This window comes from Enterococcus pseudoavium NBRC 100491 (assembly GCF_001544295.1).
GTDB classification, from domain to species: Bacteria; Bacillota; Bacilli; order Lactobacillales; family Enterococcaceae; genus Enterococcus_A; species Enterococcus_A pseudoavium.
Genome location: NZ_BCQF01000016.1, coordinates 1 through 57,671 on the forward strand (window position 1 = coordinate 1; position 57,671 = coordinate 57,671).

The 57,671-nt window shown below is 40.1% G+C and carries 53 protein-coding genes and 4 pseudogenes (1 of these 57 running past the window's edge); 13 read left to right on the plus strand and 44 right to left on the minus strand.

Annotated features, from left to right (window positions below; genetic code table 11):
* Nucleotides 1-11: 11 nt before the first annotated feature.
* From EP1_RS08520 to EP1_RS08530, 3 genes are all read right to left on the minus strand, one after another.
* A complete protein-coding gene (locus tag EP1_RS08520; protein ID WP_067626430.1) occupies nucleotides 12-878 on the minus strand; it encodes an AraC family transcriptional regulator in 867 nt (288 codons plus the stop codon).
* 536 nt (nucleotides 879-1,414) lie between these two features.
* Complete coding sequence (locus tag EP1_RS08525) at nucleotides 1,415-2,392, minus strand: Gfo/Idh/MocA family protein (protein ID WP_067626432.1); 978 nt, start codon at nucleotides 2,390-2,392, stop codon at nucleotides 1,415-1,417.
* Nucleotides 2,393-2,418: 26 nt separating this feature from the next.
* On the minus strand, nucleotides 2,419-3,444 hold the full coding sequence (locus tag EP1_RS08530) for a Gfo/Idh/MocA family oxidoreductase (RefSeq protein WP_067626434.1): 1,026 nt from the start codon (nucleotides 3,442-3,444) through the stop codon (nucleotides 2,419-2,421).
* A gap of 228 nt (nucleotides 3,445-3,672) precedes the next feature.
* Between EP1_RS08530 and EP1_RS08535 the strand changes: the two genes are divergently transcribed.
* Entirely contained in the window at nucleotides 3,673-4,542 is an 870-nt protein-coding gene (locus EP1_RS08535) for a MurR/RpiR family transcriptional regulator (protein ID WP_067626436.1), read from the plus strand.
* A gap of 17 nt (nucleotides 4,543-4,559) precedes the next feature.
* Here the strand turns inward: EP1_RS08535 and EP1_RS08540 are convergent, their stop codons facing one another.
* From EP1_RS08540 to EP1_RS08575, 7 genes are all read right to left on the minus strand, one after another.
* Nucleotides 4,560-5,219 (minus strand): YczE/YyaS/YitT family protein, encoded by a 660-nt coding sequence (locus tag EP1_RS08540; RefSeq protein ID WP_067626438.1) that lies wholly within the window; start codon nucleotides 5,217-5,219, stop codon nucleotides 4,560-4,562.
* 254 nt (nucleotides 5,220-5,473) lie between these two features.
* Nucleotides 5,474-6,979, minus strand: a complete 1,506-nt coding sequence (locus EP1_RS08550) for an AcpB/EbpR/MafR family transcriptional regulator (protein ID WP_067626443.1) — start codon at nucleotides 6,977-6,979, stop codon at nucleotides 5,474-5,476.
* Nucleotides 6,980-7,426: 447 nt separating this feature from the next.
* Complete coding sequence (locus EP1_RS08555) at nucleotides 7,427-7,702, minus strand: PspC domain-containing protein (RefSeq protein ID WP_067626445.1); 276 nt, start codon at nucleotides 7,700-7,702, stop codon at nucleotides 7,427-7,429.
* The gene (gene liaX / locus EP1_RS08560; protein ID WP_067626447.1) at nucleotides 7,703-9,397 is read right to left on the minus strand and encodes a daptomycin-sensing surface protein LiaX; all 1,695 of its coding nucleotides are present in this window, start codon (nucleotides 9,395-9,397) and stop codon (nucleotides 7,703-7,705) included.
* A gap of 160 nt (nucleotides 9,398-9,557) precedes the next feature.
* Entirely contained in the window at nucleotides 9,558-9,827 is a 270-nt protein-coding gene (locus EP1_RS08565; RefSeq protein WP_067626449.1) for a PspC domain-containing protein, read from the minus strand.
* Nucleotides 9,828-10,040: 213 nt separating this feature from the next.
* A complete protein-coding gene (locus tag EP1_RS13765) occupies nucleotides 10,041-10,445 on the minus strand; it encodes a DUF3795 domain-containing protein (RefSeq protein ID WP_067626451.1) in 405 nt (134 codons plus the stop codon).
* Between the two features lie 82 nt (nucleotides 10,446-10,527).
* On the minus strand, nucleotides 10,528-10,950 hold the full coding sequence (locus tag EP1_RS08575) for a universal stress protein (RefSeq protein ID WP_067626453.1): 423 nt from the start codon (nucleotides 10,948-10,950) through the stop codon (nucleotides 10,528-10,530).
* Nucleotides 10,951-11,136: 186 nt separating this feature from the next.
* On the opposite strand from EP1_RS08575, the gene EP1_RS08580 reads away from it, so the two are divergent.
* A complete protein-coding gene (locus EP1_RS08580; RefSeq protein ID WP_067626454.1) occupies nucleotides 11,137-11,970 on the plus strand; it encodes a Cof-type HAD-IIB family hydrolase in 834 nt (277 codons plus the stop codon).
* A 53-nt stretch (nucleotides 11,971-12,023) separates the two neighbouring features.
* On the opposite strand, the gene EP1_RS08585 is transcribed toward EP1_RS08580, so the two are convergent.
* Complete coding sequence (locus EP1_RS08585; protein WP_067626457.1) at nucleotides 12,024-13,172, minus strand: cation:proton antiporter; 1,149 nt, start codon at nucleotides 13,170-13,172, stop codon at nucleotides 12,024-12,026.
* Between the two features lie 133 nt (nucleotides 13,173-13,305).
* On the minus strand, nucleotides 13,306-13,680 hold the full coding sequence (locus tag EP1_RS08590; RefSeq protein WP_067626459.1) for a potassium channel family protein: 375 nt from the start codon (nucleotides 13,678-13,680) through the stop codon (nucleotides 13,306-13,308).
* Nucleotides 13,681-13,865: 185 nt separating this feature from the next.
* Here EP1_RS08590 and EP1_RS08595 point away from each other — a divergent pair, with 185 nt between their 5' ends.
* The 3 genes and pseudogenes from EP1_RS08595 to EP1_RS08605 all read left to right on the plus strand — a co-directional run bounded on the left by EP1_RS08595 (nucleotide 13,866) and on the right by EP1_RS08605 (nucleotide 16,887).
* Nucleotides 13,866-14,216 carry a DUF488 domain-containing protein gene (locus EP1_RS08595; RefSeq protein ID WP_067626461.1) on the plus strand — a complete coding sequence of 117 codons (351 nt, stop codon included), beginning with the start codon at nucleotides 13,866-13,868 and terminating at the stop codon, nucleotides 14,214-14,216.
* Nucleotides 14,217-14,278: 62 nt separating this feature from the next.
* Nucleotides 14,279-15,421: a chloride channel protein gene (locus EP1_RS08600; protein WP_067626463.1), complete on the plus strand. Its 1,143-nt coding sequence runs from the start codon at nucleotides 14,279-14,281 to the stop codon at nucleotides 15,419-15,421.
* A 219-nt stretch (nucleotides 15,422-15,640) separates the two neighbouring features.
* Nucleotides 15,641-16,887: pseudogene (locus EP1_RS08605) on the plus strand (IS256 family transposase).
* Nucleotides 16,888-17,041: 154 nt separating this feature from the next.
* Here the strand turns inward: EP1_RS08605 and EP1_RS08610 are convergent.
* From EP1_RS08610 to EP1_RS08625, 4 genes and pseudogenes are all read right to left on the minus strand, one after another.
* Nucleotides 17,042-17,884, minus strand: a pseudogene (locus EP1_RS08610) (IS3 family transposase); the annotation flags it as partial.
* A 23-nt stretch (nucleotides 17,885-17,907) separates the two neighbouring features.
* Entirely contained in the window at nucleotides 17,908-18,192 is a 285-nt protein-coding gene (locus EP1_RS08615) for a transposase (RefSeq protein WP_001232998.1), read from the minus strand.
* Nucleotides 18,193-18,455: 263 nt separating this feature from the next.
* Nucleotides 18,456-19,103: a YczE/YyaS/YitT family protein gene (locus EP1_RS08620; RefSeq protein WP_083507523.1), complete on the minus strand. Its 648-nt coding sequence runs from the start codon at nucleotides 19,101-19,103 to the stop codon at nucleotides 18,456-18,458.
* 258 nt (nucleotides 19,104-19,361) lie between these two features.
* A complete protein-coding gene (locus EP1_RS08625) occupies nucleotides 19,362-19,781 on the minus strand; it encodes an Lrp/AsnC family transcriptional regulator (RefSeq protein ID WP_067626465.1) in 420 nt (139 codons plus the stop codon).
* Nucleotides 19,782-19,925: 144 nt separating this feature from the next.
* Here EP1_RS08625 and EP1_RS08630 point away from each other — a divergent pair, with 144 nt between their 5' ends.
* Nucleotides 19,926-20,528 (plus strand): DJ-1/PfpI family protein, encoded by a 603-nt coding sequence (locus EP1_RS08630; RefSeq protein WP_067626467.1) that lies wholly within the window; start codon nucleotides 19,926-19,928, stop codon nucleotides 20,526-20,528.
* A 97-nt stretch (nucleotides 20,529-20,625) separates the two neighbouring features.
* On the opposite strand, the gene EP1_RS08635 is transcribed toward EP1_RS08630, so the two are convergent.
* Genes EP1_RS08635 through EP1_RS08685 form a run of 11 tightly spaced genes read right to left on the minus strand, consistent with a single transcriptional unit; the run spans nucleotide 20,626 to nucleotide 33,338 of the window.
* Nucleotides 20,626-21,732 (minus strand): ABC transporter ATP-binding protein, encoded by a 1,107-nt coding sequence (locus tag EP1_RS08635; RefSeq protein WP_067626469.1) that lies wholly within the window; start codon nucleotides 21,730-21,732, stop codon nucleotides 20,626-20,628.
* A gap of 1 nt (nucleotide 21,733) precedes the next feature.
* Nucleotides 21,734-22,402, minus strand: a complete 669-nt coding sequence (gene pgmB / locus EP1_RS08640) for a beta-phosphoglucomutase (RefSeq protein ID WP_067626472.1) — start codon at nucleotides 22,400-22,402, stop codon at nucleotides 21,734-21,736.
* On the minus strand, nucleotides 22,395-23,516 hold the full coding sequence (locus EP1_RS08645; RefSeq protein ID WP_067626474.1) for a glycerate kinase: 1,122 nt from the start codon (nucleotides 23,514-23,516) through the stop codon (nucleotides 22,395-22,397). The genes pgmB and EP1_RS08645 overlap by 8 nt, the downstream gene beginning before the upstream one ends.
* 3 nt (nucleotides 23,517-23,519) lie before the next feature.
* Complete coding sequence (locus EP1_RS08650; protein ID WP_067626476.1) at nucleotides 23,520-25,694, minus strand: glycoside hydrolase family 65 protein; 2,175 nt, start codon at nucleotides 25,692-25,694, stop codon at nucleotides 23,520-23,522.
* Nucleotides 25,691-26,722 carry a Gfo/Idh/MocA family protein gene (locus EP1_RS08655; protein WP_067626479.1) on the minus strand — a complete coding sequence of 344 codons (1,032 nt, stop codon included), beginning with the start codon at nucleotides 26,720-26,722 and terminating at the stop codon, nucleotides 25,691-25,693. Before EP1_RS08655 ends, EP1_RS08650 begins: the two co-directional genes overlap by 4 nt.
* Before the next feature lie 39 nt (nucleotides 26,723-26,761).
* Complete coding sequence (locus EP1_RS08660) at nucleotides 26,762-27,562, minus strand: sugar phosphate isomerase/epimerase family protein (protein WP_067626481.1); 801 nt, start codon at nucleotides 27,560-27,562, stop codon at nucleotides 26,762-26,764.
* 12 nt (nucleotides 27,563-27,574) lie between these two features.
* Nucleotides 27,575-28,624, minus strand: a complete 1,050-nt coding sequence (locus EP1_RS08665) for a zinc-binding dehydrogenase (RefSeq protein WP_067626483.1) — start codon at nucleotides 28,622-28,624, stop codon at nucleotides 27,575-27,577.
* A gap of 21 nt (nucleotides 28,625-28,645) precedes the next feature.
* On the minus strand, nucleotides 28,646-29,485 hold the full coding sequence (locus EP1_RS08670; RefSeq protein ID WP_067626485.1) for a carbohydrate ABC transporter permease: 840 nt from the start codon (nucleotides 29,483-29,485) through the stop codon (nucleotides 28,646-28,648).
* On the minus strand, nucleotides 29,478-30,353 hold the full coding sequence (locus EP1_RS08675) for a carbohydrate ABC transporter permease (protein WP_067626486.1): 876 nt from the start codon (nucleotides 30,351-30,353) through the stop codon (nucleotides 29,478-29,480). The genes EP1_RS08670 and EP1_RS08675 overlap by 8 nt, the downstream gene beginning before the upstream one ends.
* A 9-nt stretch (nucleotides 30,354-30,362) precedes the next feature.
* The gene (locus tag EP1_RS08680; RefSeq protein ID WP_376717047.1) at nucleotides 30,363-31,646 is read right to left on the minus strand and encodes an ABC transporter substrate-binding protein; all 1,284 of its coding nucleotides are present in this window, start codon (nucleotides 31,644-31,646) and stop codon (nucleotides 30,363-30,365) included.
* A 21-nt stretch (nucleotides 31,647-31,667) separates the two neighbouring features.
* Nucleotides 31,668-33,338, minus strand: a complete 1,671-nt coding sequence (locus tag EP1_RS08685; RefSeq protein ID WP_067626490.1) for a sugar phosphorylase — start codon at nucleotides 33,336-33,338, stop codon at nucleotides 31,668-31,670.
* A 174-nt stretch (nucleotides 33,339-33,512) separates the two neighbouring features.
* Between EP1_RS08685 and EP1_RS08690 the strand changes: the two genes are divergently transcribed.
* Entirely contained in the window at nucleotides 33,513-34,535 is a 1,023-nt protein-coding gene (locus EP1_RS08690; RefSeq protein ID WP_067626493.1) for a LacI family DNA-binding transcriptional regulator, read from the plus strand.
* A 123-nt stretch (nucleotides 34,536-34,658) separates the two neighbouring features.
* Here EP1_RS08690 and EP1_RS08695 read toward each other — a convergent pair whose 3' ends face one another.
* The 11 genes from EP1_RS08695 to EP1_RS08740 form a co-directional block, all read right to left on the minus strand.
* Nucleotides 34,659-35,312, minus strand: a complete 654-nt coding sequence (locus EP1_RS08695) for an aspartate/glutamate racemase family protein (protein WP_067626495.1) — start codon at nucleotides 35,310-35,312, stop codon at nucleotides 34,659-34,661.
* Between the two features lie 145 nt (nucleotides 35,313-35,457).
* Nucleotides 35,458-37,971 (minus strand): sigma 54-interacting transcriptional regulator, encoded by a 2,514-nt coding sequence (locus EP1_RS08700; protein WP_067626498.1) that lies wholly within the window; start codon nucleotides 37,969-37,971, stop codon nucleotides 35,458-35,460.
* Between the two features lie 163 nt (nucleotides 37,972-38,134).
* Nucleotides 38,135-38,866 carry an HAD family hydrolase gene (locus EP1_RS08705; protein ID WP_067626500.1) on the minus strand — a complete coding sequence of 244 codons (732 nt, stop codon included), beginning with the start codon at nucleotides 38,864-38,866 and terminating at the stop codon, nucleotides 38,135-38,137.
* Complete coding sequence (locus EP1_RS08710) at nucleotides 38,860-39,687, minus strand: PTS system mannose/fructose/sorbose family transporter subunit IID (protein WP_067626502.1); 828 nt, start codon at nucleotides 39,685-39,687, stop codon at nucleotides 38,860-38,862. The genes EP1_RS08705 and EP1_RS08710 overlap by 7 nt, the downstream gene beginning before the upstream one ends.
* Nucleotides 39,684-40,493 carry a PTS mannose/fructose/sorbose/N-acetylgalactosamine transporter subunit IIC gene (locus tag EP1_RS08715; protein WP_067626504.1) on the minus strand — a complete coding sequence of 270 codons (810 nt, stop codon included), beginning with the start codon at nucleotides 40,491-40,493 and terminating at the stop codon, nucleotides 39,684-39,686. Before EP1_RS08715 ends, EP1_RS08710 begins: the two co-directional genes overlap by 4 nt.
* A gap of 12 nt (nucleotides 40,494-40,505) precedes the next feature.
* The gene (locus EP1_RS08720) at nucleotides 40,506-40,997 is read right to left on the minus strand and encodes a PTS sugar transporter subunit IIB (RefSeq protein WP_067626507.1); all 492 of its coding nucleotides are present in this window, start codon (nucleotides 40,995-40,997) and stop codon (nucleotides 40,506-40,508) included.
* 47 nt (nucleotides 40,998-41,044) lie between these two features.
* A complete protein-coding gene (locus EP1_RS08725; RefSeq protein WP_067626509.1) occupies nucleotides 41,045-41,461 on the minus strand; it encodes a PTS sugar transporter subunit IIA in 417 nt (138 codons plus the stop codon).
* A gap of 231 nt (nucleotides 41,462-41,692) precedes the next feature.
* Nucleotides 41,693-42,775 (minus strand): aryl-sulfate sulfotransferase, encoded by a 1,083-nt coding sequence (locus EP1_RS08730; RefSeq protein WP_245630599.1) that lies wholly within the window; start codon nucleotides 42,773-42,775, stop codon nucleotides 41,693-41,695.
* 8 nt (nucleotides 42,776-42,783) lie between these two features.
* Entirely contained in the window at nucleotides 42,784-43,323 is a 540-nt protein-coding gene (locus tag EP1_RS13680) for an aryl-sulfate sulfotransferase N-terminal domain-containing protein (protein ID WP_245630600.1), read from the minus strand.
* 16 nt (nucleotides 43,324-43,339) lie between these two features.
* Nucleotides 43,340-43,999, minus strand: coding sequence for an ABC transporter ATP-binding protein (locus EP1_RS08735; protein ID WP_067626511.1), 660 nt, complete (start codon nucleotides 43,997-43,999; stop codon nucleotides 43,340-43,342).
* A 61-nt stretch (nucleotides 44,000-44,060) separates the two neighbouring features.
* On the minus strand, nucleotides 44,061-45,536 hold the full coding sequence (locus EP1_RS08740; RefSeq protein ID WP_067626513.1) for an ABC transporter permease: 1,476 nt from the start codon (nucleotides 45,534-45,536) through the stop codon (nucleotides 44,061-44,063).
* Between the two features lie 203 nt (nucleotides 45,537-45,739).
* Between EP1_RS08740 and EP1_RS08745 the strand changes: the two genes are divergently transcribed.
* The 3 genes from EP1_RS08745 to thyA all read left to right on the plus strand — a co-directional run bounded on the left by EP1_RS08745 (nucleotide 45,740) and on the right by thyA (nucleotide 48,949).
* Complete coding sequence (locus tag EP1_RS08745; protein ID WP_067626517.1) at nucleotides 45,740-46,414, plus strand: response regulator transcription factor; 675 nt, start codon at nucleotides 45,740-45,742, stop codon at nucleotides 46,412-46,414.
* Between the two features lie 4 nt (nucleotides 46,415-46,418).
* Nucleotides 46,419-47,735, plus strand: coding sequence for a sensor histidine kinase (locus tag EP1_RS08750; protein ID WP_067626518.1), 1,317 nt, complete (start codon nucleotides 46,419-46,421; stop codon nucleotides 47,733-47,735).
* 338 nt (nucleotides 47,736-48,073) lie between these two features.
* Nucleotides 48,074-48,949, plus strand: a complete 876-nt coding sequence (thyA, locus tag EP1_RS08755; RefSeq protein ID WP_067626521.1) for a thymidylate synthase — start codon at nucleotides 48,074-48,076, stop codon at nucleotides 48,947-48,949.
* 128 nt (nucleotides 48,950-49,077) lie between these two features.
* Here the strand turns inward: thyA and EP1_RS08760 are convergent, their stop codons facing one another.
* Together EP1_RS08760 and EP1_RS08765 are read right to left on the minus strand one after the other, a co-directional pair.
* On the minus strand, nucleotides 49,078-49,860 hold the full coding sequence (locus tag EP1_RS08760) for a hypothetical protein (protein WP_083507524.1): 783 nt from the start codon (nucleotides 49,858-49,860) through the stop codon (nucleotides 49,078-49,080).
* Nucleotides 49,861-49,946: 86 nt separating this feature from the next.
* Nucleotides 49,947-50,618, minus strand: coding sequence for a TVP38/TMEM64 family protein (locus tag EP1_RS08765; RefSeq protein WP_067626528.1), 672 nt, complete (start codon nucleotides 50,616-50,618; stop codon nucleotides 49,947-49,949).
* Nucleotides 50,619-50,809: 191 nt separating this feature from the next.
* On the opposite strand from EP1_RS08765, the gene EP1_RS08770 reads away from it, so the two are divergent.
* Entirely contained in the window at nucleotides 50,810-51,109 is a 300-nt protein-coding gene (locus EP1_RS08770; RefSeq protein WP_067626532.1) for a bacteriocin immunity protein, read from the plus strand.
* Between the two features lie 68 nt (nucleotides 51,110-51,177).
* On the opposite strand, the pseudogene EP1_RS08775 reads toward EP1_RS08770, so the two are convergent.
* The 3 genes and pseudogenes from EP1_RS08775 to EP1_RS08785 all read right to left on the minus strand — a co-directional run.
* Nucleotides 51,178-51,498, minus strand: a pseudogene (locus EP1_RS08775) (C39 family peptidase); the annotation flags it as partial.
* Between the two features lie 58 nt (nucleotides 51,499-51,556).
* Nucleotides 51,557-53,017 carry a KAP family P-loop NTPase fold protein gene (locus EP1_RS08780; RefSeq protein ID WP_067626534.1) on the minus strand — a complete coding sequence of 487 codons (1,461 nt, stop codon included), beginning with the start codon at nucleotides 53,015-53,017 and terminating at the stop codon, nucleotides 51,557-51,559.
* Between the two features lie 212 nt (nucleotides 53,018-53,229).
* A complete protein-coding gene (locus tag EP1_RS08785) occupies nucleotides 53,230-56,289 on the minus strand; it encodes a type I restriction endonuclease subunit R (protein WP_067626537.1) in 3,060 nt (1,019 codons plus the stop codon).
* Nucleotides 56,290-56,394: 105 nt separating this feature from the next.
* Between EP1_RS08785 and EP1_RS13735 the strand changes: the two are divergent.
* A pseudogene (locus EP1_RS13735) lies at nucleotides 56,395-56,907 on the plus strand (restriction endonuclease subunit S); the annotation flags it as partial.
* A gap of 30 nt (nucleotides 56,908-56,937) precedes the next feature.
* Nucleotides 56,938-57,567: a restriction endonuclease subunit S gene (locus EP1_RS13740; RefSeq protein WP_067626557.1), complete on the plus strand. Its 630-nt coding sequence runs from the start codon at nucleotides 56,938-56,940 to the stop codon at nucleotides 57,565-57,567.
* A gap of 40 nt (nucleotides 57,568-57,607) precedes the next feature.
* Here EP1_RS13740 and EP1_RS08795 read toward each other — a convergent pair whose 3' ends face one another.
* A protein-coding gene (locus EP1_RS08795; protein ID WP_067626539.1) for a site-specific integrase crosses the window boundary here: on the minus strand, nucleotides 57,608-57,671 show its 3' end. The gene runs 863 nt beyond the window's last position; the window shows 64 of its 927 coding nt (coding positions 864-927); the start codon falls outside the window, past its right edge — the gene reads right to left on this strand; it ends in the stop codon at nucleotides 57,608-57,610.

The window sequence follows — 57,671 nt, forward strand, 5'->3', positions numbered from 1 at the left end:
TTCTTTTTTAATTATTGCTTTTTCTTTCGAACTGCTAGCCAGATCTCACTGTAGGCTTGTTCTGTTCCTTGATCAAAATTCGTAAACGAGATCTCTGGCGCTTCAACTAATTCATAAGCCGAAGACGGCAGCCATTCCGAGTAAATTTTTCCCCAAGTATCTTGGAGCGTTTTAGGAAATGCTCCGGTACTCGGAAAAATCGCCCATGTTTGTCTGTCTACTGACAACTGTTCTAAATCAGCGAAAGGATTTTCTTGGGTAGTCACCGAGCCAATCAAGTGCATCAGTTCCCCTTTTTCTTCCATCCGCTGGTCACCAAATGCGTACGAGGCATTCACAACTTGGTAAGGATAGCTTGTTTGCAACTCATGCAATTCTTCTTTTTGCTTGGATGTGATCCCTTGGGCCAATTCTTGAATCGCTTGGTTGACTCCTTCAAATTGGATGGGGACTCGTTTAGTCACGCCAATCAGGTTAAACGCTGGTTTTTCTTCAATCTTAAAATCCATTGAAACTGCTCCTTTAACATCAATATAAAATGAGCGTTGAGGAAATGATTTTTGAGCGCCCGTTTTACTCACTTCAGAAGGCAAGCGGCCCGACCATTCCCGGAAGGCTCGCGAAAACCCTTCGACGGATTGATAGCCATACTTAAAAGCGACTTCAGTCACAGTTGTTCCGTTTGCCAATTCTTCATTGGCTAGCGCCAAGCGCCGATACTTAATGTAATCGGTCAACGAAAGACCCGCAATAAAAGCAAAGGTCCGCTTCAAATGATATTCTGAAATACCGATCATTTTGGCTGCTTCTGACAATGAAAGCTCTTCTAACAGATGTTCTTCAATATATGCCATTAGACGATTTAAATCTTGAATCATTTCCCTCTCCCCTCATTTCTTACTTGATTCTATACTAGCAACTAATTATAGACTCGACCGATTTTAAACCAATAATGTCAATTATAGCATGCTCTTTTTCAATGACCGGCAACTAATAAAAAAACTTGCTCACTGAACGGATTCCTAAATTTCCCAATTTCACTTATTAGACTTTATATTCCATTTGTTCCACAGCTATTAATTTGGGTGAATCCAAAATATTATAAAAACACTCAATCTTCTGCTTCGTTACAGGCTTTTTAGCAACAAAACAAACAAAAACTGATGATTGAAATTCCGTGAAACATCGCACTCCTTTTTAATCGGTGGATAAATCACCTTGATTTTCTTTTTGAAAAGTCAACTGTTTGAATACACTGAATCAGATTAAAGTAACAAGTATACAGCAAATTCAGCCTAACTATTTTTAAAACCAAAGCCTCTCTCGCTGACCCTTTCAAGGATAACGAGAGAGGCTTTGTTAAAATACTTACTTCAACCACACAGCAGCATAATTTTTATTGGTAATTTTGTTGCTATCCTAACACGATCCCAGCATCAGCGAGCGCCGCTTCAACGATTTCCATCACCAGCTTGCTGTGTTCCAGCTGTTGTTTGACGAAAGTCATATCATGTTTTTCGATGACTTGATTGAACAATTTAAATTCGTCGTACATCCGATGGGGATGATTTTTGTGATCAAAGGTTTGACTTTCACCAGAACGTCGTTCGAGGCTGTAATTGTCTAAAACATTGGTTGGCCCATTGATAACTACTGAACCTTCAGTTCCTTGAATCGTTGAGCGGATCGTCGCCTCCGAGTCTTTAGCACCGATGCAGACGACTTTGATCTCACCGTAATCTAAAATCAACAGACCGGAAGTATCGATTGATCGCTCAATATTGGCATAATACTGAACCCGTTGCGGTTTTCCTAATAGGCCAACGACGAGATGAATGTTGTAAATATTGATATCCATCAAAGCTCCGCCCCCCATTTTAGGATTGAAAGCCGGCAAGATCGTTCCTGCCTTAAAAGCGTCATAGCGGGAGGAATATTGTGAATAGTTGCATTCAATGATTTTCAATTGGCCGATTTGTTGACTGGCTTCTTTGATGCCTTGGTAATTGGCTAGATATTGATTCGTGATTGCTTCGACTAAGACCAAATTTTTAGCTAACGCAATTTTTTCCAGTTCCAATAATTCAGCAGAGGTCAAAGTAAATGGCTTTTCACAGATTACATGTTTGCCGGCTTCTAAAGCTTTTTTGGCAAAAGCATAATGTAAATGATTCGGTACCGCGACATAAACGGTGTCGAACGCTGTGCTTTGCAGGCACTCATCGAGATCGGTATACGATGCTTCGATAGCATAGTCTGCTTGTAATTTCTCGGTTTTTGCCTGACTTCTTTTGGTTCCCAACAGGGCTTTGACTTGAATCTCCGGCAGGTCTTTCGTCAATGGTAAAAATTCCTGAACAATCATACCTGATCCTAAAATGGCTAGTTTCATGGGATTCCTCTTTTCTTTGCTTTATTTTACGCGAAGGGTTGAATTTGCTGAATACCTTTTTCCAACATCTCGATTTGCAACAAGGTTTCTTCATCTTTGACGACTTTCGGCTGACCATTGATCAATGTTGCGTAGATATCCTCATATACCCGACTATAATCGCCAATCTCGGAAACAACTTTTTCTTCGTGGTACCTACCATTGTCATCAATATACGTAAGCGTACCATAATGCTGGGGTAAATCGATACCGAAATCCTGATTTTCTGGCAAATAAAACATTTTTAAGTGCTCTTCTTGCCGGTCTTTGGTTTCTTTGACAAAGACCCCTTTTTTTCCATAAACAACGAAACTCGGCCGTTCCTTCAAACGGAAATAACTTGATTTCACCGAAACTTTCAGCCGACCATAAAAAAGATCCAAATCAAAATAATCATTCATCCGATCCGTTCCTAAGAGCTGGCGGACCTCATAATGCACATCATCGGGTTCACCAAAATAGGAGATCACTTGATCCAGCGTGTGGCAGGCGTGACCATAGAGATAACTGGTACCAATCGAAAATTTCTCGACACTTGCCGGCACTTCTGGTCGATAGTAGTCGTAGTGCATCTCTACTTCTAACAGATCTCCTAGCACGCCACTTTCAATCACCTTTTGAACAGTCAAAAAATCAGAATCGTAGCGGCGATTTTGATAGCATTGCACAAATAGTCCTTTTTCCTCAGCTAATCGGAATAATTCCTGGGCTTCTGCAACTGTTTCAGTAAAGGGCTTCTCAATCAAAACATTTTTCCCGTGCTCCAAAGCTTCCTTCCCTAATTTGAAATGCAGCGGGCTGGGGGTCGTCACGACTACTAGTTGGATTTCCGGATCCTGATAGATCGTATCGATCTCTGTGGTATACGTCACACCGGGGACTTTTTCCCAAGTGATCTTGCCACTAGGTGAATAGATCGTTTTGACTTTGATTTTGTCGGTCAATTTTGTTGAAAAAGGTAGATGATAGCGATTAGTACTCTTGCCGTTGCCGATATACGCGATGGTTAACATAATAACTAAATTCCTCCAAATTTTTGATAGTTTTATTATAGAGAACTTTTGGCTTTAAAAGGACTTTTCCAGCAACATCGGTCTTTTTATTCAGCCTTTCGCCATTTTCATAGCAAAGCTTGAACATTTTGTTCAGAAATCCAGCCGCCCAATGAAAAAATCTTCTGAAATCAATCAATTTACGTTATGATAGCAAGACAAGCAGTAAATCGAATAGAGGTAAAAAAGATGCTTTTAATTGATAAATTACATTTACAAAATGACTTAACTACAACAGAAAAACGGATCGCGGACTATATTTTAGCGAATCTGACGACGATCCCCGCGATGAACGTCGCAGATCTAGCCAAAGATACTTATACCTCCCATTCTTCCGTGATTCGTTTAGCCAAAAAAATGGGCTATGAAGGGTTTCGTGATTTTCGCGTAGCCGTCTCTGAAATTGCCCATAGTGAGCTCTACCGTGCCAAGCCAGTCGATGCGAACTTTCCCTTTCAACCACATGATTCGACTGCTGAAATTGCGAAAAAGATCGCAGACCTGACAATCAATACGGTCCAACGAACTTATGCTCAGCTGGAAGCTAACGTGCTCGATGAGGCCGTCACCCTATTAGCCCAGGCCCAACGGATTTTTCTGTTTGCCCAAGGCGATTCACAAATTCGAGCCCGCAGCTTTCAAAATAAACTAATCAAAATCAACAAATTTCTGATTGTTGCTGATGAATACGCCGATGAAGATTGGAACGCGGCGAGTCTGACGGATCAAGATTGCGCCATTTTTATCTCTTATCGCGCCCGCGTCCCACAATATGAACGGATGCTGAAACATTTTTTAAATGAAAATATTCCTTCCGTCTTATTGACCGGTAATGAAAATTCAAATTTGATCGCTTTAGCAACCCAAGCAATCGTCTTCACCCAAGATGAACTGGATTATTTAAAAGTCAGCACCTTTTCCTCGCAAATTGCCTTTGAATACATTTTGGATACCTTGTTTTCTCTATTGTATGCCAAAGATTTTGAAGCAAATCTGGCGGCCTTCCGAAAAAAGAACGAATGGATTGAAAAAGGAAGTTTATCTGAACACTCAGACTAAAAAAACATGCTGACGCTTTAGCCGTCAGCACGTTCTATTTGTAATGTTTTGATTGTATCCACGACACTCTCATGAGCCACCTCAGTCACATCAAAATGCAGCAGTTTGAAGGTTGTTTCCAAAATGAAACCAATTCCAAACACCGAAATCACGGTTCCGACACCAATTTTAGCCCCTAACAACCAACCAATCAATAAGGCCAGCCCTTCAATCGACCCGCGGATCACGCCGATGGGAACTTGTGGTAATCGTTTGCCCAAGGCCACCATCAAGGCATCCCGTGGACCACAGCCCAAGGACGCACCGATATAAAAATAGCTGCCTACACAAATCGACACCTGCCCTAACAAAAGCAGCAAAACACCCGCGAAAAAATGATGCATTTGCGGAATCAGTGCCAACGCTTGAATCCCATCCACAAAAACGCCAATCAAAATCGTATTCAACAGGGTCCCAAAACCGATCTTCTCCTTCAGCGCAACATCCAGCACCAAAATAACGACACCGGTGATAATGATGACCGTTCCATAACTCCAATCCGTCAAATAAGAAATCCCCATACTAAAGGCTTCCCATGAGGCCAGGCCAATATTGGCTTGAATCGTCAAAACTGAGCCTAACGCAAATAAAAATAAGCCTAACAACAACTTTACCAACCGAACACTATATCCCTTCATTAAGCCCCTTCTTTCTGTAACTGTCTAACGCAAAAATACGAAAATTCATGGTGTTTGTCAATCAGATTCCCCAAAAAAGATTTAGCGGCCGTAACTTCGCTATTTTTTGACTCACTAAAGAAAATGACCATTTCCGAAAACAAAAAATAAGCGCCGTCAAAAGCACGCTTATTCAATGGAGACTTCTTCAAAAACAACTAAAGCCACCTTAGCAACACAATCAACAGTTGTCGACTAGGACTTAGCTGAAAGAACTAATTAATTTTTTCAGACAATTGATTGACTAGTTTTTGGATTGAACGAACCGCATCTAGTGTGACATATGGATCCATTATCACCAATGGATAATCACTCGGCAAATCACCTCGGCCACCCGTCGTGATCAAGCCATCGTAAGTTAGGATCTTCTTATACATATCCTGACTGTTGTCCCAGATTCCTTCAAAATGGTGAATCTCATAGTTTCCGTAAACAATCTGACGGATACCTTTGGCCATGAATTCCTCTTCTGTCGGCGAAAGATCTGAGATCAATAACAAATGGATGGTTTTATCCTGGGAAGCCAGCAGCTCTAAACTATTTACTTCTTGGGTTAATAAGAGATAAACATAGTTGATAATAAAATCTTCATTTTGATAAATGCCATATTCTTCAACAAATGCCCGGACAATTTCAGTCACTTTTACTACGGCCGGTTCGTGTAAAGTTTTGACCGTTTCTAAAAAAACTGCGCGGCTTTTGCGTAAAATCGTCAAAAATTTCTTATCTTCATCATACAAATAAACATCCGTCATTAAAACCATCGTCAAGTCATACATCCGTTGCGCATCTAAAGGAACTCCCAGCAGTTTCATATACTGCTCCGCCAATTTTAGATGGACTTTAAATAAACGCTGGTAGCGGGGATTGTCGCTCAGCGCTATTTCCAAATGTTTTTTGCTAAATACGATCGCATCAGAAAATGAGAGCCACAGACAATCACGTATTTCCTCAAGTGTAAGCTCCAAACGAAAAACCTCAGAAACCGTGTCTCTGAATTTCTGAATATCTTTCGTTTCTGGCAAAGCTAACCCCGTCGTTCGAAGCTCCTCTTTGGGATAATAATGTCCATTTTTTATACGCCATAAACTGATAAAGACGTTGTATGTAACCCGTTTTTGAAAAATATATTTTTTATGAAAACCATTTATTTCAGTAAAGGCCGCCACAAATTTTTCGATTGCTACCAATTGATACTCTCTGATATTCGGCAAGTCGATTTTTAACGTATATTGTTTTTCAAGAAAATAGCGATAATAAAAATGTCTGATTACACTTTCTCGCCCCTCTAAACGCAGCGGACGATAACACAGCTTGATCCCCGCTTGATTCAAGGCCTGTTCCGCCTTTTTCAAATAGCGTTGAGCATTAGAATAACTGATAAACAGCCGTTTTGATAACGCCTCAATGTTTTCACAGTTTTCATACAACAGCTCCTCAATAATCTGGAACTCCGGGGAATTAATCAATGCTAAGGAATATAATTTTCCAATACTTACATCTTTTTTAAGCACGACCCGATACAAACCCTCTGCTTTTTCCACCAAAAAGTCGCCGTCCAATTCATTGATCATAGCAATATCCTTCAATAAAATTGGTAACGAACAATCTAACCCTTCCAACAACTGCTCACTTGATAATCCTTCACGCTGATAATATAATAATTCAATTAGCCGTAACCTACGTCTATTACTCGTTCCTAAAACCTGGCGAAAATCCATACCATAACCCTCCAAATTCCTTAGTGCTGTTCTTTTACGAAGCCAGTTGCTACTAAAAGTTCTCCTTGCAATCTTTCACAATTCGACTAGACAGATAGCTGACTGATGCAAATAATTAAAATAACGACATCACGTTATGACAGTTAACAACACTCTCCTTTTATTTTACCCTTTTTCGATAAATCTATGTAGCTTTTTTTTATTATTTCATATAAACGAAGGAAAAATATCTTATATATCAACTTTTTTATAGCGTCAAACTATTATTTATCGCTATAAATTAAATAAACGACACATTATTTACTATAAAAATTTACTTATACAAAAAAACGACATTTCCCATTTTGGCGAGAATGTCGTTTTTCATTATTTTTTTGATGATTGGCGTTGAATTGTGTAACTCCGCCTCACTCGGTCAAATTGCTTTCACTCTTGATAAGTTTTAAGTTAGAAATCACTCCACTCATCATCTTCGGATTTTGTTCGCTTCCGGCGTGGCTTTGATTGAAACGTTTCATTGGCTTCATAACGGTTTTGGGGCGGCTTTGGCATCAGCAAAGCAAATAGAAGATATAACAAGATTGGTGCGCCATCAAAAATGAATAGTGAGACTATGAAAATTACCCGGGCAATCGTCGCATCAATTCCAAAATACTCTGCAAGTCCGCCTAACGTTCCCGTCAGTACTCGATTTTTTTGTGATTTCATCAATCGCTTGTTCATTTATCTTCCTCCTTTGTCATAATCCTTCAAATAAATATTGCCGGCTTTTGAAGACACCGCTACCTCAGCCGTCGGTTCAGCAGAGCGTGTGAAATGTAAAATTTTTTGCGTTTCTCCCAAGCGTTCTTGAACTGTCTCATAATTGGCAAGACGATAATTAATCGTACCACTGCCAGTCTTTGCGACTCCTGCGATACCCGTTCCTTGTGGCAAGGCCACTTTGACATCACCGTTGACTGAATTTGCTACAATTTTTTTCAATTCGGCATTACCAACGGTTAACTTGATATCTCCGTTAATCAAGGAGTATTCGGCACTTGCACTATCTGTACTGGAAATAATCGTGCCGGTGACCGTCTCAGCGAACAGATCTAATACTTCGCCTTTTCGCAGCTCGATTTCATTGTTGGTGCCAGTAATTTCCAGCATCGCCGCGTCCATCTGTTGAATCAATAAATCACCCTTCGTAACATTGATGGCAACATTCTTAGCCCTCAGCTCATCAATCAGCACGTCACCATTCAGAAGACGAATCGCTAACTCGTGATAGTGACGTCTTGGTAAATAGACCGTCAACTCGGCTTTCACCCGCTTATTCGGCACATGGAATAAGATTTGAGCATTATTTACCTCGATTTGACTCCGTTTCAAAAAGGCTTCAAGGGGATCACTTTCTTCCATCTTTCCCAGTAGCGCGACAGTTGCCTCAACCTTCACATCCATGATGGTTTCATCTGTCCAGGTCTTCAAGACTACTTTTCCTTTCGCCAATTTGATATCAATTGTACGGGCAGCGTTGTTTTCAAAAACAAATTGATGACTGAAGTGGGTTTTAGCTGTTCCATATAATTTTTGATTCACGTTCTGCCAATCAAACTCATGGCCGACCGTCTCTGAGACCGTTTTGGCTGCTTTACTAACAATTCGACCAAAGCGGCTTCCAAAATCATTGGCTTGAACTTGGGGACGGTCCATTGGACGGTAGCTCTGCTCTTCAAAATCATCCGGCACTTCAAAAAACTTTGGTGCTTCATCCCTTTTTTCAGTCGTAAAAAGTTCCTCGCCTAGTGCTTGACGTTCATATTTTAACAGCTCAAGCTCTTCCTCTTGTTCCTTCAGTTCAATTTTCATTTCATTATATAATACTTCATTTTCCGCTGAAAGAATTCCTAATTCTGCTTCAAGATTCAATTCTCGAAATTCGGCTTTCTTTGCTCGCAATGCTTCGATTTTGGTTTGTAGGACTTCGTCAAACTCCGTAATTTTTGGTCGGATTGAATCATTTTCAGCTGACGAGCTTTCAAGGCCATTTTCCCACTCATCGATCAGACTGGCAACACTATCTTTCGATTGCGTATCGCTAGCAAGCGGCTCAGGAATGTCCACTTGGGGTTCCGCTTCTTCTGCAATGTCTACCGCTGGTTCCATGCCTTTTTCGGGCGCTTCAAGTGCTTCCACCAAACTTTCGGCTGGTTCATCCAATGAACCCCCCATTTCTGTCAAGGACGCTCCTGACTCATCCACCGTTACAGCCACTTCTTGTTCTAGCTGCAACTCGGCCTTTTCAGCCGGTTCATCGACTGCTGAATCAGTCGTTTCCTTTGGGTGGTCAATAAATTCTAATAAATCTAGCCCTTCTTCTGGCGATAAGATTCCTTTTTTGATTGATTCGATTATTTTCGCGCGTTCATCCATGATGCTCCCCCTCGCAGGCTTTTTTCTATAAATCTATTATGCCTAATCTTTTGCGATTCGTCATAGGTCAAAAGGACTATCTTTGAAAAAACAATAAAAAAAAGTGAACCCCGTAGCGGTCCACTCATTAATTTAAATGGTCATAGCCAGATTATTTTTATTAAAAGTCGCTCCAGCCTTCATCAAAAACAGCTTCGGCGGTTTTTGGTTGCGCGGTTGCATATGCCGCATTGAATTGCGCTTGCTCCGCCTTAGGAACCACAACCATCAGCAATAAATAAAGTAAGATCGGTGCTCCAATCAAGAAAACACTAGTAAAGACATAGATCACTCGAACGATTGTTGGATCAATTCCAAAATATTCTGCTATTCCTGCTAAAGTCCCCGTTAAAACTCGATTATTTTGTGATTTCGCTAATTTTTTATTCATTTTCATACTCTCCTTTTGCTGTCGATCTCTTATGACCTTATTATGCCAAAGAGATCGTCACCCGTCATAGGTCAAAAGGATGATTTTTGGACTAGTCATTTAGTCTGATTTTTTTACTTTAATGAAGAAAGTAAAAGCCCACGGCTAACGCTGCGGGCTTAGAATATGGCTTGATTTTTTCATGTAACTGATTAATTAGTCCCTATTGTGCGATCAATCAAAGATGTACCCACAGTCGCTGCATCTTTTATACTGCTGATCGATGATCCCACCGCATTTTTTACAGGTGAATTTAAGTTTTTGTAATTGTAAAAATACGTCCATATCTTTACTAGCGTCTACCCCATTTTGAACTAAATTTACATTGTAGTTGTTGATATACCGTCTATTTAAGTCCTTAATTTTAGAACATGGAAATTTAGAACACTGGAAACACCATTGAAGTCCCTTATTCAATACACATCTCTTTTTTAGACAGTCACGACAACTTTTACGAGTGATTAATTCATTAGAAGTTCGACAACCCGCACAAGAATTTTTATCCCGTAAATAAGCACTACAAACAATACAGTTTACACCACAAGGAGCAATCATCTCTTCAGAAATTTCAGCTAGCATTTTCAGCTAAACGGTCCTCCTTGCAATAATCTTACTCAACGATTCCATACAAGAATCAGTTAACTTTTTTAGCTATGAAAAACTAACGAACCACCATTACATTGCACGGGGCATAATTTATGACATAAGAGGTGGTGGAACCGATCAATAGACGCTCGATTGCATTTTTTCCTGTTGCACCCATCACAATTAAATCAATTTCTGCTTCTTCAGCAAACTGAACAATATCTACCTTGGCACTGCCTTCGATTTTCCGGGTAGTATAGCTCACTTCATCAGCGACGATTTGGGCAGCTTTATCCAGTGTTCGGGTAGCATTTTCTTCGCTTACTTCTTTCGCATACTGAATCAGCCGAGCGTCAACTGTGGCGATCGACATATCCGTCACAGTCAAAATATACAAATGGGCTTTGTTCCTTTGAGCGATTGCAACAGCTTCTTTCAGGGCAGCGTAGGACTGATTTGATTCATCGACTGGGACTAAAATCTTTTTATACTCATCCATAAAAGCGCCTCCTTTTCACTTAATTATACACGTTCTGACGTTTAAACTTAACCATAACGTCTGCTCTTCATTAGCAGAAGCATACTTTCGGCGAGTCCCATTTTCCAACGGAATTTACAAATGTAATCATTTACATAGCTATGACCCACTAGTAAACTAAACCTTACAGGAAGGGGATGTGATGGAATGGATATCAAAGCAATTGTACTGGATATCGATGGAACCTTATTGACTTCAAATCAAGTCATTTCAGAAAAAACCAAAAAAGCGCTGATTGCCGCTCAAGCAAACGGAATCAAAGTGATTTTGGCTTCCGGCCGCCCTACGACCGGGATGCTGGAACTAGCTGAACAATTGAACTTACCGGAATATGCAGGTTTGCTCGTTTCTTATAATGGCTCGCGGGTCACTGATTGTTTGACGAAAGAAGTACTTTTTAATCAAGCGCTAGATATCGAGACCGGGCAAGCGATCTTGGCTCACTTGAAAAAATTTGACGTGATACCGATGATTGACAAAGATGAATATCTCTATGTAAATAATGTTTACAACAATTTGTTACATTTGCCAGAAGGAGATTTCAATATTATTGAATATGAAGCCCGTGGCGGGAATTTTAATTTATGTGAAATCGACGATCTAGCGGCCTTTGCGACCTTCCCTATCAATAAAATCTTGATTGCCGCCCAGCCGAACTATTTGCAAAAACAGGCCGCTGCGATCTATGCGCCTTTTTCCGAAACAGTGACAGCGGCTTTCTCGGCACCTTTTTACTTCGAGTTTACTGCTAAAGGTATCGATAAAGCCAAGGCCTTAAAGGCGGTCTTCCCCGCATTGGGAATTTCGGCCAACAACGTAATCGCCTTTGGGGATGGGCAAAATGACCGCTCAATTATTGAATACGCCGGAATCGGTGTGGCGATGGGCAATGCGGCGGAAGAATTAAAAATGCTGGCTGACAATGTCACTTTTTCTTGCGATGAAGATGGCATCGCCGCCAGTTTAGAAAAATATCTTTAAAATAAAAAAGCGAACTACTTTTCATATGAATCAGAAAAGTAGTCCGCTTTTTATCAAGCATATAATTTTTTAGTAAAATATTTTAATAGAAACGGCGATGAAAGGGTGGTAAACAAAATAACTATAATAATTGCCGAATAATAGCTATTGATCACTAGACCTGCTTGATACCCTAATTGCAAAATAATCAGCGCCATCTCGCCTCGTGAAACCATTCCTGATCCCACCATCAAACTGCTTGGCCGATTAAACCCCGAAAAGCGACTGCCGATAAAACCACCAAGTAATTTTGAAAAAATCGCAACGAGCGTAAACAAAAGAATGAATAAGAATTGCTTGCTGAGACCGTGGAAGGAAACTTCCAACCCGATGCTGACAAAAAAGACCGGAATAAAGACTGCATAGCCGATTGCTTCAATGTTATAACGAATATCTTGCCAGACATTGGTCTGCCCGATGGCCACACCAGCAGAAAAGGCTCCGATTACCGAACTTAACCCAATCAAATCGGCTAAGTAGGACATACTCAAACACAACGTCAAGGACACGATGATAACGGCCGATTCGGCTAATAACTTTTTGCTTAAATTCATTAAATAGGGGGCACCCCAACGAATCAGCAAGAAGACTGCGATAAAAAATAGAACTTGCTCAAGCAGCATCAGACTTAAAGGAACCTTGCTGCTTCCTTCGATACCCATTAACGGCATACATAAACTCACCAACAAAACGACTAAAATATCATCAGCCACCGAGGCCCCAAGAATCGTTGAGCCTTCCTTTGTCGTGATCACCTTCAATTCCTTCAAGACCTCGACCGAAATACTGACAGAAGTAGCCGCTAAGATCAAACCTAGAAAAAAGGCCTGGTTCCAAACAACGTGAAAAACCCGACCGCTGATAACACCAAAAAGCAAGGGGAAAAGAACGCCCAACAAAGCCACATACATCGCCGGTCGAAAATATTTTCTAAGCAGACCTAGATTGCTTTCCATCCCTGCTAAAAACATCAAGATAATGACTCCAATCTCAGAAAAATCGGTCACTAAGATATCTGGATGAACAATTTGCAGACCACCGTTTCCTAATAAAATCCCGACCAGTAGCTGACCAATCACTGCCGGTATCCCAAACCGTCGTGAGAAATGCCCCGCCAGTGTCGTACTGACTAAGATCAAACACAAAACCCCAATAAACGCCATCTTTTTTCCTCCACCATCACAAACTCAAAACTGTCTTCCATTCAATTGTATCCGTTTACACAAACAAAGTCTATCGTAAAAAAAGACGAAAAAAAAAGGCTGAGAATCTGTTACTCTTTTCTCAAACACTTTTTTATTCGTCCAATTGGCCCCTCGAGCCTTCTGTTTCCTTTAGTGGTTTTTTCTGTTGGTGGAATTCGAGTAAAGCGCGATTGAAATTAGCAATCAACGCGGTTAGGATCCCGACACCGATCAAGACATAGCCGATCGTAAAAATTTTCCCCACAGCTGTCTGTGGCGACAAATCACCAAATCCCACCGTCGCTAACGTGATCACCGAAAAATACAAGGCATCTAGATAGGTCATCCCTTCCACATTGTGGTAAAAAAAAGTGCCAATCAATAAGATAAAAAGAACAGCCAGCATAATCGCCTTTTGTTCTTCCTGACGAAATAAAATCCTTAAAATTCGCCATAAGCTTCGAAATAATAAGAAGAACGCAACCATGACTACCGCCTTTCAAAATTTGTTTTCCCACTGCAGCCAAATCTTCACTAAGATTCTGCTGCGACTTACTACTCCTAGTTTACCAAAGAAGTGCCGCGCCGTGGTGAAAAATAAAAGAAAAAAATAGTTTTCAGTAACTGCTTTATAACTAACTTTGTTACAATAATAAGTAAGGAAGTGGTTTGATGTTACAGATAAAAAGAGCCTATGAACCTGCTAGTGCGGCAGATGGCTATCGCGTCTTAGTCGATCGTTTGTGGCCTCGTGGCAAATCAAAAGACGTCGAAAAAATCGATCTATGGCTAAAAGACATCGCCCCAAGTACTGAGTTACGAAAATGGTTCAATCACGAAGAAACCAAGTATCCGACGTTTAAAAGCAATTATTTAGCCGAATTGCAATCTGAACCGCAAAAATCCGCTTTAGTAGAGCTAAAATCCGTTTTAGCTACGCAGGATGTCGTTACCTTGATCTATGGGGCAAAGAACGAAACACAAAACAATGCACAGGTTTTACTAGAATTATTGCAACAATAAAGGGGCCAGCGAAAAAGTGGCTCTAACACGTATTTTTTAAATGAATGACTAAGGGGGAAATAATGAAATTTAATAGTGTGTTTATGTTATATTCGGCCATTTTAGGTTTTTTAGCCGGATTATTATCTGCTTTATTTTTAACGATCGTCAATCTGATGATCCAGCTCGTTTGGGATACGATCCCGCAACGTTTTGATCTGCCGGTTTATTATCCCATCATTTTTGGCTTAATCGGTGGCTTATTGGTCGGTTTATTTCAACGTTACGTGGGTGATTATCCGAAAACGATGGAAGACACATTAGAGGAATTCAAAGCCACCAATGCCGTTAAATACAAGCGGCAACTCTCCAAAAATTTCATTGGAGCCTTGCTCGTTCTGACATTCGGTGCCAGCCTCGGACCCGAAGCCGCTTTGGCAAGTATTTTAGGTGGTCTGATCAGTTGGGTCGGTGATCGACTGAAGTTTACCTTTGCGCGGAAGGAAGAATTTTTGAAACTAGGGATCGGCGCGATGCTGGCAACCATCTTTCACGCTCCGTTAGTTGGGGTCGCAACACCTTTTGAAGAAAAATTAGCCCATAAATCTCACAAAATCAAATGGCGCAAACTGCTACTCTACGGTTTGAGCACAATCTTTGGCTTGATCGGTTTCGCCTTTGTTCAGCAACTTTTTCCTAAAGAAATGATTTTCAAACTCCGCCTGCCAACAGTTGCTTGGACTAAAGAAGTTTGGCTTTTGATTCTGCCGGCCGCTCTTTTAGGCATTGCTTTTGGCTATTTATTTTTAGTCCTCGAACGCCTCAGCGATAAAATCGCTGAAAAAATACAGCAGCCAGTCTTACTGGCACTACTAGCCGGATTGTGTATTGGACTATTTGGCATGTGGTCTTCTTATTTCTTATTTTCCGGCGAGCACGAACTCTTAGGTCTGTCGGAAAATTATACGGGGCTCACGGTCAGTTTCCTTTTTCTACTAGCAGTCGGCAAGGCCTTGTTGACGAATCTTTGTTTTGCTTTTGGCTGGCGCGGCGGAAAAATTTTTCCCGCAGTTTTTTCCAGTACAGCCTTAGGTTTAGCCTTAGCTAGTTTATTCCCTTACACCCCGGGATTGATTGTAGCGATCGCAGTCGCAGCCAGTGTCACGATCATTCTTAACCAACCGGCGGTCACTGCTGCTCTGCTCCCTGAATTGGATCGAAAATAGGGATTCCATCTCCAGGGAAGAGGACACCGAAAGATAACAGCAAAAATGCTGATACTTCTGGGAAGGCTAAAACATACATAAACAATCGAAGGGTAAGTACACCAATAATTACCAATAAAGAGAGTGTAATATAAACCGTGTAAGTAACCATCAATCCTAGGCAGGTGGTTGCTTTGCGGTTTTTCTTTTTCTAAAATAAGATCAAGAGGTGATTACACAATGGCTAGAAAGAAAAGAAATCCTGATGCCGAAAAGTTAGCTGAATCGATTCTGAATGCCTATCAACCTGAATCTGTCGATGACATGCAAGATGCTTTGAAAGATGTGTTTGGTCCCCTATTTGAAAAGATGCTTCAAGGAGAATTGAATAACCATTTAGGTTATGATGCTCATTCTAAGGAGCCTAAGGAACACGATAATCGTCGAAATGCTATGGAAATAAAACGCTTAAAACCAGTTTTGGTGAAGTAGCTATTGGTGTCCCTAGAGACCGGGAGGCTTCCTTTGAACCAGAGTTAATTCCTAAGAGAAAACGAGATGTCTCCGACATCGAAGGCAAAGTTCTGTCCATGTATGCTCGAGGAATGAGTCAACGAGATATCGCCGCAACCGTTGAAGATATTTATGGCTTTGATATTTCTCATGAAATGATTTCAGATATCACTGACGCTGTCCTTCCTGAATTGGAAGAATGGCAAGCCCGACCATTGCCCAAGTGCTATGCTTTTCTATTCGTCGATTGTATGTATGTTACTTTACGAGAAAACTATGAAGCCAAAGAATATGCTGTATACACCATTCTTGGCTATGATCTCAAAGGAAATAAAGAGATTTTAGGGTTATGGTTAAATCAAACAGAATCTAAAAATCGATGGATGCAAGTGTTCGATGAATTGAAAGCACGTGGGGTAGAAGATGTCTTTTTCATTTCGATGAACGGTGTTTCTGGTCTCGAAGAAGGCGCAAAAGCAATCTTTCCTTCAGTAATTGTCCAGCGCTGTATTGTTCATCTTGTTCGAAATGCATTGCGTTATATTCCAAGCAAAGACTACAAGGAAGTCTGCCGAGACATGAAAAAATTCTACGGTGCTTCGTCTCTAAACGCTGCACATGCCGCCTTCGACAGTTTTCAAAATCGATGGTCTCATTATTCTGGTGCTGTAGATGTTTGGAAACGGAACTTTGCTCATGTTGAACAACTATTTGATTATGGTAGTGCCATTCGAAAAATCATGTACACTACCAATGCGGTTGAAAGTGTTCATTCCAGCTTCAGAAAAGTCACAAAAAAAGGAGCGTTCTCCAATGAGAGTGCACTCCTAAAATTACTTTATTTACGTACGAAAGAATTACACACGAAGTAGGCAGGAGGTCGAATCCAGAACTGGGCCATGGTGCTTAATCAGTTAATGATTAACGAGGCCTTCTCCTCTAGAATTGAAAAGTATGCGATTTACCTTCCGTAACAACGGTAGGTTTATTCAACTACGTGTCCAATCAAAATTTATTTGATTTCAAAAATAGCCAAGAGAATTTTGGTTGTTAAAAACTCTTAACTATTTAACTTCCACAGTTTAGTTGACAAACCCACTTCAAATATTGGGACCTGCAACAGTTTAGTTAACAGTCGGTTAGATTACTTATTTTCTTCGCCTCAAATTGTCGAGGAGTCATCATAAATTTTGTATGGATTCTTTTGTTTGGATAGTAGTCTTCTAAATAATCTTGAATCAACACCTTCATCTCTATTTTACTTTTATGCTTGTTGGGTTCGATTAATTCTCGTTTGATTGATCGATGAAACGATTCGATTACCGCATTATCAACAGGAGTCCCAGGTTGGCTCATTGAATGTGTAATGTGGTGGTCGGTCAACAGCTCTTGATAGCTAAGAGACCGATATTGGCTACCTCTATCGGAATGAATTACCGTAGGCAATTCTCCTTTATAAATTTGTAATGGATGGATGACAATTTCTTTTTTCATGTTTGAATCCAACATATAGCAACGTGGAATACGAGTTGCTAAGTCAATGTAGGTGGACAAATAGAGGCGACCGTCATTACAAGGAATGTAAGTAATATCTGTCACCCAAACAGCATCGATTTGGCTCTGTTCAAATTGTCGATTCAATAAATTTTCTTTTACTATTTCTTCGATTGCTTTTCCTCTGCCATAAGAAGATTGGCGTCGATGAAATCCTTTTGCGCATAAATTCATTCCACGCATAAGGACCGCCACAACACGTTTATTGGTTTCGATTCCTTCATCGTAAAGTTGTTGAGCGATTCTTGGAGATCCGTATCGACCTTTGTGTTCGTAGAACACTCGCTTAATATTCTGTTTTAAAAAATTATGGCGAAGTTGAGTCCTACTGGGTTGACGATTCCGCCATAAATAATATCCTTGCCTACTTACATTTAAAATCCTGCACAAAGTTTGAATTGAATATTGTTGATGATGTTTGTGAACAAACTCAAAACGAACTACTTTTTTTGCTTCACAAACGTGTCGAACTTTTTTAGAATTTCATTTTCCTCTGTTAGCCGTTTATTTTCCTGTTCAAGAATGTAGAAATCTACTTTATCAGGTAATCTTTTTCCTTGTCCAGCAAAAGCATTTTTTCCGTATCGATGATATTCTGAAACCCATCGGGAAATTGTTGGACGAGAGATATTGTATTCTTCAGCAATTTTCTTGGTAGTTACTTTTTTCTCAAGGATATCCTGTGAAATCTTTAGTTTAAATTCACGATCATATGTTTTTCTCAATAGAGTTCATTCCTTCCGGTAACGTAACTGATAGTCAAGAAAAGTGTATCATAGCCCATTCCACTTAGGAATTGAAGCTCCCTTTTTACTGATTATTTATATCACAACTTAATTTACAACTTACCTTAATTTACTTTACGAAAGTTCCTTTTCAAAATCTTTCATTGGAGCTAGCGTATTTTTATACTAATCCCTTGCTTCTTGATCCTCCGTAACATGCATCACACTGCTGTGGCTGATTAAATATGCTAAATCACTCCCATTTACTTGGTCGTCAAACGATCGACCCAAGGAATCAAAGGTTCATAAAGTGCTACGAGCCGTCCGGTGAATAACGCAGTAATGAGCGTACCTTCGCGAATGCCGACAAGACCTTGAAAGTAGAGTAGCGAGATAATCAACGCCACTGCCACCATTGTCAAATCCGTAAACATTTTTAATTTTCCAAAAGGTTGCTTGGTCCGCAATGTTAGTGCCACGACCAAACCTTCCCCTGGCATTAAGATCGACCGGGAATTTACTTCAAGGAATACTCCAAAAGACAACACGAGCATTCCAATCAAGGTAAAGACCAGTTGTTCGAAGTAATGATCCATGAATGCAGGCAACCCCAGCCGAGTGAAGCCCACCACAAAAACATCAATCAACCAGCCAAAGATCACTCCTGGCACAATCTGTAACATAATGGAAAGATTCACCTCACGTAAGAGGATCATTTGCAAAACAATCATTAAGATCATAAAAATAATCGTCAGATTTCCAATCGATAAGGGCATGATATAACTCATCACATTGGGAATACTCGAGATCGGTGAGGTCCCTAATTGCGCAAGCTTCGCCAATGCAATTCCAATCGACATCAAACTAATTCCCATAAACAAAACCACTAAGGATTTTATTTTTGCTAGCATAACAAGACTCCTTTCACAATAAAAAAACAGCCGCGATCGGCTTGTTTCAGGGCTGCTCCCAATAGTGGAAAAACCAGCTGAACTAAGCCTATCACCGCCGCATATTTTCAGGTTATGTATCAATGCGTCCTACTCTATCCTAAGGAGCAATTGACGTTTTGTCAAAGCAGCTAGCCATTTTGCCCATTTTTATCAAAAAATGATTCCACCCACTAGGTGATTTGAGGGACATTCCGTTTGTTTCATAATAAAGTGACATCATTCTATTAGATCATTGGTCGCCGATGAAAAGACAATATGAGTAGATGGGATACCAAAACGCATGGTTTCGTCGATAAATGCTTCGAGCATCTCCATATTTTCTACGACAACTTTTACTAGATAACTATAATTTCCAGCAATCCGATAATATTTCAAAACGATCGGCTGGGTGGAACAAAATTCACGAAACGCTTTACAGTTAACCGTCTCAAACAATATCAGTGCCGTAATATTTTTCCCCATCTTTTGATAGTTAATATTAATAGTATATTTATCAATGATCCCTGTTTCTTCCATTTTTGTGATCCGCTCTTTTACCGCGGGCGAACTGAGCGCTACTTCCTGCGCAATTTTGTTATAAGGTAACCGCGCATTTTGCTTTAGAAGTTTTAATATTTTTTTGTCTGTTTCATCCATTCTGTTTCCACCTTTCTTTTATTAAGTTTATTCATGGATATTCTTTAATTAACGTAGTTATTTCCACCAAAAGAATTAAAAATCAACTGTAGGGAGACGTTACTTTACTTTATCATAAAAGAAACAACAAGGAGGAATCGATCGATGAAAAAAGTTTTGTTGCTACTAGCAAATGGGTTTGAATCCTATGAGGCAAGTGTCTTTACCGATGTGTTTGGCTGGAATCTTTATGAAGGGGATCGTTCAACCGATCTAATTTCTGTTGGCTTACATCCGGTTTTATCTTGTACTTGGGGCTATTCTTGTATCCCCACTCAACAATTGAAGGAGATAAATTTAGCTGAATTTGATGCGTTAGCCATCCCAGGTGGATTTGAAGAAGCAAATTTTTACGAAGATGCTTTTAGCGATGCTTTCTTAGAGGTAATTCGGAAATTTGACGCTCAACACAAGCCCATTGCAGCCATTTGTGTCGGCAGCCTTGCCGTCGCTAAAAGCGGAGTGCTCTCCGGACGTTTCGGAACAACCTACCGCTTCAAAAATAATCCTCGACAACGTCAAATGGAAGAATTAGGCGTTCTAGTAAAACCAGATGATCGAATCGTGGAGGATCAAAATATTATTACTTCCTCATCACCCGAAACAGGCTTAGATGTCGCCTTCCGTTTATTAGAAATTTTAACGACCGAAGAAAATGTACTGGATGTCAAACAACGGATGGGTTTTACGCCCAGCAAAAAAGCCTAGCAACACAAAAATCTCCTCGCTAGGTAGAGCAAAGTCTGATCAATCTACAAAAAAAGCCGTATCCTATTTTTGAGGATACGGCTTTTTTGAGCTAATTTTATAGTGAAATGACTTTTTGCGTTGCTTGATCGAAGAAATGCGCTTTTGCCAAATTGAAAGCCAATTCAACGCGTTCACCGGGTTTGTGGAAATCGCGGGCATCGACTTTTGAGACAAATTCTGTCTCGCCAACTTTGGTGTATAGCAAGGTTTCCGCTCCCAATAGCTCAGAGACCATTACTTCTGCATTGACCACTGTTCCCTCAGAAGAATCAATGACAATCTGCTCACTGTGAATATCTTCTGGTCTGATTCCAAAGATCAGCGACTTTCCTTCATAACCTTTTTCAACTAATGATTTGTTTTCACCTTCAGAAATTTTCAATCGTAAACCATGGTTATCACTGATGATTCCATCATTTAAGGTAACTTCAAAAAAGTTCATCGCGGGCGAACCAATGAAACCAGCAACGAATACATTTTGTGGTGTATCGTAAACTTCTTGTGGTGTTCCAACTTGTTGAATAATTCCGTCTTTCATAATAACGATTCGATCGGCCATTGTCATCGCTTCTGTTTGGTCGTGCGTAACATAAATCGTCGTAGTTCCCAAACGTTGATGTAATTTAGCAATTTCTGAACGCATGGATACCCGTAATTTAGCATCTAAGTTTGATAACGGTTCATCCATTAAGAAGACTTTTGCATCCCGAACAATCGCACGGCCTAATGCGACCCGTTGTCTTTGACCTCCTGAAAGTGCGGCTGGTTTCCGTTTAAGGTATTCGCTTAATCCTAGAATCTCAGCAGCATTTTCGACACGTTGCTTGATATCGGCTGGGTCATATTTTCTCAATTTTAAACCAAAAGCCATATTATCAAATACCGTCATATGAGGATATAAGGCATAGTTTTGGAAAACCATCGCAATATCACGGTCTTTAGGAGCCACATCATTCATCAGCTTCCCACCAATTTTCAGCTCTCCTTCTGTGATATCTTCTAAACCGGCAACCATCCGTAATGTCGTCGATTTTCCACAACCGGAAGGTCCGACAAAAACGATAAATTCTTTGTCATCGATCTCCAAATTGAAATCAGTTACTGAGTATTTTTCAGCATTCTCATATTTTTTATGAATATGATTTAATGAAAGTTGTGTCATTTTACATCCCATCCTTTTTATTGAACTCTAAAAGCTCGGCAACAGTGATTTCAGTCAAATCCTTGACGACCATATCAGCATTGGGCAAATTCACGCTAGAACCTACGCCAACCGCTAACATCCCTGCTTGCTGGGCCGCCTCAATTCCCGCTTTAGCATCTTCAAAAACGATACAGGCTTCTGCCGGAAGCTGCATTTTTTCTGCTCCTAAAAGAAAAACTTCCGGGTCAGGTTTGGCCTTTGCTACGTGGTTTCCATCGACAATTACATCAAAATAATCATATAATTCCGTATTTTTCAAAATCATTTCAGCATTCTTACTAGCTGACCCCAAGGCAATTTTTAGTTTTCGATCTTTCAGTTCTTGAATCAAAGCGATCACACCAGGTAAAATTTCACTTTTATCCATCGTTTTAATGTAATCGACATAGACCTGATTTTTCTGTTCTAAAAATTGTTCTTGTTCTTCGACTGAATACTCTTTATTTCCTAACGATAAAAGAATTTCTAAGGATTTCACCCGTGAGACGCCTTTTAATCGTTCATTATCTTTTTCGGTAAATGGAATTCCCAGTTGTGTGGCTAACTGCTTCCATGCTTGAAAATGGTATTTCGCAGTATCGACTAACACACCATCCAAATCAAAAATAGCTCCAAGATATTTACTCAATGTCTTTGCCCCTTGTACTTTTTATTAGACTAGCCACATTCATCGCTGTCCGTTCTAAGTTAACTTCTGCTTCTTTTAATGCTTTTTCAAGTGTCCCGACTTCGCCGATAATCGGGAAACAGGCAGTAATTCCATAATCCTGGAAATTTGACAACTGAGTCTCGACACTGCCACAAATCGCGATGACTGCCGTCTCTTTGGGTGCTCGCTGAGCAATCCCCACCGGTGCTTTACCTGACATACTCTGCCGATCCATCTTGCCTTCACCCACAATAATGTAATCTGCATCTTGGACTTCTTTTTCAAAATTCAACGCATCCAATACAAAATCAATCCCATGAATGATCTGTCCCTGAGCAAATTGAATGATTCCAGCTGCCAAGCCACCACCCGCACCACTGCCTGAAACAGTAAAAATAGTCGGGGATACGATTTGATAAAAATGGTTCATGGCTTGATCAACTTCAGCCAGTTCCGTCTGTTTCAAACCTTTTTGCGGACCAAAAATATACGTGGCCCCCGCTTTGCCACATAAGACGTTTTTGACGTCTGTTACCGCATAAACTTCTGCGGTAATCTTAGGGACCTTCGAGTCATCCACCCGCGCTACTCGTCCTACATTACAACCCAGCGGTTCCAATAACTTCTCTTGCTCATCGTAGAAACGATAACCGAGTCCCGCGGCAAAACCAATCCCACCGTCAACCGTGGCACTTCCGCCGACACCAATATAGATTTTTTTTATTCCTGTCTGCTGTAGTTTTAAGACCAATTCACCTAAACCGACTGTTGAGATTGTTAATGGGGCTTGCTGCTCTTCAGAAAACATTGGCAAGCCGACTAAATCAGCCATTTCGAAAAATGCTTGTTCTTGAAAATACATATAACGCATGGAAAATGGTTGGCCATCCCAGCCAGTCACTGTTTGGCTTCTTTCTTCCATGACAATACTTTGTGACAAGGCATCAAGGGTCCCTTCTCCGCCGTCACCAACGGGCAACAGGCGATAATCTGCAGCGGGAAATACTTGACTAAACCCTCTTTTCAAAATCTCTGCTACTTCACCTGCAGGAAGACTTCCTTTAAATGAATCCGGCATCAGCAATATTTTCATTCCTTAGTTTCGCCTCCATTCTAATTTTTGTTTCAAGTGATACTCTTGACCATCAATCATGATTGGTAACTCCGCTTGAGTAGCTTTGGATAAGATCAGACGATCTTGGGTTAAATCAAAATGAATCTTTTCATTTTTCCAATAGAAAGAAAACTGTAGTTGCTGCCAAGCTTTGGGCAGTTGTGGGGTCACTGCTAATTGCTCTCCTTTTGAGATTCCTGCAAAACCGAATACAGTCGCTAACCAAATTGCCCCTAAGGATGCAGCGTGGATACCCTCATCACTGGTATGTGGTTGATCATTCAGATCAATCCGACAGGCTGCTTGAAACATTTCATAGGCCCATTCAGCCTCATTGATTCGTGCTGCAACAATCGCATGGATCGCTTTACTTAAAGAAGAATCATGAATTGTCCGTTCTTCATAGTAATATAAATTTTTCTTGATGGTCTCAAAATCAAAGAGTTGCGGTTGCAAATACATCAGCATAACTAAATCGGCTTGTTTCAAAATTTGCCGATCAATTACTTCTTGCCGTGAATAGTCCGTTAGAATCAACTGACTCCCCGCTTGTTCTTTATATTTTTTTAAATCAATACTCGGTTTTGTTAAGAAGCTATCATCTTGTGGAATCAAACCTGCTTCATTAGGAACCGGTAAGTATAGTTTAGCAAGAAACTCTTCAAACTGCTGATTTAATTCTTCATCACCAGTCGAATGGTCCAAGGCCGCTTGAACGTTATAAGCCGCTAAATAATTCGTATAGGCATTGTTATTGATATGCTCCGTGTATTCATCAGGACCAATAACATCGTGAATCTCAATTCGACCCGCAACTTCTTCGCCCCGACTAAGCCAAAAAAGCGCTGTCTCTTTTAGTAATTCTTTTCCATACTGATCCATAAAAACTTGATCATTAGTGGTTTCATAAAGATCCATCACCGCAAAAGCAATATCAGCAACGATGTGATGCTCAGCCATGGCCGATGAAATCACTTGGCGTTTTCCGGTCCGAATATTAATAGCCGCATACTTTGGTGTTTCTTCGTAACCTGTCAACGCACTCTCCCAAGGGAACAAGGCTCCTTGATAATTGTTTTGCTGTGCTTTTTCTTTTGCGCCGGCTAAACGGAAATAGCGATATTTGAGTAAGCTTTCAGCAATCTCAGGATAATTGTGAAGAAAGAAAGGCAAAATAAAAATCTCGGTATCCCAAAATACATGGCCTTTGTAGCCTTCACCAGTCAGTCCTTTGGCCCCCACACTAAATTGTGGAGCATCTGGTGTCATAATTTGAAGATGATAACAAGCAAAGTCAATCGCTTGCTGATCAAACGGCTTCTCACTGGCAATCGTTACGCGATGATTTTGCCAAAAATCCTTCCAAGCCGTCTTAGTTTCTGCAAAAACTGTACCATAAGAAACATTTTGTTGTCCGGCTGTTTTGGCCGCTTCAAACGACGATTCTGTTTCTAAACCTGAAAAAACATACACCATTTTTTCTAGAATAAAGGGGGCTTCTTTACTACAGGTTTCGCTAATGGTTGTTTGAATTTTACGATTCTTAGCAGAAATCACACCTGCTTTATTAAGCCGCATTGCTAAACCAAGTTTCAGCTGACTTTCGATCGTTTCATATTCAGCAACCAACAGGCGCTCGTCAAATACGCGTAAATCTTGTTCAATGAAGTGTTGATTGCCACCGTTTGATACTTGACCATCAATTCCTGTTTTGACCGAAATCATACACGTATCCTCATCTAAAGGTTCCACGATTAATTGAAAAGCCAGCTGACTTTTTTCATTTTGATTGGCAATTCGTTTATTAGTGATCCGAACCCTTTGTCCGGAAGCTGTTTGCCATATCAGTGAACGTACCAGTTCTCCGGTTGAAAGCTCCAAATAGCGTTGGTATTGGCTAATTTTAGAGCTGTTCATTGAAAAGACTTCACCATTTATTCGTAATTCCAATGCTGTGATATCTGGTAGATTCACTAGTTCTGCTGACTCTGTCCCAACCGCCCGATCAAAAATCCCGCGTACAAAGAAGCCACGATCTTGATTGCGATAGTTTTCTTCCTGAACCGCCCGAAGACCTAAGTAGCCATTTCCAATGGTCATTAAGGTTGCTTCTTTATTCAGTGTTTCTTCATCAAATTGATTAAATTCTATTCTCATAGCTCTACTTTTTCACCCGTCTCAGCTGATTGATACAAAGCTTCAATTACCCGTTGAATAATATAGCCTTGGCTTCCGTCGGCAATAACTGCCTGTGGATCTCCCGCCACCTTACGACAAAAATTATCAATACTTGTATAGTGGATTTCTTCCAACGACTCTTTCGCTTCTTTTAAGAGCACTAGTTCTCCGTCTTGATCTGTATAGATTTTCCCTGGATAAAGATTTGCTCCGGCTTGATCCCCACAAAGTTGAATATCCAAAACTTTGGTTTTTTCAATATTTAAAGCAAAAGAAGTATTTATTCGAATAATCCCGCCGTTTTCTAATTCCAACACACCGAATAATGAATCTTCCACCGTGTACTTCTCAGGATCCCAAGCGCCAAAAGTTCCATGATTTTTTTTAGGTCCAATTTTTTGAAAATCATGAGCGAAAACTGTTTTAATCTTTGGAAAATTCAATAAGTACAAAGCTGTATCAAGCATATGAATACCATAATCAATCAGCGGACCACCGCCTTGAAGCTTTTTATCGATAAAATTTCCCCACCCCGGAACACCGGAACGTCTTAATGCCAAAGCATCCACAAAATAAATATCACCTAATAATTCAATATTTTCTTTGAGCATTTGTGCTTCAGCCGAATAGCGATGTTGAAAGTCGTAGCCTAGGATTGCTCCATGAGCTTCCGCTGTTTGCCACATTTTTTTTGCTTGCGCACTGGTCATTGCTGGTGGTTTTTCACAGAACACCGCACAGCCGGCTTCTAAAGCGCATAACACGCTTTCATAATGGAAGCGATTAGGTGTACAGATGCTGACTATTTCTGGTTGTTCTTGCTGCAACATTTCTTCTATTGAAGTATAGGCTTTATTAAAATGATTTTTCTGACAAAATGCCTCGCCTAGCGCCAAATCTGGATCGACTACCGCTACTAAAGAAAATTCTTCTGGTTTTGTTTGATAATAGGCTGCGTGGACCGTTTCTGCCACTTGTCCAGCTCCAACAATTGCTACTTTTTTCATTTTTGATCCCTTTCAAGAAAAGCATAGTTGAGAATCCAACTATGCTTTTTCCATGCATTCTTTTAAATAGTTTAATGAATTTTGATAAATTGTCGGCAAATCTTCCCCGCGTAAACGGCATTCATAAACCAAACAGCCATCATAGCCCAGTTCCTTGATTGTTTTGAAATGCTCAACAAAGTTGATCGCACCAGAACCCGGTTGATAACGATGATTATCTGCCAAATGGATATGACCAACATAATCTTTTTGTTCAGTCAACGCAGTCGAAATGTTATCTTCTTCAATATTCATATGATAAAAATCAGCAGTAATCTCAACATTTTTTAGTTCATTTTTATCAATATAAGTTCGAGCATCCGCTAATAAATTGATCATATGATCTTGGTAACGATTTAAAGGTTCTAAAAAGATTTTTGTACCTGTTTCTGCTGCGACTTTATCCAATTGCAACAACGAATCACTCACGGCTTTGAAATCACCGGCTTGACTTCTTGGTGAAACCATCGGCGGCAAGCGATAGGTAAACATGCCCCAAGCCGCTGGAACGACAATCCCTTTACCACCAATTTCGCCTAATGCGCGTAAAATTTCTGAGATCTGTTCGATTCCCCGTAAACGACGTTCTTCAATAAAATCACCAATCCAACCATCGTAACCATTACAAGCTGTTTCGATGACGATCCCGGTTTCTTTCATTGCTTCTTTTACTTCTTCTGTATGTTCTACTAGTAATTTCCCATCAATTTCATACGCTTCAAAGCCCATGTCTTTGATGTATTGGAATTTTTCCTTAATATCAGTAGGGAAAAAAGCTTGATCTTGTGTTCCGAATTTCATGACAAATCCTCCTTAAATTTCAACGCCCATTTTTACACTAAGATGTGGTTCACGATCGACATATTGCATGAATGCTTCGGCACTTTCAGATAACGGCACGATTGGTGCTACGATTTCTGAACAATCCAAGTAGTCATTCATCAACAATTCCCAACAAGTATCTTCGATCCGCTTACGATCCCAACGTGGATATTCTGGATTAGGTTCACTTGATGCACGTGCAAAGATGATTTGTGCATTGTTAAAGTGTGCCTCACGACCAAAATTCAACCCTGCTGGAAATGGTTTAGCAAAAGCAACATAAGAAATGATCCCGCCATAAGCGATCCCACGTAACGATGCTTGTAAGGCACTGGCCGCTCCACTCGTTTCAATGACTGAATCAACCCCTAATTTATTCGTTAATTCCTTCATTTTCAAGCCAGCATCTTCTTTAATTGGATCGATTGTCTGGAAAGCACCAAATTTTTCAGCTAAAGCGCGACGTTCTTCGATTGGATCAAGTGCAATCACTTTTGCTCCAGCTTTTACAGCGATCTGAACAGCGATCAAACCGATTGCTCCAAGACCAAACACAGCCACAACATCTCCTGCACGGACATTGGCAACACGTGTTCCACCCATAGCAAATTGTGCCGGATCATAGCAGACCGCATTTTTCCATTTATCATAACTAGGCATTTTACGTAATTTGTAATTGTCGACACCTTTTGCAATTACTGTTTCTCTAATAAATCCGTAAGTACAAACAATATCACCGACTTGATATTCGGTTACTTGACTACCGATTTCAGCAATTTCCCCAACGACCATATTTCCTAATGGTAAATCTCCAAATTCGATACCGCGTGGGCTGCCGGCTTCTCGTGGCATAAACATATTCCATTCAGTTGAAAATTCATCATCGATAAACGGACTGATCCCTCTAAAATCCACAACCTCAGTACCAGGTTTAGGTGCCGCATATTTCACTTTAATCAGCACTTCATCTGCTGCAATAGCTCTTTCTTCGTAATCCTTTAAGCCAGCGACTTGTTTTTCAAGTGCAACTAATTTTTTCATTTGTTTCCATCCTCTTTCTTATTATCCTTTGACGCCGCCTTCAATAGCGCCGCCTTTAATAAACCGTTCTGAAATTGCATACATAATCACGACTGGTAGAGCCGTAATTAGTGATGCCGCCATCATTCTTCCCCAGACATAATCCGGTGTACTAAACAGGGTGTTTAATCCAATTGGTAAAGTAAATTTATCTGTTGATGATAGGAAGATTGAGGCAAATAGAAAATCATTCCAAGAAACCATAAAGCAATAAACAAAGACCGAAACAATCCCCGCAAAAGCTAATGGAATCATAATCTTGATAATGATTTGGAAACGACTTAAACCATCGATCATGGCCGCTTCTTCAATATCTTTTGGAATCGTTTCAAAATAACTTCGCAACATGAAAATGGCCGTCGGAAGTGTTTGGACCACCATAGTAATTACAATCGAGGTCCGTGTATCATATAGGCCTAAAGAGGCAATGATTTTAAATAACGGAACCACAATTAAAATACCTGAAAACATATACACGGTATAAAAACTCGCATTAATCTGATTACGTCCTTTGAAATTTAAGCGAGCCAGTGCATAGGCACCACCAATCCCGATAATCACGGCAATCACTGAAGCTGCGATCGAGGTAATCAAACTATTCTTAAAATAATCCACAAACGGGAATATATCTGGATTAAAAATATCAAAAAAATGTTCTGTCGTAATATGGCGCGGCAAAATTGTCGGAGACGTGGAGATTGCTTCGGCACTTTCCTTAAACGCAGTCATTAACATAATCCAAAATGGAAATAAATTAACTCCTAGAAAGCAGATAATTGCAGCATAAAAGAACACTCGTTTCAGCTTTTTATTTTTAGCCATTGTTTAAATCCACCCGCTTTCTTGAAAGTAAAATAACTGCAGCAATAATGATGAATAAAATAACTGATATTGCAGATGCCTTACCCAAATCATTAAAGGCAAAGGCCGTCTTATATAAGTAAACCCCTAAAATATCCACCTTATTGGTTAGTAAATACACATCTGTGAACATATAGAACATCCAGATCGAGCGTAAAACGACCACAGTCGCTAACACAGGTTTAATGGCTGGTAAAGTAACGATTTTAAATTTTTGCCAAAAATTAGCCCCGTCAATATCAGCCGCTTCATAAAGACTCTTATCTACCGTTTGTAAAATCGCTAGAAGTGAAATGAACGCATACGGGTAATAGCGCCAAATCGCAAAAATCACGACTAATGCGAAACTTGAGCCTGGATTATCAAACCATAAAGGAGCCTGTTCAAATAGATGCAACTTATCTACCAATAAATTATTGATAATTCCATAACCATTGTTAAACATATATTTCCAAGCAAAAATCAATGAAATTGATGGCGTAACATAGCTTAAAATGATTAGCGAACGCACAAGCCCGCGATATTTAAATTCACGATTAAAGGCAATCGCTACGATCAAGCCTAGTGCCGTACTACCAAAAACGACTAGTGCCGTATATGCGATCGTTAGCCCTAACGATTTGTAAAAAGCACCATCCTTTAAAATATCCAAATAGTTATTTAGTCCAATAAAGGTCGATTTGAGACTGGCATTCAAAGGAACATCTAAAAAACTGATTTGAATATTTGACAGCATCGGAAAAAATACTAATACAGCCAACAAAATTATACTTGGTGTTAACAACGCCAAAGCAAATTTTGTATCCGAACTTCTTGCTACATTTTTCATATACATCTCCTACTCTTCAAGTGATTTTTGAGCAGCTTTTAATGCTTTTTTCGGAGTTTCATTTCCAACAGTTACATCATTGACTGCTTTTGGTATGGCCCCTGAACTTGTAATGTCTCCCATTTTTGTGAAATTCTTATTCCCGACTAAGCCAAATACTTGAACTTTATCAAAAGAATCAGCAATTTCTTTAGGCAGCTCTCCAAAGGCGCTAATCACTTCATTTGCTTGATAAGACGGACTATTTACAACCTTTTTATTGATTGGTTGTGCTCCTCCTGGTGACATTAAGACCCATTTTTCTAAGTTCTTTTCCTCAGAAATAAATTCAACAAATTTTTCAGCGGCAGCTTTTTGTTGTTTATCTAAACCACCGTTAGAAATTGTTAAACCAGAGACCGTTCCATAGACCGCTTCTTGTTTATTCGTTGGGATGGCAAAACCAATATCCTCAGCATTCCCTTCTTCATAAACGGAAGGCAAGATATACGTTGAATAAATTGCCATCGGTGTGGAACCATTCATAAAGGCATCTTTGATTTCTGTCACATCATTTGATCCAGGCATTGTATATTGTGATAATTTCTGGTAGAAATCTAATGCTTGGGTCATCTGCGGCGTATCCAAAGTGATTTTCCCTTTACTATTTAAGACATTTGCATCATTAGAAAGAGCAAATTGTGAAAATGCTTGCTCACTCATCGTTCCATCTGCAGTTGGCATGGCGATCCCATATTTTTTATTTTTAGGATCGTTAAACTGCTTCGCAATTTTTAAGACCGCTTCCCAATTAGTCGGTTCAGAGAAACCGGCATCAGCCAAAGCCTTTTTGCTATACCAAATGCCTTGGACCCAACCCGTGATTGGCGTCGCGATGTACTCTGAGCCATCTTCAGAACGAACTAATTTTTTTGCCCCATCATAATAGTTCTCTTCACCGACCGATTTCATGACCTTTCCAACGGCTTTTTTATCAATTAGCTGATCTTTATCCATCACCTTGGCAAAATCCTGACTAACCTCAATCACTGCGGGTAATTTATTTGAACGAGCTAATGTTACAACTTTGGTATTATACGCATCTTCTTCTACAGGCATTTGCTTGATTTTAATATCCGGATTTTCTTTTTCAAATTCCGTAACCAGTTGGTTAATTACTTTTAAACGATCCTGTTCGACAGATGAATGCATAAATTCAACCGTCACTTCGCCATCTTTAGCACTATTTCCGCCACAAGCTCCCAGCGTCAATGCTAGCAATCCCAAGGTCGCACCCCAAAATAGCCTTTTCATTTTCATTTGGATAACTCCTCTCTATTGCTTTTTTAGCCAGACAAATTGATAGGGTTCTAATTTTATTGTGCCTTCAATTGGACATTCATTTTTCGTTAATAAGTTAGTATAAAGTCCTTCATCCAGTTGAATCGTTCCTACTTGATTACTCATGTTGTGTAACGCATAAATTTCGTTGTTTCGAACGATCGCGAAGATATTATCTTCAGATGGAAGAACTTCCATTGAATGATTTGGATGGAAAGCGGCTTCACTTCTTCGTAATTGGATCAACTCTTGCAATTGTCGATAGACTTGATTTCTCAACGAACCCGTTGCCAATAACTCTTGTGCGATCTCACTTGCCTCATATTTTTGACGATTAATCGTTCTATTTGCGCCAGTTTCTTTGACACCTTCATAATAATTACGGCTCCCTAAGATACTTTGAACATACACCGCTGGAATCCCGATGATCGTCAATAAGACTGAATGAGCCAATAAGAAACGTTTGATCCGTAGCTCATCTGAATCTGCTTGATTGCTTAAAGCATCCATATAGGTCGTGTTGATCTCATAAGGACTAAATGTACCATCAGGATTTTGTTTATTATTTACCAAGGCCCCGTCTTGTTTCAATTCATCAACTAAAGCCAATATTTCTTCTTCCGGAATGATTCCGCGAATTGGATTGACTCCAATTCCATCATGAGAAGCTAAGAAATTAAAGAAGCTGGTTTGTTGACTAGGCGGACAAATTTCTTGTGCCCATGTTTTTAAATAATGGGTATCCCCAGTCCGAATTGCGTGTAAAACTAACGGCGGTAACGGGAATTGGTAAACCATTTGCGCTTCGTTCGTCCCATCGCCTAGATAGCTGATATTGTCTTTGTGAGGTACATTCGTTTCTGTAATCAAGACCGTTCCTGGTGCAACTTCATCCGCAATACTTCTAAACAGTTGAACGACATTGTGTGTTTCTTCAAGATGAATGCTGCTCGTTCCAATTTTCTTCCATAGAAAGCCAATAGCATCTAACCGAACAAAATCAGCTCCTTGATCGAGATAAAAGAGTAATACATCGACCATTCTCAACAAGACTTTAGGATTAGCAAAATTCAAATCGATTTGATCTTCACTAAAAGTAGTCCAAATATGCCGTGTCTTCCCTTCATTATCCGTAAATTTAGAAAGTAACGGGCTTGTCCGTGGTCTAGTGACCATACTTAAATCGACAGCCGGATCTTCTTCAATAAAAAAGTCACGATAGATGGCTTCATTTTTCAAGTAGCCTTTAAACCAATTGCTTTCAGCAGACATATGGTTGCAGACAAAATCAAACATCAAGCGAGCTTTTTCACTCATTACTTGAACATCGGCCCAATCCCCGATTTCTGGATTTACTTGTTCATAATCAATAACTGAAAATCCATCATCCGAACTATATGGGAAAAAGGGTAAGAAATGGACAATCGGAAAACTATCGGCAAAAAATTTATCATAAACTTTTTGAAACGTTGCCATTTTTGCTTCATCACCGTGAAAGAACTGATCACCATACGTAATTAGGAAAACATCATCCTGATCCCAATTCGCTTTTCGCGTACGACTAATTTTCTTTTTATAAGTAGTTATTCTCTCTTTAAGAGCTGTGGTTAAAAAATCTGCATCATCCTGATTAGGATAAATCTTACTAATTAGTTCTTCAATCAAATAAAAAAACTCCTTTCTGTGGGACCGCTCCCAATCAACAATATGATAATAATTCAGTAAGCGGTTTCTGTCAACCCTTTTTAAAAAAGAATTTCTCTGGTTTGTAGACAAAATGAAGCGGCTACAGTACAATGACACTGTTGGTGGTACCGCTACCAAGTTAGGAGGGTTTTTTTGAGACCGACAATTTACGACATCGCTAATAAATCTGGCGTTTCAAAATCAACTGTGTCACGGGTGTTGAACAATCAGGAGAATATTTCACCTGAAGCAAAACAAAAAGTTCTAGCCGCGATTAAAGAATTAAACTACATGCCTAGTAAGTTAGCGCGGGGGCTAACTGGAAATGGATTCGATGCTATTTTAGCCTTATCCCACCGGTCAGTCAGCTCGACTAGCGGCAATCCTTTTTTCTCGGAAGTCATTCAAGCAATCTCTTCCATCTCGGAGAACTATGACTTTGACTTGATTTTGCAAACTTCTAAAAATTATGATGACGAATTAAAAAAGATTAAAAATAAAATCGATGAAAAATTGATTCGAGGGATCATTATTCTCAGTTCCTCTTTAGATGATCACTATTTGGATGAACTAGATACTTTAAAGATCCCCATTGTGATTATTGGAAAACTCGAAAAAGAATACAACTATATTTACTCAGTCGATACTGATAATTATGCTGATAGTTATCAAATGACCCAAAAATTAATCGAACTGGGGCACAAGGAAATCGCGTGCCTACACGCACCCTTGGATATCCACGTGTCGACTGATCGACTAAATGGTTACCGCCAAGCTCTGTTTGATAACTTTTTAGACATAAAAAGTGAATGGATTATTGATGGGGGCTATTCACTTGAGGAATCAATTGAAGCTGCTCATACGCTATTGGATGGTGAGAAATTACCTTCAGCGATTTTTGCTACTGATGCTTTAAAAGCATTTAGTCTTTTCCAAGTAATTGAAAAAGATGGATATCAGATCCCCGATAACTTTTCTTTGATTGCTTTCAATGATACTTCTTACGCCGGCTTTTTTAGCCCACCTTTATCTGGGATTAACATCCCGACGAATGCTTTAGGAATAAAAGCTACCGAGCTGTTGTTTCAATTGATTAACGGCGAGACCGCGTTGCCAAAAAGAAATATTATTCCCACCCAACTAGTTTTAACAGAATCTATTTTAAGGAAGAAATGAAAAGTACTTCATTTTTAAAAAGCTCACTTTATATATAAAGTGAGCTTTTTCTCTATTTAATAATTACCTATAGTAATAATGAAACTCTGCCATAGCTTCACAAAATTATTCATAAATAAACAATCATTCAACGAGCAACTTTATCTTTGCGATCAGTGCATCATCTGGATTAAAACATGGAATCTTCGTTCTAGCCTGATATTCTGCTAGAAAGTAGGGAAAATGAGTACATCCAATCAAAATCGCTTCAACTTGATTTTTCATAAAAAAGTTCATGGAATCAGTTAACCCAAATTGATCGACAATCACACTAGGGGCAATCTTTTTTTCCACAGCCTGTACCCAGTCTAAATTTGTGACGTTGTAGACTTGGATGGCAGCATGATGTTGAACCAAAACGCCTTCAATCCCTGCGGCGCCTTGGCCGTTTGCAGCTAAAACTCCAATCCGGTCATATTTTTTAGCAAAATCAGCATAGATTTGAAATGGAGTAATGATTTTCATTGAATACTTAACCGCAAAGTAGTCAAAATCGATCGAGGCACTCAATGAATTGCAGTAGACTAACAATAAATCGGTATTTTGTTGTTGTAGTCGTTCTATTATTTCTTCGATCTGCTTCATTTTAGCTAAAGTCGGCAATGTTTGAAAATAAGTCTGCTGAAGAGGATCTTCTGAAACAGCTATTTCCAGTAGGTCATAGGAAAAGGCTTTTAACAATTTGGCTCCCATCTGTGTATCGACTGGGGTTCCTGCCATTATGGCCACTTTTGACATACTGATCATCCTTTCAAAAAGAATTTCTGCCTATTATACGCTAAAAATCATTCTTGACAATAGTTCTAGTGGAAATAGGCCAAAAAATGCGCGACACTTATTTTGAATAGTTGTCGCGCATTTTTTGCTCTTATCTAATCACCTATCAACCAATCAGAATCTCATAAACGATATAAAGCTCCCAATTTGAGATTTTGATTTTATAAAACTGTTCCAATGTATAAAAAATGGTTTGAGCATTTTGGTAGAAAGGTTTGTTATTGATCTTCAACTCATTGATCTCTTCAGGAACGGGGTAATCTTCTGCCCCCAAAATCGTCCGTTCTACCATTAAAGCTAGATGCATCATTAAATTAAATTTCATTTTGGCATTCAATTGCAGACTGAATCTTTTTTCACATTTGCTAACGACGTCTTCTACTTGACGAATAATCACATCTGGATTTAAAAATTCCAATTTTTCCGACAGTCCCTCTTTCGAAAAGAAATGAATAAATTCATTCATTAATAAGGGAATACTGCTCGGGTGAATCAAGTTTTTCAACTGACTATTTAACTGATTTTCAGCATCTTCATCTAACACGTCGATCAAATTGATACTTGGAACTGGAGTTTTATTATCCAAATATGACGTCGTCAAGATCACAGCCGTCTCCTTCAAGTAGCCTTCCTCTGAATAGGCCCGCTCTGAAGTGTTGGCCAATTCACTGTAATTCAACACGATTAATTTGATATCAGGATTGAAATATTTTTCGCAAATCTTCTTGATTTTTTTGGCAATATCTCGACCAGAAATGCTCGCGATGATGACATTTTTTTCTACGGCAAAGCCCTCAAAATACTGGACATTTGTCACAAACTTTTGCTCAGCTGTTTTGGCGATTTCGTAAAAAAGATTCCCATTGATCAGCTGTTGACCAACCTCTAAAGCATAGGACGTAGTAAGGTTGTTAATAACTAACAGTTCTCCGAGAATCTGAGGTTTCAAGCTTTTATACAGATGCGTCAATGACCCCATATCTACTAGCATGATCACCCCTTCCGAAGTATCTCTTTCTGCTAACCAGTCACTGACCTTAGTGATGATATCACGCGCATTGGAAGATAATGGCATGTTGATAGCATCAAATACATATTCTCCACACATCTTGTTTGCGACCGCCTGAATACTACTGGCTGTCGTATTCCCATGAGCGACAAGCAATGCTTGATAACGAATATCTTCAGATACTTTGCCGATCAATAGTACGCCTAAGAAAAACCTAACGAAAGGCCGGATCTCAGCGTCAAGCTTTTTCGTAAGATTCGCAGCTAAAAGTAACGTTCTAGGATACTGCTTTGATAAAAGATGGCTTTTTTCTTGCAGTTCTTTTAGTGAAAGGTCCCCTTTTAGAACTTGCAATAGACGACAAACACTTTCGACTGCTTCTAGTGTCAGCGCTCGATCGTCAATCAGCGCTTGATTTTGTTGCTGAATGCTGGAAATGATCGTTACAGAAAGGCTCTCATTGGTCACAGTCACGGTATTGGCCAAATACTTACTATCAAATTCTTGTAATTTTTCCCTTAACTCATCAAAGTCCTCTAAATCACATAAAGGTGCCAATTTTTTTATAAAAACTTGACGCTCTACCTTTGGAGATGCTGGTTTTGGTGGATAAGCAATTTGAATGGTTGACTGTAGATTTTCCCCGATGAAAAGTTTGGGACTTTCTGGCGTACGCCGTAACGCATCTGCGCAATCCATCCTGACTTGATTAGATAAACTACCGATATTTCCCGAAAGCTCTTGGGTAATCAAATCAGAAAAAATTTCATTTGAAATAGTGATACTTTTTTTGATCCTCTCTGCTTCACGTTCGAACAAGTATTTAACTAGTTCGATCCGTTCAAAAATCGGACGCTCATGAAATGCTGGTAAGTCGATCACCACTGAGATTCGGCGATAAAAAGTCGGTAATAGAACTTCTTCTGGTACCTCTGTTGTCGCAAATAATAGGCGGACATTGGCATGAACTGACTCAGCTTCCTCGCCGATCGGTCGAAATTGTCCAGTATCCATGAATTGGAACAGCTTTTCTTGATTTTCATTAGAAAGGCGATGAACTTCATCCAAAAATAGAACACCGTTATCTGCCTGAGCTAACAGTCCTGTTTTTTCTTTTTCTGCTCCCGTAAAGGCCCCCTTCGTATGACCAAAAAGGATCGATGACAAGAGTTCCGGATTGTTAGCATAATCAGCACAGTTAAAGACCAGAAACTTTTTGGCTCCTGGACTATTTTTTTCTTGGAGATACTTAAAAATCAAATGGGCTAAAAAACTCTTGCCGACGCCACTTGCACCATGTAAAAGCAACGGTAGCCCTAACGGTGGATATAAGACAGCCGCTTTGCATTTTTCAATGGCCTTTCTAGCACTACCACTACTCCCGATATATTGATCGAAAACATCTTCTCCTGTGGAAGAGGCTATTTGATTGAGGGACCAGTAAACTGGTTTTGTGCCGCTTTTAGCGATTTCATTTTGTTCTAATAACTCATTTAAATATAGACTAGTAGCAGAACGGCTTAGTTCGATCGCATCGGCAATCTCTTGCGTTGTCAGCGCCTGTTCTTGTGATAAAATTTTGAATAATTGTTCTCGTGTTTCTTGTCGCATATGTCTGCCTCCCCTCAATTAAAATACAGTATCTCTAGAAAATTGTCATCTCATTGACTAGCAATACTTTTTTTCTCTTCTATAATCAGAAATCAGACAAAGACTACCACAGTGTGGGACAGTGATTTTCTGTCCCCTTGCGCTAGTCTTTGTAGAAATATCTTTAATTTTTAACTAGAAATGATTCACCTGTGCCAAACACTTGCGACAGAACTAACGTCACTGCGTCTTTACTAGTTTTTGCTTGCGGAACTGCTAAATCGCCGGAATCTGCAAAACGATTCAACCAGATTGGGTGCCAACCGGCTAAACGGGCAGGAATGATATCATTTTGGTAACTATCTCCTAAATAATAAATTTGTGTGATTTCTTTAGGCAGTTGTGCCGCGACTTTTTGAAAGCAACTTACATTTGGCTTGGCGTCACCTAACTCTTCGGAAATAAGCTGCCATCTCGGCTCAATATAACGATTTAGTCCTAATTGATCGAGCTTTCTTTGTTGCTGTTGTTTGAAGCCATTCGTTAAGATGCCACAAAAAATCTCATTTTTCCCTAGCAAATCCAACAATTCCATCATTTCAGCCGATAATCTCTGTTGTCTTTGGCAACGATGATAGGCATCATCTAATTCAGCTAGAATCGAGGGATCTTTTTGGTTTAAGGCGTTTAAAACAAAAGACCACCGTTCGTACTGCTGGGAAGAAGTGACTTGATTCGTCTGATACTGGTGATAAATCTTTTCACTGTTGGAACGAAAATCACGATAAAGTTTTTTCAATGAAGCTTCTGTTATCAGCAATTCAGAAAAATAGGTTTCAATGGTCCATTTGAAAGCATGATAATTATCGAGCAACGTATCATCCACATCGAAAAAAACGGCTGTCTTTTCTAACATACACCTAACAGCCCTAGAATAATCCCTAAGAACATGATACCGAACATCACAACATTTACGTTGACCTTTTTACGTAATAACCAAAAAGCAAAAAGGGTAACCGCTAATGGGATAATACCAATGAATAATTGATCGAGATACTCCTGGATCTTCATAACTTCTTTGCTGCCTTTGACACTTACTTCTAAAATAGTCTGGAATTTAACATTTGATGCAGTCATTGAACCCATCATCATCAAACCTAGCATACTAGAAGCTTTAGTCAAAATCTTCATCCCACCAGATTCATACATCCGTTGAATAAAGTTAGCACCTACAGAATAACCGCTATATAAAGCATAGTAATGAATCAAGAAGGCTGGGACATTGTAGATCACTAAGAACATGATTGCGCCTAATGGTGACCCAGTCGCAGCTAGAGAGATTCCGATTCCAGCGGCAATGACTCGCAAGATGCCCCAGAAGAAAGAATCGCCAATTCCTGAAATGGGTCCCATCAATGAAGCTTTTACGGCGGTAATCGAACTAGCGTCAAAATTTTCATCTTCGCTGTTTTGTTTTTCCATTGAAGCGACTAAACCCATGATAAAGTTATTGATATGCATCGTAGCATTGAACCAAGTCGTATGGCGGACGATCGCCTCAGCCTGTTCTTCTTTAGTTTTATAAAAGCGATTGATCACCGGCAGCAACGTATAAATTACCCCAACTGCGTGGTATTGAGTTGCTCCTGTTCGACTAGCATTCATGGTCCATGAACGCCAAAAAACGGACCGCATCATTTTCTTTTCTTCTTTTGTCATGTTTTCTTGGAATTTCATGCGAAAAAGTCCTCCTCTTCTTCAACTTTAGTCATTGGACCAGCATGATGATTGCCGCCACCATTACCGGAATCTCGAATTTCAAGATCTCGTTGTGCACTGACTACACAGATGACCACACCAATAACAGCTACCGCTACTGCTGGTAATTGTAAATAGGCGGTCAAAACAAAGCCTAAAATATAGAAAACCGAAAGTTTATTGTCCCATAATAATTTCATTAACATCGCAAACCCGACAGCTGGTAACAAACCACCGGCGGCACTGAGCCCGTTCATTAAGTTTTGTGGAATATTTTCAACAAAAGTATTTACCGGACCGCTACCTGCCAAAATACCGATAAAGGAAATCGAGGCAATGATCACATAATAGATCGCCCAAGTCCCATAGTGCAATGCGACTACCATTTTTTGATTATTTTCACGAGCTGCTTTATCTAAAGCCGGAGCAAAGATATTCATAAAAACATTTTTCAAGAACATCACGACAAAGGCTGCCAGCATTCCAATCGGAACCGCTAATGTCATCGCAGCTTTTGTTTCGACATTCGAAATAATGGCAAACGTCGTTGCTAATGTTGTTGCAGTTACTGGTTCTGCGGCAATCACACCGCCAATATTGACATTTCCTAAAAAGACCGCCTCTAAAGATGCCCCCATCAGAATGCCTGTTTTCATATCACCCATCAGTATCCCAGTCACCAGACCTACGACTAAGGGGCGTTCCATCATACTCTGACCTGTTAAATAGTTACCTGCAAAACAGATAAATACTGCTAGGGCAGCCATCGTTGCATGCATCAACATTTTCTTTTCCTCCTATTTCAACGCATCTTTTAAACTTAATTGTGGATTTGACGGTAAAACTTGATTATAGCTATTTACCCGTTCAAGTTGAGCCAACTCTCTAGCCGCAGCAAGTTCAGTCGGATTTAGCTGAACACTTGGGAAAACCATCGTTTTAGTCCCTGGATCCGATTTATCGAAACGGCCAGCATTCGCGACATTGACTGTCTCTACATTTTTTACATTTTGAGCGATTGTATTGGCATCTGAAACACTGTTTACAATAACAAAGATACGTTTGTCCGCACCTCGAGGATCGTTAAAGACATTGATTGCATCAGCGACCGACCGAATCAATAGTTTCATTCCGTTGGGAACGGCCATTTTTAAGGTCATTTGCATTACTTCATTTTTTGCGGCCTCATCGTTGGCTACCACTAACAATGGTGCATTCAATTCCTTTGTCCATACAACTGCTACTTGACCATGGATTAGACGGTCATCTACACGAATTTGCGTAATCATTCTATTTCCCCCTAAAATTATTGCTTATTTTTTATTTTCTGCTGGCCTTAAAAAAAGGATTCTTCTTTTGGCAGCTTCGTAGATACTAAACATACTTGGCTTTCATTGATCGCTTCGTTGATACTTTCCTGAGTAAAAATTTCGTTTTCTGCGGATAATACCAACGTCAAAATAATTGCTAAATTACTATTGGAAACAATAAAGATTTGGTCTTTTTTACTCATCAATGTTTCTGAGACAACTTTTTGATTGACACTACCACCAAATAAATCGGTAAAGATCACTCCTTGTTCTTCTTCGCCGACAGATTCGATAAACGCAGTAACCGCGGGTGTAAAATCATCTGCCGTTAAATAGGCATCAATTACTTCGAGCTCTGCTCCTTTATCGGCTAAAATTGTCAGAGAATTTTGAAAACCGCTGGCTAGCCGTCCATGTGTGGCGACTAAAAATTTCTTTTTCATATGATTCACCTCACTTTAATATTAAGCAAGTCCCATGCCAAAAATAAAAAGGATAAAAAAGCGCGGGTTCTCGCACTTTTTTATCCTTTTAAACTGTTTAAACAGTTTATTGAATACTTAAACACATTGGTTAGACTTACAGGCAGAGTCTCTCAGACCCAATAAGGTTCCTGTTTATCCTAGTAACCACTACCGAAAAGACGTTAAGCCGGCAAATGTCTTTAAACTTCTTTAATCCAATTGATAGTTCCACTGATCGTTATAAAGAGCAAAGCGTTCCGCTCGATAGGCCCAGGCACTGGCTGGAAAATCCGTCAGATCGACGTTAAAGACCGTGTCGCCGTCTGAGGTAACTTCCATGATGGAGCTGGTCTGGCCGTTGTCGCGATAGCCAAAATCAACCAATCGATTGCCGGTATCCTTGAGATAGCGAGCACTGCCGATGATTTTGGTAAAGTAGTCCGTTCCTAGTGCTTCACCAAAATTCCAAACTTCTTCGATCGTCTGGTCTGTTTCGTTGATCCGAACTTGCCGAGCTTCTGAGTAGTTTTCAGAAGTTTCTTCATCGCCGCGGGTTACCGAAATATTGTTATCGTAAAACATCAGATCTATTGTTTCAGCATTTCCGTCTTGATCAGGTAGGATAATCGCAGCATGTTGACCGCCGCTGGCCTTGACCTCGCCGGCTAGAAAATATTTCTGATAACTTTGTGGCCAAGTGCTACTGTCGCCGATGATCCATTTAATCTCTGAAGTGTCGTAAGCGATTTTCATGATCGTATCTTGATGCCTCCCCGAAATTATAATGCTATTGTCTGTTTCATCATAAGCCACCGAATTTTGATGGAACCAATCGATTTTTCCATCTTCACGGCTAGTTGAATCATAGGTTTCATAGAAAGATTTTGGTAAAATAGCTTTCAAATCAATCGTTTTCTCGATCTCACCGGTTTTGCGATTTATTTCAATCATGGTGTCTTCGATGTAAGTACTGCCATCATTGACGGTCAATAATAGATTCCCGCTTGGCAATTCAATGCCGTCATGATGGACGACCGTTGTTTCTCCTTCACTTGTGCCCGCTTCATTGGCTGCATTAGAGCTGGAAAAAAAATCGTCGTAGCGCTGGTAGATTTTTCCTAAGTAGTCCGTCTCTAACAACACATTATACGTTTTGGCGGCATTGGATTCTTTGGTCAAATAAAGTAAATTACCATTGTTCAATTCTTTGAAGATATGACTATTGTAGCGCGTTGAATACCAACGAACGTCACCATTTGTATCAAAGGCATAGGCTTGTTTTGTACTAGGCACCACAAAGTTTATTCACTGTCGCCTAAGTCCATTTTTGTAGTATCTGCCGTTTTGACGTCAATCTTTGCGCTGGATTTGGGCAACGTTCCTGTTTTAATCGTTACCCTTTTTTCCAGGCTGTTGCCTGTTTCGTCGGTCAAAGTTACCGTCACTTCATTTTCGCTAGCGGCATAGAGTCCTAAAACGGGGATACTATGGTCCGTCGTGTATGCGTCGAAATCGTTTGTAATCGTGGTTGCCTCATCCTTTCCGGCAACCGAGATTTCGACTTTCATAGCTTCCGTTGTTTGAAAAAGTAGCAGCGCTGACAGCGGACTGGCCTCGTAAGGATTAAGCTGAATATACATATTGTCTTCATCGTATTTACCGCTTTTCAACAACCGTTGATACTTTTCTTCTTTTTCCGTTTGATCCGCTTGCCAGTCTTCATTCAATGAAACCGTCAGTTCAGCCGCTTGCTGATTCGACTCCGCAGCACTTATCCCGCAACCTGCTAGGCAAAACATCAAGCCAATCAACCAAGTCGCCTTCTTTAATGTCGTCTTCATCTACTAACTCCTTCCATTAAGATACCTGACTGAAGCTTTGGTTTTTCAGTTCGTAGACCACATCGCAAGCTTTCGCCACCTCTTGTTCATGAGTCACTAAAATGATGCATTTTTGTTGTTCATGGGCGATTTCTTGGAAAAGTCGGACGATTTCTTGTGAAGTCGCTTCATCTAGATTGCCGGTCGGTTCATCGGCCACGATCAATTCATGTTCGCAGCACAACGCGCGGGTGATGGCTACACGCTGTTGCTGACCACCAGACAAGAGAGTGACTTTTTTTTCTGCCAACTCTTTTGAAATACCGACTTTTTCTAAGTTTGCCAACGCGTAAGCCTTTTTATCCGTTTGTTGGCTTTGGGCGATCTCCATCGCCGTCACCACATTGTCCAGTGCTGATAAATACGGCAATAAATTATAGGCTTGAAAGACGATTGAAACATCTTGGCGGCGATACTCCCGCAGGCCGATTTTCTTCAATGGTTTGTCTTCATAAAAAATCTCTCCACTTTTTGGCGTATCCAAGCCCGCGATCAAGGATAAAAAGGTTGTTTTTCCTGAACCGCTTGTTCCTAAAATCCCATACATCTGGCCCTTTTCAAAAGTTAAATTAACTCCTTCAAATAGCGGCCCATTATTTTCATACCAGTAACCTAATTCTTTGGTTGTTAATGTCATAACGTTCTTTCCTCTCTTTGACGATTTTTTTAGCAAAACTACAACAGGCGGCGCAGGAATCTCAGGCAATCAAGATTTTCTTCGGATTCAAACGTAAAATCCCCGCCGATGATAAGACGATCGAAAATAAACTGATTCCTAACCCGATCCCCGCGAGACTCACAATCTCCATTGGTTGCAAGGAAATATTCAGTTCTTGGATGGCTTCGGTTTGGGTGAATGGATTGCCCCCCATTTGAGCACCACCACGAGGGCTAGCATTTCCGCTTGGCATTTGACCTTGTCCAGGCCCGCCATTTCCGGCTAGGTTGGTTTGTGTGTTAGCTTCTTGTGACGTGGTTTGTTGGTTTAATAATTGATTCCCCACGGCGTTGCCCACCACATTTCCGCTGGCTGCAGCAATTCCTAAAGCAAAGAGCATACAGATAACTATTTCCACAAAAAATTGTGCGATGACTTTCGTCCGTGACTCGCCTAATGAAAGCAGCACGCCAATCTCGTATTTCCGTTCACGGATTGACAGCATAATAATCAGTGTCAAAATAATCACACCCGCTGCGGCCACCAGAAGGACGATATTTTTCGCAAAGCTGGAGACGTTATTCAAAGGTTGCAGCATTTGCTGATACATTTGATCGTTGGTCGTTAAGCTAAACGTCTCGCTGTCGATCAATTGATTGGCTTTTTTCACAAAACTGGCCATTTCTTTCGGGTCGTCCAAATGATAGACCGCTGAATCGATCGTTTTACCATCAGATCCGCTTAAATTATTAACCAATGTATAGGAAGAAAAAATTGTATTGGCCGGGTTCATAAAATTAAAACGCGCTCCCATACTGTCGCCAGAACTGCTGGTTTTATAAATACCTTTGATGGTGACTTCGACATCTTTGTCGTCACTGTCTTTGATCTTGAAAGTATCACCGACAGTTAGCTCATTGGCCTCGGCCAAACTTTCTTCGATCAAGACATTATTGGTCCCTTCGTCTTTTGAAGTGATCGCCTCACCCGCGACCAGACTGGCTGTGCCCGCTGAAAATTCACTGTAAGTACTGCTTTCTGAGACGCCTTTGATTTGGAAATCCCCTTGACTCATGCCACCGGGGGCGCCTTGACCACCGAAACCACCAGACGCCTCTTCTGACGAATCTTCCTCGCTAGTCGTTGAGATGGGTGTGATTCCGGAACTTTGATCCGCTGAGGTACTAGCCTCAAAGGAATACGATTTAACATTGGCTAATTTCGCAATTTTTTCCGCGTCACTTAAATTGACGGGTGTTTGTTCAAAGCTACCGGGATCCGGACGACTGCTTTCACCTGTTGCCTCAGTTTTTTTCATCAATGCCTCCCGATTCGTTGCTAAGGTGACGGTCGCTCCGACACTTTTTTTCGCATTCGTCGTCGCCAATTCTGCACCACTGCGGATCGTCAAACCCGCCAAGACGAAAATTAGAATGGCTGAAAATACGGCGATCAGCATCAGCGTCCGACCTTTCTTGGCCCAAAGACTTTGGAGCGCTCGTTTAATATAATTCATAATGCTTCCCCCTTCATTTGTCTGCTTGTAGAATAGGCAAGCTGGCTTAACTCAAGCTTAAACAGGGAACAGAAAGTTTTAAGGTAGTTTTAGGAAAGCATGGTACACTAATGAAGAAAGCGGCAGTTGCAGTTTTTAGCTGAACAAAACTGCCGCACTTGATTAAGTAGGAATAGTTAAGCCACTTGAAAAGGAGCACACTAATGATAAAGCTATTGATTATAGAAGATGAAATCACACTTTCAGAGAATATCAAAGAAATCTTGTCCAATCTCGGGGAGATTACCCAAGTCTATGACGGCGCTGAAGGTCTGTTCGAAGCCGAAAGTGGCATCTACGACTTGATTTTGTTGGATCTGATGTTGCCAGAAAAAAACGGCTATCAAGTCTTAGCCGCATTACGAGCAAAAAATATCCAGACACCCGTGTTGATCTTGACGGCCAAAGACAGCCTTGAAGATAAAATCACTGGCTTTCAAACAGGGGCCGATGATTATTTGACCAAACCCTTCTATCGAGAAGAATTGATCATGCGGGTCAAAGCGCTATTGAAACGTTCTTTGGGACTTTTTTCAGATAATCAGCTCAGCTATCAACAACTGACTTGCCATTTAGATACGAAAGCGGTCACTTACAATGGTGCGACCTTACCGATCCAAGGCAAAGTGTTTGATCTGTTGGTTTACTTCATCCAAAATAAAGGCATGATTTTGACTAAAGAACAAATTTTTGATCGGATCTGGGGCTTTGATTCAGAGACCACCATTACGGTCGTCGAAGTCTATATGAGTCATCTACGCAAACATCTAAAGCCGACCGGAACGGATCAATTTTTCAAAACGCTCCGCAATGTGGGCTACATCTTACAAAAGGACTGACGCTATGAATACAGAAATCTCACGCAAACAACGTTTAAAATTTTTCTTTCTCAATGTCGCCGCTTTTGCCGGAATCTTCCTATTATTAGGCTTCATCACCTTGCAACTGCTGCAAAGTTCGGCTTATCGCCAAACAGACCTTTCCTTAGAGCAGATGGCTAAAAATGAGCACCTGATTGAGATGGAAATCACTCGGTATCAAGCCGGCAATCCATTTTTAGCCCAGATGCCTAATGACCAGCGCATGGATAATGGCCCCGTCGGCAATAATCGCTTCAATAGCCAAATCATTTTATGGTCAAAAGACGGCAAGATCCTCAATAAAGAGGTCTTAGGCGGGCGCTTCACTGAGTTGGAAAATCTAACCTTAGATAAAAACAGCCTCGATGTTGTCCAAGCTTTGAATCTGAAAAGTGCGACCGATGAGAGCCAAAAATTGTCCTTTCATTCGTATACGATCAAAGCCCAACAAAAAGACGAGATCGCTTATATCCAGTTTTTAGCCAACACCAATCAAATCGCTGACTCCATGAAGACTTTCGAAACGACGTTGCTCCTCTGTATGATCGTTTTTTGGCTAATCTCGATTGGTATCAGTTTTTACATTTCCAAAAAAAATATGCAACCGATCATGCAAGCTTGGCGCAAACAACAAGAGTTTGTCGAGAACGCCTCCCATGAACTGCGTACACCTTTAGCGATTATCCAAAACAGTCTGCAACAATTATTCACCCGTCCAGAGCACACCATTTTGGAGGAATCGGAACCGATCGCTCAAGCCTTGAGTGAGACTCGGCGCATGAAAAGTTTAACCGAAGATTTGCTGACTTTGGCCCGCAGTGATTCCAATCAATTGGTTTTACATAAAGAAGTGATTGACCCACAACACTTTATCCAGCAATTAGCGCAGCCCTTCCAAGAGATCGCAGAAATGAATGGCAAACAATTTGTACTGGAAAATTTTGCTGATCAGCCGGTCGCCTTCGATGAAAAACGGATCCATCAAGTGCTGGTGATCTTGTTGGACAATGCGTTGAAATACACCGCAGCCAATGATAAAATCATCCTGCAATCCGAGATCTCCAACGAGCATTGGCTCCTCGAAGTCAAAAACAATGGCCCCGCCATCAGCGATGAAGACAAGCAACACATCTTTGAACGGTTCTATCGTGAAGATCGCTCCCGTTCTAAAGAGACCGGCGGCTACGGTTTAGGACTAGCGATCGCCCAGCAGGTCATTCGTCAACACAAAGGAAAAATCAGCGTCCGCGACTGGCAGCCAAAAGGTGTGATCTTCCAGATCAAATTGCCGATGAAATAACAAAAACCTTCAAGTCAAAACCGACTTGAAGGTTTCTTTGCTTTTTAAGCTGACTGGTTAAACGAGTACGAGACTTCTGCCTCTCGCAGGTAAAATCTGGCCACCCCCTTGATTTTCCAGTCGTTCACTCGCTGGATCCAGCTGCCAATAAATTACTGCTGCATGTGATACAAAACTTCGGTCTTTCAAAATTTTAAACATCAGCGCCTTGCTTAGGTCTCTTGATAAAGCTTGATATAAAAGCTTTCTCCGCCTTTTATTAAATTAAGAGAAAAATAATCCCCGAATTAACTCAAATATGTTACACTCAGACAAAAGATAAAAAGAGGAGAATTCTCGTGACTGAATATACTGGCTTCGACAAAATTTATCGTGACATCGTCCTGGATATCATTGAAAACGGCACGGATCAAGATCCAAGCTTAGTCCGGGCAAAATACGCCGATGGCAGCCCGGCTCCTACCCGCTTCATCCAAGGCGTCAACTTTAAAATTACACCGGCTGACGGTATCCCGATCTTAAAATCAAAACGGGTCTTTCAAAAAACACCTTTAATCGAATTGGAATGGATTTGGCAAGAATTATCCAACGACGTGACTTGGCTCCAAGACCACAACTGTAAAGTCTGGAACGAATGGGTCGATGACCACAATACGATTGGCAAGGCCTATGGCTACCAATTAGCCAAAAAATGCCGCAAGTTGCCGGATCAGCCAGAAAAACTCAATCAAGTTGAATACGTCTTACACCAATTAGCCAACAATCCCGGCTCACGCCGCATCATGACTAGCCTGTGGGATGTTGATGATCTAGATGAAATGACGCTAGAACCTTGTGTCTGGGCGACGAACTGGAAAGTCAACAATGGCGTCCTTGACTTGCATGTCAAACAACGTTCAGCCGACATGGCGCTAGGCCAACCCTTCAATACTTATCAATATGCCGTTCTCCATCGGCTGATTGCAGATCAATTGGGCTTTGAATTAGGCACGATGCACTGGTCGATCGATGACGCCCACGTTTACGATCGCCATATCGCTACACTGAAAGACCAATTAGCCCAGCCGATCCCAACAAGCGATCCGACCTTGATCTTGCCAGAAAAAGTCGATGAACAAGGCCACGAACGCAGCTTCTTTGAACGCCGCTTATCAGAAGTAAAACTAGAAAATTATGAACATAACGGCGTCTTCAAATATGAAATCGCTGAATAAACTAAAAAAAGCTTTGGCCCACTGTTCATTCAGTAAGCCAAAGCTTTTTTGCTTATTTCTGACCGATCATTTGTTGCGCTCTTTATCTCACCCACCTGCGCTGACCGCTAGCCTGCGAAGAATTACCCCTAATAAGACAAAATCAACTCTTGTAATTTTTCCTGTGCTGCCTGATCCTCCGAGCGTTGGAAAGCTAGATCTGGTCGATATGCTCCTTGGCTTCCGTCGTCTTCGTACTCTCCAAAGCCGGTGTTGGTGCTGACCGTCATCCCGTTTCCCGTTTTCAATTCATAGACCACGCCGTTATCCCCTAGCAAATATTTACTAACCGGCTTAGTATGATCCAATTTGACTGAATAATTCGCCGCAAAAGAATCCGCAAAAAGCTCCTGTTTTCCTACGCCACCATCCTTGGCCGTATAAAAAATACATCCGCCGATGGCATGAATCGGAAAGGCCCGCTTTCCAGGCATATCATTGTTTTGTACTTGGACCTGTCCATCTGGAGTATTGGCGTACCAGTCGCCGTGTCCGGCTGCCCCGTGATCAAAAAACCAATCACTGACTGCCATATTCCCCATTACCGCCCGTTGACTCGCCCAATTAAGAAAGGCCAGATTGATGCGATTTTTTGCCAGATCATTCAATTGCGCCCCATGACTAGCGACAGTTTCCATGGAATTCGGGCTTTCTTCTACCGATTCTGAAGAAGGACTGAATGTGCTAGAACTAGAAGTTGAGCTGACTAAAGTTGCCGTGGTGGAAGTCGAAGCTCCCTTTTCAGCGGTAGCTGTTTCCCCGCTAGTTCTGGTGCTGGAAGCCGCAGCTGGCTTTTCTTCTGCCGAACTGCCGCACCCAGCGAATAAAATCAGCGAACAAAACCCTAATACCAAATACTTGCCTATTTTCATTATTCTTCCTCCCCAATTCTGGTGGTACTCTTTTTATACCTATAATTTTAGCACTAACGAATGAAAACTGAATCAGGCATCTTCTTTTACTTCACCCGACGACGGCGGTCTTTTGAGATAATCCCCGCCAGCAAAATAAATAGTACGACACTGGCGATTAAAATCAGCGCGGTTTTGTGGTTGCCTTTGAACAAGGCATCGCCACCGAAAGCATACAAAATCGAGCTTGGTGCCACACCGATCACGACGGCCAGACAAACTTGTTTAGCCGGCAATTTCAGTAAATCCACCGTGTAATTGACGATCGCCGCCGGAATAATCGGGATCATATAACCTAATGTGACACCGATCCGCGGATGATTCATCTGAGAGATCGCTTTGACCCAGCGATTCGTCTTGGTTTTAGGCGCTAAAAACTTTATTTTCTGGAGTAGAAAAATCGATAGTAAATTCCCTAACACATTACCAGTCAGATTCATCACGCTTCCTAGCGCTGGTCCATAACAGACTCCCACCAAAACCCCCACGACAGATGTCGGTAACCCGGGGATCGCACACATCAGACTGGTTAACGCCACTAAAATTAATCCCGTGCGAATTCCGTGGGAGCGAACACTTTTAAGCAACAGCTCACGACTTGCTTTGGGGCTCAAATATAATTGAATATCGGGATAATATTCGAGATACAAGCGATAAACCAATAGCCCCACCAATAATAGTCCCACCAGCAATAAAAAATGCTTGATATATTTTTTCATTTTTTCTCCTTATTTTCTACTTCTTCCTGATTATAACAAATTTTACGCAGAGAGACTCTTGGTGAGGTACAACCTTGCAGACGAAATGTAACCTGAGCCAACCTTCAGACAGCTTACAGTTTTGATAGATTAACTGAAAAGACTTGTATCCACGGTCAAATCCGCTATTCTGTATCTAAGAAGGTGATGGAATGTCAAACATCAAAACAAATGAACTGATGGACTTACTAAGTACCGCTTATGCCGATGAAAAAGTGGCCGAATTACCCGAACTGCGGCAGCTGCTCTTTAAAGCCGCTCAAGAATTGGAAAAATCCGAAGATACGCGACTCGTCGCTGTCTCCCTTTGCAATGAGATCACGCTTTACGCCCTAGCCCATCAAAACAGACTGCCCGAGGCGATCTCGGCACTGTATTACCAAATCAAACGTGAAGCAGAAATTTACAAAGGGATTGCACTAAGTACGATGTTGCTGCCAGTCTGGTTTTAATGAATACGAGCAAAATAAAGAAGCGATCACTGAAAATGCTCGCTTCTTTATTTCGTTAAGTTCGCTTTTTAGCTGATTCCGATGGCCCGTCCATCCCACTCTTTTGTAAACTCGGCAATCGACACCCAAGCCATTGCTCCACGATCATAAGCCTTGTTGGGACCACCTGATCCCGCCTTAGCATTGGAACTATAATACAATGGATCATAGACTAAAAATTTATTGTCCTTGTAGCCAGCAATCACCTTGCAGTGGTTACGGATCGTATTTGCTTGGTACGAAGAATAGCCATAGTATAAAATCGGATTGCCGTTGATGATCCGATCAACAATGTTTTGTGTGTTCACATGACTGATGTTTGACACATTTTTGTACCATTTCTTGGTAAAAACAGTCGTATAAGTTGGGGAATTGCCTACTTATACGGCTGTTTTACATAAAAATATCCTACCGTGTAGTGGGATCAACGAAATGATAGGTCGGTTCTTTTTCAGAACGGTCCCTAACTAAAACTTTCCCTTCTCCATTCGAAATTGCTTTTCCTTCTCCTTTGTCCACCCTGCGAAGTAACCCATTAAAGGCTCCTGGTTTATCTTTTAATGTGGGAAATTCCTCCGTAAGCTCACTCATAAGCTCTTGTCTAGTCTTCTTTTCATCTGAATCAAATAAAATTGGAATTAATTCCCTCATCGCTTCAGTTAAGTTTCCTGCATTTCCAATCTCCGTACGGTTTACCTGTGAAAAACTCATAATTGATTTAAAAGATTCTTCGGAAAGTTCTTTAGAAAAATCTTTTTCTAAAATCGAGATGAAATCTAGAAATTCTGCATTATCTTCATTATTTTTCAAACTAGTAATTGATTTTTTTATAGTAACATCCTGATTTATCGACGCTTCAAACTTCGAATATTGACCATTATAATGTGTCTGGAAGCAAACTATATAAAACAAAAGCTCTGGTTTGACTTTTTTATTGGCTTCCTTTCCATCCATTATTGTCCTTAAGAGCCAATAAGCATTCATAATTCTCTTAATTCTTCTTGGATTTCCTCCTACTGAAAAATTAACTATTTTGCTTACTAAATTCAAATCTATCCCTCTAACATTATTAAATTCCCCTAAATTTCCAATATACTCCCTGATCTGTTCATCATTTGAGAGCGTATTAGGCAAATAGAATGGTAGTTGAATTAATTTCTCAAAATAATTTCTAGAATCGCTAAATGCTGAATCTAGATTTTTATACTTAGCTTCCAATCCTTCTTCTATAACTTTCTCGTCGACTGCCACTAAATACACACAATTTTTCATAGACAAAAATAATTTCAAAAATTCTAAAATTTCAATCGCATTTTCTGGATTTATTCTATCTAAATCATCGATGAAAATAACATATCTCTTTTTTTTAGATGAAATTTGAGCTTCAATACTCTTTTTTAATTCTTTGACATCTTGAACAATGCTAGATTCACCATGAATACTCTCACCTTTCAGTAACTTCTCTAAATCTAGATTGGAAAAATCTAGTTTGGGGAATTTATTCAAAGCTGTACTTAAAAAAACATTTGCTCCCGCTCTAATTACTCTTTTAAGTAACTTAGCAGTTTTTTTGTCTGGGGCAATCTCCGAAACATAACTCTTTAACAATGATAATTTCAGGTTATCATTGGGTTCAAATTGAGATATTTCCCAAGTATTAAATTCAACAAATTCTATTTTTTCTTTATCCAACTGCCCTTTTAGCTGATGGACAAAACTTGTTTTTCCACTCCCCCACTCGCCTGTGATCGAGATTGTCATCGGAGTGTCACAAGTTGTAACAATTTTCTTGAGTGCTTGAACATAGTCTCCTCTTTTCAATAGATCCTTTGAACTAGGAGCATCTGTATAACCCTTTTTATTTTCCATATTTTGACTTCCCTTCAACAATGTATGTCTACCGTTTTATAGTAATAAACCATAAAATCGATCGGATAAATTATAACATTAATTATTATTTATATGGTACAAAAAATAAAAAAAGATATATTTTATCTGTGAATATGCAAAAAAAGATTCTCCTCCAAGAAGAGAATCTAAAATTATTCGCTATTTTTAAGCAACTTGTTTAGTTAGCTAGCTCACCGTTTCCTCAAAGGCAAGATTTCTTCCATCATTAACTCGTCTAATTCACGACGGACGGATTTCCAATATTTTAATTTACTTACCGGGGTTTCAGCTTTTTGTTTGTATTCCTCGTAATTACTAGTTCTTTTCAGCTCTGCTTCACCATTTTGTCTGACTCTTTTGGGATTGTAATTAGAGACCATAAATTCCAATTCGCCTTCGTTCACTTGCCACTTATCAGAAAATTCTTCAACCAGTTCATAGGTCGTGTTGTGGATCAAGTTCTCTAATAATACGGAAACGTTTTGATTTCGATAAGCCTCTGGGTCCGCCTGAATTTCATGCCAAAGGTGTTTCATTAAATCGGCTAATTTAGGATTCACTTTTTCTAAATCATTCAAGTATTGATTAACCTCTGCCGCAGCTTTCTGATCGGTTTTAGGAATCAATTCATAGGCATCATCGCCTTGTGGTACAAAGGATTGGATCAGCATCAAAATATATTCATAGTTAATCTCTTCGGTCTTAATCGATTCCAACTCATACTCAATATCGACTTCTAAATCCTCTGGACCAGCCTCCACGATATTTGGTCTAATTTCGTCTAATATATTGACATATTTTCCTTTAAATTCTTCGATTTCTTTAAATTGGATCGGGAAGAAGGTTCCTAGCATCTCATCCTCATACTCACTATAGACTTGAACCGAAGTAAACGTCTTGTCCAATTTTTGGAATATTTTCGCAAATTTCTTCTTTAGCGTAAGGTTTAACTCATCGGCTGATTCAGGAGTGGGAGTCAATTCTCTTAAATTTTTAATCGCCTTTCTAAAAGATGCGACTGCCTCATCCCAAGTAGGAGCTAACACATCATTTTCACCGCCATTTGAGTAAAGAATCAAGGCTTCCTTGACACTATTTTCAAAGGTTTGCGGCATTTGAAATGTCACAATTTGCCCGTATTTCTTATATTTGTCAAACAAACGATTGGTCCGAGAAAAAGCCTGAATCAAATCATGCGGCTTCATTGGTGGACGATCGATAAACAAGGTAGAAAGACACGGTGCATCGAAACCTGTTAACAAACGATCCACGACGATTACTAAGTCTAATTGCTCCGCCCGAGGCAAATATTTTTCTTTTTTACGCGCCAAGCGATCATTCACATTTCGATTATAGGCCCGAATCGTTTCCATTGTATAACTCGTATCGAATTCTACATTATAATCTCTTAGTGATTCTTTCATCTTTTCTTGATTAGTGATCGAAGCCTCTTCATTTTCAGAAATTGAATAAGTAATCGCTATTTTCGGAAAATCTGGTAGCACGCGTTTCGTTTCTTCCGAGATCTTCACGAATGTTTCGCCAGCTTTTACTTTTTTGAAAAGGTCATAATATTTTTGAGCCTGCGCAATCGATGAGGTGGTTAAAATCGCCGCATACGTCTGCCCGGGACCTTTGCTAAATCCTAATTTTTTCCGTGATTTATTAACGATGGAGTGAATAACTTCCAGCATATGGTACTCTTCTTCATAGACGATTTTCGGCAAACTATCTTCCCGTTCAACCAAATCCATTTCTTCCACGTCTAGCAAGTTTTCCGCATACATTTTAGCAACCACTCGATTGAGTGATTCTTCCGAAAACGTACTTTGATATTCAATTTGAAAACCTAAAACGGCTTGATCGTGAATCGCCTCTTTTACCGTATATTCGTGAAGTCTTCGGCCGTATTGTTGCTCCGTCGTTCTGGCTAAATTTCCCAGCACTTTTTTTGCATTTTCAGCAAAAAACGGGGTCCCCGTAAAACCATACCAAAGGGAGTGAACAAAAAATTCTTCAATTTCCTGTTTCTTTTGCGGTGAAACTGCCCTATGACACTCGTCCACGATAAAGGCGGTCTTTAAGTGCGTCAACTGCTGATACCGTTTCGTTTCTTCTTTTCCTTGCAGGCGTTTCATCACATGGTTCAATTTTTGAATCGTTGTCACGATTACCGTTCGGTCATCAGATAACAATTTCTTGATTAAATCACTCACGTTGTCCGTCTCGTCCACTTCGATCACATCATTTTCCGCATAAGAACTGAACGAACTTGACGTTTGCTGATCCAAATCCACTCGGTCTACGATAAAAATCGTCTTATTAATTGAAGGAATTTGCAGTAGATTCCGAGCAACTTTATAAGAAGTTAAAGTCTTGCCTGAGCCTGTTGTATGCCAAACATAGCCCGATTCTTGACGCTTCGATGCTTCCTTAACCGCTTCAATCGCATGAATCTGATAAGGCCGCAGTAAAATCAACGCTTTTTTCTCTTTATCCAACACCGTATATTGCGTCACCATTTTATGAGCTTGGGGAATCGATAAAACCTCTTCCGCAAATTCTAAATAGTCATTAACCGGACGATTTTCCTTATCCACCCACTTAGTCAAAAATTGTTCATTTAACTTAGTGTCCATTGCCGAAGCAATATAGCGTGTATCCGTCCCATTCGATACAACAAACATTTGTAAGGTTGAATAGATCCCGGTGAACTTTCCTTCAGTTAGATATTTTTTTATCTGTCTAAATGCATCCATATAAGGATGATTTCGATTTTTTAATTCGATATGAATCATCGGCAAACCATTAATCAATAACGTGACATCAAAGCGCCGATTCTGATCCTCAAAGGATTTTTTGTCACTTTCAAACTGATTAATTACCTCATAAGAAGACATCCCACCAGCAACATCGGCGCGGTTTAAAACCCGTAACCGAATCGTTCCTAACGCCGCATCTTCCCGTTGTACTTGAACCTTCGCAATGCCATTTTCCCCCACTAACCAACGAGCCGCTTCATAAAAATTAGGAAAACTCAATTGATTTTGAATCTGACGAAATTCTTGCTCCGTTAAGGGAACTTGATTTAAAACATCCTTGTTATTATTTTCTAACTTCACCCGAAAATTTGCCCACAAATCATCTTCTGTGTGCAAGTCTTTTCGATAAATCCACTGAGATTCCCCAGTAATTAATTGCTGAATCAGATTATTTTCAATAACAGCTTCCGTTGTCATTCTATTTGCCATTCATTTTCACTCCAAACAAACACACTCAATATTCGATTTCTTTAAATAAAGTATATCATTGTTTAGCGTGGAAGCTATAAAGATTGTGAATGATGGGAACAGCGTAAGTTTGAAGACTCTATAAATTTGGTAGGAGGTGCGACACCTTATAAAGATAATAAAAATTATTGGCATGGAGACATAATTTGGTTGTCTTCTCAGGAAATTAAAAACAAATTTGTTTCAAAAGGGACTTATACTATAACTGAAAAAGCCGTTACCGATAACAAAACCAAAATTATATCAGCAGGAACACCATTAATTGTCACACGTAGCGGAATATTAGCCAAAAGATTTCCTTTGAGTATTCCAACAGTTGACGTAGCTATTAATCAAGATATTAAAGCTCTAATTTATGATAAAGCTAAACTGAATACCGAATTTTTAGTTGCAGAAATAGAGTCAAAAGAAGCATATATCTTGAACAGTATTGTTAAAACCGGAACAACGGTTCAATCAATTAATATTCCAGATTTAAAAAAAATGATACTAAACATTCCGATGATTGAAGAACAAGAACAAATAGGTTCTTTTTTCAATCAACTCGACGATACCATCACCCTCCATCAGCGTAAATTGGATTTATTAAAACAGTTAAAACAAGTCTATTTGAAGAAACTTTTCCCGAGAAATAGCGAAACAGTTTCTGAATTACGATTTGCGGATTTTAAAGATAAATGGGAGCAGCGTAAGTTGGGGGAGATAGCTGAAATTGTTCGTGGAGCCTCTCCACGGCCAATTCAAGATCCAAAATGGTTTGATCCAAATTCTGATATTGGCTGGCTACGTATTTCTGATGTAACTGAGCAAAACGGAAGAATTCGTAAGCTCGAACAAAAAATTTCTAAAGCAGGACAACAAAAAACTCGGGTTTTGGAAACACCTCATCTATTACTGAGCATAGCAGCAACGGTAGGTAAGCCGGTGATGAATTATGTTAAAACAGGAGTTCATGATGGCTTTCTAATTTTTCTTAATCCAGAATTTAACACCGAATTTGTATTTCAATGGCTTGAAATGTTCAGACCTCAATGGCGAAAGTATGGACAGCCAGGTAGTCAAGTGAACTTAAATTCTGAGTTGGTTCAAAATCAAAAAATTTTACTTCCTTCAGTCGAAGAACAAAAGAAAGTAGCTATTTTTTTTGAAGAACTCGACAAAAACATCACCCTCCATAAAAACAAACTAGATCAGCTCAAACAGCTAAAATCAGCCTTTCTTCAAAAAATGTTCATCTAAATTTATCCCAGAAGACGTATTAATCTTCTGGGATTTTTCTTTAAACTAAAGCACTTAAATGACGGATGATTTTATCGTTATCTTGGTTTTCCAATTCTTGAATA

What these genes read in the sequence shown, in the direction of transcription:
- EP1_RS08710 (WP_067626502.1), bottom strand. Translation starts at nt 39,687, where the DNA reads ATGAAATTCCAAGAAAACATGACAAAAGAAGAAAAGAAAATGATGCGG.
- EP1_RS08785 (WP_067626537.1), bottom strand. Translation starts at nt 56,289, where the DNA reads ATGGCAAATAGAATGACAACGGAAGCTGTTATTGAAAATAATCTGATT.
- EP1_RS08770 (WP_067626532.1), top strand. Translation starts at nt 50,810, where the DNA reads ATGTCAAACATCAAAACAAATGAACTGATGGACTTACTAAGTACCGCT.
- EP1_RS08630 (WP_067626467.1), top strand. Translation starts at nt 19,926, where the DNA reads ATGAAAAAAGTTTTGTTGCTACTAGCAAATGGGTTTGAATCCTATGAG.
- EP1_RS08655 (WP_067626479.1), bottom strand. Translation starts at nt 26,722, where the DNA reads ATGAAAAAAGTAGCAATTGTTGGAGCTGGACAAGTGGCAGAAACGGTC.
- EP1_RS08650 (WP_067626476.1), bottom strand. Translation starts at nt 25,694, where the DNA reads ATGAGAATAGAATTTAATCAATTTGATGAAGAAACACTGAATAAAGAA.
- EP1_RS08625 (WP_067626465.1), bottom strand. Translation starts at nt 19,781, where the DNA reads ATGGATGAAACAGACAAAAAAATATTAAAACTTCTAAAGCAAAATGCG.
- EP1_RS08520 (WP_067626430.1), bottom strand. Translation starts at nt 878, where the DNA reads ATGATTCAAGATTTAAATCGTCTAATGGCATATATTGAAGAACATCTG.
- EP1_RS08700 (WP_067626498.1), bottom strand. Translation starts at nt 37,971, where the DNA reads ATGCGACAAGAAACACGAGAACAATTATTCAAAATTTTATCACAAGAA.
- EP1_RS08670 (WP_067626485.1), bottom strand. Translation starts at nt 29,485, where the DNA reads ATGGCTAAAAATAAAAAGCTGAAACGAGTGTTCTTTTATGCTGCAATT.
- EP1_RS08620 (WP_083507523.1), bottom strand. Translation starts at nt 19,103, where the DNA reads ATGCTAGCAAAAATAAAATCCTTAGTGGTTTTGTTTATGGGAATTAGT.
- liaX (WP_067626447.1), bottom strand. Translation starts at nt 9,397, where the DNA reads ATGGATGAACGCGCGAAAATAATCGAATCAATCAAAAAAGGAATCTTA.
- EP1_RS08535 (WP_067626436.1), top strand. Translation starts at nt 3,673, where the DNA reads ATGCTTTTAATTGATAAATTACATTTACAAAATGACTTAACTACAACA.
- EP1_RS08600 (WP_067626463.1), top strand. Translation starts at nt 14,279, where the DNA reads ATGAAATTTAATAGTGTGTTTATGTTATATTCGGCCATTTTAGGTTTT.
- EP1_RS08680 (WP_376717047.1), bottom strand. Translation starts at nt 31,646, where the DNA reads ATGAAAAGGCTATTTTGGGGTGCGACCTTGGGATTGCTAGCATTGACG.
- EP1_RS08695 (WP_067626495.1), bottom strand. Translation starts at nt 35,312, where the DNA reads ATGTCAAAAGTGGCCATAATGGCAGGAACCCCAGTCGATACACAGATG.
- EP1_RS08590 (WP_067626459.1), bottom strand. Translation starts at nt 13,680, where the DNA reads ATGGTTGCGTTCTTCTTATTATTTCGAAGCTTATGGCGAATTTTAAGG.
- EP1_RS08635 (WP_067626469.1), bottom strand. Translation starts at nt 21,732, where the DNA reads ATGACACAACTTTCATTAAATCATATTCATAAAAAATATGAGAATGCT.
- EP1_RS08665 (WP_067626483.1), bottom strand. Translation starts at nt 28,624, where the DNA reads ATGAAAAAATTAGTTGCACTTGAAAAACAAGTCGCTGGCTTAAAGGAT.
- EP1_RS13680 (WP_245630600.1), bottom strand. Translation starts at nt 43,323, where the DNA reads ATGAAGACGACATTAAAGAAGGCGACTTGGTTGATTGGCTTGATGTTT.
- EP1_RS08565 (WP_067626449.1), bottom strand. Translation starts at nt 9,827, where the DNA reads ATGAATAAAAAATTAGCGAAATCACAAAATAATCGAGTTTTAACGGGG.
- EP1_RS08660 (WP_067626481.1), bottom strand. Translation starts at nt 27,562, where the DNA reads ATGAAATTCGGAACACAAGATCAAGCTTTTTTCCCTACTGATATTAAG.
- EP1_RS08575 (WP_067626453.1), bottom strand. Translation starts at nt 10,950, where the DNA reads ATGGATGAGTATAAAAAGATTTTAGTCCCAGTCGATGAATCAAATCAG.
- EP1_RS08530 (WP_067626434.1), bottom strand. Translation starts at nt 3,444, where the DNA reads ATGTTAACCATCGCGTATATCGGCAACGGCAAGAGTACTAATCGCTAT.
- EP1_RS08675 (WP_067626486.1), bottom strand. Translation starts at nt 30,353, where the DNA reads ATGAAAAATGTAGCAAGAAGTTCGGATACAAAATTTGCTTTGGCGTTG.
- EP1_RS08585 (WP_067626457.1), bottom strand. Translation starts at nt 13,172, where the DNA reads ATGGCGTTTATTGGGGTTTTGTGTTTGATCTTAGTCAGTACGACACTG.
- EP1_RS08725 (WP_067626509.1), bottom strand. Translation starts at nt 41,461, where the DNA reads ATGAAAAAGAAATTTTTAGTCGCCACACATGGACGGCTAGCCAGCGGT.
- EP1_RS08745 (WP_067626517.1), top strand. Translation starts at nt 45,740, where the DNA reads ATGATAAAGCTATTGATTATAGAAGATGAAATCACACTTTCAGAGAAT.
- EP1_RS08540 (WP_067626438.1), bottom strand. Translation starts at nt 5,219, where the DNA reads ATGAAGGGATATAGTGTTCGGTTGGTAAAGTTGTTGTTAGGCTTATTT.
- EP1_RS08765 (WP_067626528.1), bottom strand. Translation starts at nt 50,618, where the DNA reads ATGAAAAAATATATCAAGCATTTTTTATTGCTGGTGGGACTATTATTG.
- EP1_RS08735 (WP_067626511.1), bottom strand. Translation starts at nt 43,999, where the DNA reads ATGACATTAACAACCAAAGAATTAGGTTACTGGTATGAAAATAATGGG.
- EP1_RS08760 (WP_083507524.1), bottom strand. Translation starts at nt 49,860, where the DNA reads ATGAAAATAGGCAAGTATTTGGTATTAGGGTTTTGTTCGCTGATTTTA.
- EP1_RS08705 (WP_067626500.1), bottom strand. Translation starts at nt 38,866, where the DNA reads ATGTTAGAAAAGACAGCCGTTTTTTTCGATGTGGATGATACGTTGCTC.
- EP1_RS08720 (WP_067626507.1), bottom strand. Translation starts at nt 40,997, where the DNA reads ATGATTACGCAAATTCGTGTAGATGACCGTCTAATCCATGGTCAAGTA.
- EP1_RS08780 (WP_067626534.1), bottom strand. Translation starts at nt 53,017, where the DNA reads ATGGAAAATAAAAAGGGTTATACAGATGCTCCTAGTTCAAAGGATCTA.
- EP1_RS08715 (WP_067626504.1), bottom strand. Translation starts at nt 40,493, where the DNA reads ATGTTGATGCATGCAACGATGGCTGCCCTAGCAGTATTTATCTGTTTT.
- EP1_RS08555 (WP_067626445.1), bottom strand. Translation starts at nt 7,702, where the DNA reads ATGAACAAGCGATTGATGAAATCACAAAAAAATCGAGTACTGACGGGA.
- EP1_RS08550 (WP_067626443.1), bottom strand. Translation starts at nt 6,979, where the DNA reads ATGGATTTTCGCCAGGTTTTAGGAACGAGTAATAGACGTAGGTTACGG.
- EP1_RS08750 (WP_067626518.1), top strand. Translation starts at nt 46,419, where the DNA reads ATGAATACAGAAATCTCACGCAAACAACGTTTAAAATTTTTCTTTCTC.
- EP1_RS08595 (WP_067626461.1), top strand. Translation starts at nt 13,866, where the DNA reads ATGTTACAGATAAAAAGAGCCTATGAACCTGCTAGTGCGGCAGATGGC.
- EP1_RS08645 (WP_067626474.1), bottom strand. Translation starts at nt 23,516, where the DNA reads ATGAAAATATTGCTGATGCCGGATTCATTTAAAGGAAGTCTTCCTGCA.
- EP1_RS08525 (WP_067626432.1), bottom strand. Translation starts at nt 2,392, where the DNA reads ATGAAACTAGCCATTTTAGGATCAGGTATGATTGTTCAGGAATTTTTA.
- EP1_RS13765 (WP_067626451.1), bottom strand. Translation starts at nt 10,445, where the DNA reads ATGCTAGCTGAAATTTCTGAAGAGATGATTGCTCCTTGTGGTGTAAAC.
- EP1_RS08580 (WP_067626454.1), top strand. Translation starts at nt 11,137, where the DNA reads ATGGATATCAAAGCAATTGTACTGGATATCGATGGAACCTTATTGACT.
- EP1_RS08740 (WP_067626513.1), bottom strand. Translation starts at nt 45,536, where the DNA reads ATGAATTATATTAAACGAGCGCTCCAAAGTCTTTGGGCCAAGAAAGGT.